54 protein-coding genes, 1 tRNA gene and 1 pseudogene (1 of these 56 cut by a window edge) are annotated in these 55,678 nt (G+C 69.4%); 30 read left to right on the top strand and 26 right to left on the bottom strand.

Going from position 1 to position 55,678, the window contains the following annotated elements; translation table 11 throughout:
* Both GPZ80_RS29020 and GPZ80_RS29015 read left to right on the top strand, forming a co-directional pair.
* A protein-coding gene (locus tag GPZ80_RS29020) for a DNA topoisomerase IB (RefSeq protein WP_187224289.1) crosses the window boundary here: on the top strand, positions 1-34 show its final stretch. The gene continues 980 nt to the left of window position 1, outside the view; the window shows 34 of its 1,014 coding nt (coding positions 981-1,014); the start codon falls outside the window, past its left edge; it ends in the stop codon at positions 32-34.
* Positions 35-102: 68 nt separating this feature from the next.
* Positions 103-666 (top strand): dihydrofolate reductase family protein, encoded by a 564-nt coding sequence (locus tag GPZ80_RS29015; protein ID WP_187224288.1) that lies wholly within the window; start codon positions 103-105, stop codon positions 664-666.
* Positions 667-818: 152 nt separating this feature from the next.
* Here GPZ80_RS29015 and GPZ80_RS29010 read toward each other — a convergent pair whose 3' ends face one another.
* Complete coding sequence (locus GPZ80_RS29010) at positions 819-1,826, bottom strand: RNA polymerase subunit sigma-70 (RefSeq protein WP_187224287.1); 1,008 nt, start codon at positions 1,824-1,826, stop codon at positions 819-821.
* A 31-nt stretch (positions 1,827-1,857) separates the two neighbouring features.
* Positions 1,858-3,081: an MFS transporter gene (locus tag GPZ80_RS29005; protein WP_187224286.1), complete on the bottom strand. Its 1,224-nt coding sequence runs from the start codon at positions 3,079-3,081 to the stop codon at positions 1,858-1,860.
* 380 nt (positions 3,082-3,461) lie between these two features.
* On the opposite strand from GPZ80_RS29005, the gene GPZ80_RS29000 reads away from it, so the two are divergent.
* Both GPZ80_RS29000 and GPZ80_RS28995 read left to right on the top strand, forming a co-directional pair.
* Positions 3,462-4,247, top strand: coding sequence for a DUF4344 domain-containing metallopeptidase (locus GPZ80_RS29000; protein WP_187224285.1), 786 nt, complete (start codon positions 3,462-3,464; stop codon positions 4,245-4,247).
* A gap of 143 nt (positions 4,248-4,390) precedes the next feature.
* Entirely contained in the window at positions 4,391-5,485 is a 1,095-nt protein-coding gene (locus GPZ80_RS28995; protein WP_246477587.1) for a hypothetical protein, read from the top strand.
* Here the strand turns inward: GPZ80_RS28995 and GPZ80_RS28990 are convergent.
* From GPZ80_RS28990 to ribA, 3 genes are all read right to left on the bottom strand, one after another.
* Positions 5,449-5,631 carry a PspC domain-containing protein gene (locus GPZ80_RS28990; protein ID WP_091375087.1) on the bottom strand — a complete coding sequence of 61 codons (183 nt, stop codon included), beginning with the start codon at positions 5,629-5,631 and terminating at the stop codon, positions 5,449-5,451. The genes GPZ80_RS28995 and GPZ80_RS28990 overlap by 37 nt on opposite strands.
* Before the next feature lie 159 nt (positions 5,632-5,790).
* Positions 5,791-6,183: an RNA-binding S4 domain-containing protein gene (locus GPZ80_RS28985; protein ID WP_187224283.1), complete on the bottom strand. Its 393-nt coding sequence runs from the start codon at positions 6,181-6,183 to the stop codon at positions 5,791-5,793.
* Positions 6,184-6,223: 40 nt separating this feature from the next.
* Positions 6,224-6,871 (bottom strand): GTP cyclohydrolase II, encoded by a 648-nt coding sequence (gene ribA, locus GPZ80_RS28980; RefSeq protein WP_312880637.1) that lies wholly within the window; start codon positions 6,869-6,871, stop codon positions 6,224-6,226.
* A gap of 86 nt (positions 6,872-6,957) precedes the next feature.
* On the opposite strand from ribA, the gene GPZ80_RS28975 reads away from it, so the two are divergent.
* From GPZ80_RS28975 to GPZ80_RS28960, 4 genes are all read left to right on the top strand, one after another.
* Positions 6,958-7,356, top strand: a complete 399-nt coding sequence (locus GPZ80_RS28975; RefSeq protein WP_187224305.1) for a 6-pyruvoyl trahydropterin synthase family protein — start codon at positions 6,958-6,960, stop codon at positions 7,354-7,356.
* On the top strand, positions 7,353-8,423 hold the full coding sequence (locus tag GPZ80_RS28970; RefSeq protein WP_187224281.1) for a glycosyltransferase family 4 protein: 1,071 nt from the start codon (positions 7,353-7,355) through the stop codon (positions 8,421-8,423). Before GPZ80_RS28975 ends, GPZ80_RS28970 begins: the two co-directional genes overlap by 4 nt.
* Positions 8,420-9,208: a class I SAM-dependent methyltransferase gene (locus GPZ80_RS28965; protein WP_187224280.1), complete on the top strand. Its 789-nt coding sequence runs from the start codon at positions 8,420-8,422 to the stop codon at positions 9,206-9,208. The genes GPZ80_RS28970 and GPZ80_RS28965 overlap by 4 nt, the downstream gene beginning before the upstream one ends.
* A 112-nt stretch (positions 9,209-9,320) precedes the next feature.
* On the top strand, positions 9,321-10,337 hold the full coding sequence (locus GPZ80_RS28960; protein WP_246477586.1) for a lysylphosphatidylglycerol synthase transmembrane domain-containing protein: 1,017 nt from the start codon (positions 9,321-9,323) through the stop codon (positions 10,335-10,337).
* On the opposite strand, the gene GPZ80_RS28955 is transcribed toward GPZ80_RS28960, so the two are convergent.
* Both GPZ80_RS28955 and GPZ80_RS28950 read right to left on the bottom strand, forming a co-directional pair.
* Positions 10,260-10,970, bottom strand: a complete 711-nt coding sequence (locus GPZ80_RS28955) for a creatininase family protein (RefSeq protein ID WP_187224279.1) — start codon at positions 10,968-10,970, stop codon at positions 10,260-10,262. The genes GPZ80_RS28960 and GPZ80_RS28955 overlap by 78 nt on opposite strands.
* Entirely contained in the window at positions 10,960-11,940 is a 981-nt protein-coding gene (locus GPZ80_RS28950; protein ID WP_187224278.1) for a zinc-dependent alcohol dehydrogenase, read from the bottom strand. Before GPZ80_RS28950 ends, GPZ80_RS28955 begins: the two co-directional genes overlap by 11 nt.
* Positions 11,941-11,985: 45 nt before the next feature.
* On the opposite strand from GPZ80_RS28950, the gene GPZ80_RS28945 reads away from it, so the two are divergent.
* Both GPZ80_RS28945 and GPZ80_RS28940 read left to right on the top strand, forming a co-directional pair.
* Positions 11,986-12,705, top strand: a complete 720-nt coding sequence (locus GPZ80_RS28945) for a CDP-alcohol phosphatidyltransferase family protein (protein ID WP_187224277.1) — start codon at positions 11,986-11,988, stop codon at positions 12,703-12,705.
* A complete protein-coding gene (locus GPZ80_RS28940) occupies positions 12,698-13,090 on the top strand; it encodes a DoxX family protein (RefSeq protein ID WP_187224276.1) in 393 nt (130 codons plus the stop codon). The genes GPZ80_RS28945 and GPZ80_RS28940 overlap by 8 nt, the downstream gene beginning before the upstream one ends.
* Here the strand turns inward: GPZ80_RS28940 and GPZ80_RS28935 are convergent, their stop codons facing one another.
* On the bottom strand, positions 13,091-13,756 hold the full coding sequence (locus GPZ80_RS28935) for a RibD family protein (RefSeq protein ID WP_187224275.1): 666 nt from the start codon (positions 13,754-13,756) through the stop codon (positions 13,091-13,093).
* A 92-nt stretch (positions 13,757-13,848) separates the two neighbouring features.
* On the opposite strand from GPZ80_RS28935, the gene GPZ80_RS28930 reads away from it, so the two are divergent.
* From GPZ80_RS28930 to GPZ80_RS28905, 6 genes and pseudogenes are all read left to right on the top strand, one after another.
* The gene (locus GPZ80_RS28930) at positions 13,849-15,498 is read left to right on the top strand and encodes an alkaline phosphatase family protein (RefSeq protein ID WP_187224274.1); all 1,650 of its coding nucleotides are present in this window, start codon (positions 13,849-13,851) and stop codon (positions 15,496-15,498) included.
* A 169-nt stretch (positions 15,499-15,667) separates the two neighbouring features.
* Positions 15,668-16,384, top strand: coding sequence for a phage tail protein (locus GPZ80_RS32250; protein WP_222720023.1), 717 nt, complete (start codon positions 15,668-15,670; stop codon positions 16,382-16,384).
* A gap of 80 nt (positions 16,385-16,464) precedes the next feature.
* Positions 16,465-16,824, top strand: coding sequence for a hypothetical protein (locus GPZ80_RS28915; RefSeq protein WP_187224273.1), 360 nt, complete (start codon positions 16,465-16,467; stop codon positions 16,822-16,824).
* Between the two features lie 46 nt (positions 16,825-16,870).
* Complete coding sequence (locus tag GPZ80_RS33075; protein WP_246477585.1) at positions 16,871-17,437, top strand: hypothetical protein; 567 nt, start codon at positions 16,871-16,873, stop codon at positions 17,435-17,437.
* Positions 17,344-19,149 (top strand): annotated as a pseudogene (secF, locus tag GPZ80_RS28910) (protein translocase subunit SecF); the annotation flags it as partial. The gene GPZ80_RS33075 and the pseudogene secF, both read left to right, overlap by 94 nt.
* Entirely contained in the window at positions 19,146-20,132 is a 987-nt protein-coding gene (locus GPZ80_RS28905; protein WP_187224272.1) for a phosphotransferase enzyme family protein, read from the top strand. The pseudogene secF and the gene GPZ80_RS28905, both read left to right, overlap by 4 nt.
* A gap of 419 nt (positions 20,133-20,551) precedes the next feature.
* Here GPZ80_RS28905 and GPZ80_RS28900 read toward each other — a convergent pair whose 3' ends face one another.
* The 5 genes from GPZ80_RS28900 to GPZ80_RS28880 all read right to left on the bottom strand — a co-directional run bounded on the left by GPZ80_RS28900 (position 20,552) and on the right by GPZ80_RS28880 (position 28,062).
* The gene (locus GPZ80_RS28900) at positions 20,552-22,687 is read right to left on the bottom strand and encodes a hypothetical protein (protein WP_222720022.1); all 2,136 of its coding nucleotides are present in this window, start codon (positions 22,685-22,687) and stop codon (positions 20,552-20,554) included.
* Positions 22,688-23,031: 344 nt separating this feature from the next.
* A complete protein-coding gene (locus tag GPZ80_RS28895) occupies positions 23,032-25,425 on the bottom strand; it encodes an ATP-binding cassette domain-containing protein (protein WP_376771777.1) in 2,394 nt (797 codons plus the stop codon).
* 49 nt (positions 25,426-25,474) lie between these two features.
* On the bottom strand, positions 25,475-25,885 hold the full coding sequence (locus tag GPZ80_RS28890; protein WP_187224270.1) for a VOC family protein: 411 nt from the start codon (positions 25,883-25,885) through the stop codon (positions 25,475-25,477).
* A gap of 10 nt (positions 25,886-25,895) precedes the next feature.
* On the bottom strand, positions 25,896-26,339 hold the full coding sequence (locus tag GPZ80_RS28885; protein ID WP_187224269.1) for a helix-turn-helix transcriptional regulator: 444 nt from the start codon (positions 26,337-26,339) through the stop codon (positions 25,896-25,898).
* A gap of 52 nt (positions 26,340-26,391) precedes the next feature.
* Entirely contained in the window at positions 26,392-28,062 is a 1,671-nt protein-coding gene (locus GPZ80_RS28880) for a DEAD/DEAH box helicase (RefSeq protein ID WP_187224301.1), read from the bottom strand.
* 126 nt (positions 28,063-28,188) lie between these two features.
* Between GPZ80_RS28880 and GPZ80_RS34135 the strand changes: the two genes are divergently transcribed.
* Positions 28,189-28,587 carry a rhodanese-like domain-containing protein gene (locus GPZ80_RS34135; protein WP_222720021.1) on the top strand — a complete coding sequence of 133 codons (399 nt, stop codon included), beginning with the start codon at positions 28,189-28,191 and terminating at the stop codon, positions 28,585-28,587.
* Between the two features lie 181 nt (positions 28,588-28,768).
* Here GPZ80_RS34135 and GPZ80_RS33070 read toward each other — a convergent pair whose 3' ends face one another.
* A complete protein-coding gene (locus GPZ80_RS33070; RefSeq protein ID WP_246477584.1) occupies positions 28,769-28,975 on the bottom strand; it encodes a hypothetical protein in 207 nt (68 codons plus the stop codon).
* Between the two features lie 110 nt (positions 28,976-29,085).
* On the opposite strand from GPZ80_RS33070, the gene GPZ80_RS28865 reads away from it, so the two are divergent.
* A complete protein-coding gene (locus GPZ80_RS28865; protein ID WP_187224268.1) occupies positions 29,086-29,586 on the top strand; it encodes an SRPBCC family protein in 501 nt (166 codons plus the stop codon).
* A 155-nt stretch (positions 29,587-29,741) separates the two neighbouring features.
* Here GPZ80_RS28865 and GPZ80_RS28860 read toward each other — a convergent pair whose 3' ends face one another.
* From GPZ80_RS28860 to GPZ80_RS28825, 8 genes are all read right to left on the bottom strand, one after another.
* The gene (locus GPZ80_RS28860; protein ID WP_187224267.1) at positions 29,742-30,572 is read right to left on the bottom strand and encodes a carbohydrate ABC transporter permease; all 831 of its coding nucleotides are present in this window, start codon (positions 30,570-30,572) and stop codon (positions 29,742-29,744) included.
* A complete protein-coding gene (locus GPZ80_RS28855; protein ID WP_187224266.1) occupies positions 30,565-31,521 on the bottom strand; it encodes a carbohydrate ABC transporter permease in 957 nt (318 codons plus the stop codon). Before GPZ80_RS28855 ends, GPZ80_RS28860 begins: the two co-directional genes overlap by 8 nt.
* Positions 31,518-32,813 carry an ABC transporter substrate-binding protein gene (locus tag GPZ80_RS28850; RefSeq protein WP_187224265.1) on the bottom strand — a complete coding sequence of 432 codons (1,296 nt, stop codon included), beginning with the start codon at positions 32,811-32,813 and terminating at the stop codon, positions 31,518-31,520. Before GPZ80_RS28850 ends, GPZ80_RS28855 begins: the two co-directional genes overlap by 4 nt.
* An 8-nt stretch (positions 32,814-32,821) precedes the next feature.
* Positions 32,822-34,009 carry a Gfo/Idh/MocA family protein gene (locus GPZ80_RS28845; protein WP_187224264.1) on the bottom strand — a complete coding sequence of 396 codons (1,188 nt, stop codon included), beginning with the start codon at positions 34,007-34,009 and terminating at the stop codon, positions 32,822-32,824.
* Positions 34,010-34,155: 146 nt separating this feature from the next.
* Positions 34,156-35,286, bottom strand: coding sequence for an ROK family transcriptional regulator (locus GPZ80_RS28840; protein ID WP_187224263.1), 1,131 nt, complete (start codon positions 35,284-35,286; stop codon positions 34,156-34,158).
* 122 nt (positions 35,287-35,408) lie between these two features.
* Positions 35,409-35,972, bottom strand: a complete 564-nt coding sequence (locus tag GPZ80_RS28835) for a CGNR zinc finger domain-containing protein (protein WP_187224262.1) — start codon at positions 35,970-35,972, stop codon at positions 35,409-35,411.
* The gene (locus GPZ80_RS28830) at positions 35,972-36,568 is read right to left on the bottom strand and encodes a pyridoxamine 5'-phosphate oxidase family protein (RefSeq protein WP_187224261.1); all 597 of its coding nucleotides are present in this window, start codon (positions 36,566-36,568) and stop codon (positions 35,972-35,974) included. Before GPZ80_RS28830 ends, GPZ80_RS28835 begins: the two co-directional genes overlap by 1 nt.
* Entirely contained in the window at positions 36,565-36,993 is a 429-nt protein-coding gene (locus tag GPZ80_RS28825; protein WP_187224260.1) for a nuclear transport factor 2 family protein, read from the bottom strand. Before GPZ80_RS28825 ends, GPZ80_RS28830 begins: the two co-directional genes overlap by 4 nt.
* Before the next feature lie 139 nt (positions 36,994-37,132).
* On the opposite strand from GPZ80_RS28825, the gene GPZ80_RS28820 reads away from it, so the two are divergent.
* The 3 genes from GPZ80_RS28820 (at position 37,133) to GPZ80_RS28810 (ending at position 41,126) form a co-directional block, all read left to right on the top strand.
* Positions 37,133-38,860 (top strand): CocE/NonD family hydrolase, encoded by a 1,728-nt coding sequence (locus GPZ80_RS28820; RefSeq protein ID WP_187224259.1) that lies wholly within the window; start codon positions 37,133-37,135, stop codon positions 38,858-38,860.
* A 19-nt stretch (positions 38,861-38,879) separates the two neighbouring features.
* On the top strand, positions 38,880-40,493 hold the full coding sequence (locus GPZ80_RS28815) for an LVIVD repeat-containing protein (protein WP_187224258.1): 1,614 nt from the start codon (positions 38,880-38,882) through the stop codon (positions 40,491-40,493).
* A 393-nt stretch (positions 40,494-40,886) separates the two neighbouring features.
* Positions 40,887-41,126 carry a hypothetical protein gene (locus GPZ80_RS28810; RefSeq protein ID WP_187224257.1) on the top strand — a complete coding sequence of 80 codons (240 nt, stop codon included), beginning with the start codon at positions 40,887-40,889 and terminating at the stop codon, positions 41,124-41,126.
* A 1,002-nt stretch (positions 41,127-42,128) separates the two neighbouring features.
* Here the strand turns inward: GPZ80_RS28810 and GPZ80_RS28805 are convergent.
* A tRNA-Leu gene (locus tag GPZ80_RS28805) sits at positions 42,129-42,202 on the bottom strand.
* Between the two features lie 155 nt (positions 42,203-42,357).
* On the opposite strand from GPZ80_RS28805, the gene GPZ80_RS28800 reads away from it, so the two are divergent.
* Positions 42,358-42,960 carry an ANTAR domain-containing response regulator gene (locus tag GPZ80_RS28800; RefSeq protein WP_091375380.1) on the top strand — a complete coding sequence of 201 codons (603 nt, stop codon included), beginning with the start codon at positions 42,358-42,360 and terminating at the stop codon, positions 42,958-42,960.
* Here the strand turns inward: GPZ80_RS28800 and GPZ80_RS28795 are convergent.
* On the bottom strand, positions 42,957-44,723 hold the full coding sequence (locus tag GPZ80_RS28795) for a fibronectin type III domain-containing protein (protein WP_187224256.1): 1,767 nt from the start codon (positions 44,721-44,723) through the stop codon (positions 42,957-42,959). The two genes, GPZ80_RS28800 and GPZ80_RS28795, sit on opposite strands and share 4 nt — an antisense overlap.
* A 364-nt stretch (positions 44,724-45,087) precedes the next feature.
* Here GPZ80_RS28795 and GPZ80_RS28790 point away from each other — a divergent pair, with 364 nt between their 5' ends.
* The 5 genes from GPZ80_RS28790 to GPZ80_RS28770 all read left to right on the top strand — a co-directional run bounded on the left by GPZ80_RS28790 (position 45,088) and on the right by GPZ80_RS28770 (position 50,745).
* The gene (locus GPZ80_RS28790; protein ID WP_187224255.1) at positions 45,088-46,317 is read left to right on the top strand and encodes a branched-chain amino acid ABC transporter substrate-binding protein; all 1,230 of its coding nucleotides are present in this window, start codon (positions 45,088-45,090) and stop codon (positions 46,315-46,317) included.
* Positions 46,318-46,398: 81 nt separating this feature from the next.
* Positions 46,399-47,328, top strand: coding sequence for a branched-chain amino acid ABC transporter permease (locus GPZ80_RS28785; protein WP_187224254.1), 930 nt, complete (start codon positions 46,399-46,401; stop codon positions 47,326-47,328).
* A complete protein-coding gene (locus tag GPZ80_RS33890; RefSeq protein ID WP_187224253.1) occupies positions 47,325-49,154 on the top strand; it encodes a branched-chain amino acid ABC transporter permease in 1,830 nt (609 codons plus the stop codon). Before GPZ80_RS28785 ends, GPZ80_RS33890 begins: the two co-directional genes overlap by 4 nt.
* On the top strand, positions 49,151-50,035 hold the full coding sequence (locus GPZ80_RS28775) for an ABC transporter ATP-binding protein (protein ID WP_187224252.1): 885 nt from the start codon (positions 49,151-49,153) through the stop codon (positions 50,033-50,035). The genes GPZ80_RS33890 and GPZ80_RS28775 overlap by 4 nt, the downstream gene beginning before the upstream one ends.
* A complete protein-coding gene (locus tag GPZ80_RS28770) occupies positions 50,032-50,745 on the top strand; it encodes an ABC transporter ATP-binding protein (RefSeq protein WP_187224251.1) in 714 nt (237 codons plus the stop codon). The genes GPZ80_RS28775 and GPZ80_RS28770 overlap by 4 nt, the downstream gene beginning before the upstream one ends.
* 61 nt (positions 50,746-50,806) lie before the next feature.
* Here GPZ80_RS28770 and GPZ80_RS28765 read toward each other — a convergent pair whose 3' ends face one another.
* The gene (locus GPZ80_RS28765) at positions 50,807-51,145 is read right to left on the bottom strand and encodes a peptidase inhibitor family I36 protein (RefSeq protein WP_187224250.1); all 339 of its coding nucleotides are present in this window, start codon (positions 51,143-51,145) and stop codon (positions 50,807-50,809) included.
* Between the two features lie 126 nt (positions 51,146-51,271).
* On the opposite strand from GPZ80_RS28765, the gene GPZ80_RS28760 reads away from it, so the two are divergent.
* Both GPZ80_RS28760 and GPZ80_RS33060 read left to right on the top strand, forming a co-directional pair.
* The gene (locus tag GPZ80_RS28760) at positions 51,272-52,114 is read left to right on the top strand and encodes a helix-turn-helix domain-containing protein (RefSeq protein ID WP_187224249.1); all 843 of its coding nucleotides are present in this window, start codon (positions 51,272-51,274) and stop codon (positions 52,112-52,114) included.
* A 6-nt stretch (positions 52,115-52,120) separates the two neighbouring features.
* Positions 52,121-52,342 carry a DUF397 domain-containing protein gene (locus GPZ80_RS33060; RefSeq protein ID WP_187224248.1) on the top strand — a complete coding sequence of 74 codons (222 nt, stop codon included), beginning with the start codon at positions 52,121-52,123 and terminating at the stop codon, positions 52,340-52,342.
* Here the strand turns inward: GPZ80_RS33060 and GPZ80_RS28750 are convergent.
* The gene (locus GPZ80_RS28750; RefSeq protein ID WP_187224247.1) at positions 52,339-52,773 is read right to left on the bottom strand and encodes a hotdog fold thioesterase; all 435 of its coding nucleotides are present in this window, start codon (positions 52,771-52,773) and stop codon (positions 52,339-52,341) included. The genes GPZ80_RS33060 and GPZ80_RS28750 overlap by 4 nt on opposite strands.
* Before the next feature lie 174 nt (positions 52,774-52,947).
* Here GPZ80_RS28750 and polA point away from each other — a divergent pair, with 174 nt between their 5' ends.
* Complete coding sequence (gene polA / locus GPZ80_RS28745) at positions 52,948-55,602, top strand: DNA polymerase I (RefSeq protein WP_246477588.1); 2,655 nt, start codon at positions 52,948-52,950, stop codon at positions 55,600-55,602.
* Positions 55,603-55,678: the final 76 nt, after the last annotated feature.

Here is a 55,678-nt window from a genome sequence, read left to right as displayed (position 1 = left end):
CGCGGTACTACGCCTGCTGCGATCATCGCGATGAGATCGCGATGAGGTTTCCGCGCCGCGCCCGTCTGTACGTGTGAGATCGACTCACGAGAGGCTGCGACGATGCGAAAACTGATCTTCGGCATGAACGTGACCCTGGACGGCTACGTCGCAGCGGCAGGCGGCGACATCGGCTGGGGCGGGCCGAGCGACGAGCTGTTCCAGTGGTGGCTCGGCCAGGAGCAAGCGAGCGAGCTGACGCTGTACGGGCGCAAGCTTTGGGAGACGATGAGCTCCTACTGGCCGACCGGTGACCAGCAGCCCGACGCCACCCAGGCGGAGATCGGGTTCGCGCGGAACTGGCGGGACACACCGAAGGTGGTGTTCTCCTCGACGATCGACAAGGTCGACTGGAACACCCGCCTGGTCACCGACGACGCGGTCGCCGAGATCACCCGGCTCAAGGCCGAGGACGGCGGTCCGATGGGCATCGGCGGCGCGACGCTCGCCGGGGCCGCCATGCGGTCCGGGCTGATCGACGAGTATGCCCTGGCCACTTGTCCGGTGCTGGTGGGCGGCGGCACGCCGTTCTTCACGGTGTTGGACAACTGGGTGAACCTGAACCTCGTGGAGACGCGGACGTTTCCCGGCGGCGTGGTGCTGACCCGATACGAGACGAGGCGATGAGCGCGGTCACATGCTCGGCCGGTGCGGCCAGGTCGAACTCCTTCCTGGCCCGCTCACCTGTGACCGGCGGCTCTTCCTCGCGTTCCGAGCGAGCTGTCGACCGACTCACTGGAGGTGAGGACGACGGCGTCGTTGATCGTGACGATGTGCGATCACAGTGTTGGGGGCAGGTCCAGCCATGGTTTGTCGGTGGCGTCGAATCCGGTGAGCTCGGCGATCTTCCCATCGACAACGTGCAGGACCGCGATGGCGAATAGCCGGTACTCCGGGTCGTCGGGGGTGCGGAGGTACAGCGCGGCGGCAGGCATGCGGTTGACCGTCGTGGCGGCACAGCGCCAGTCGTCGTGGCCGCGCTGGAAGAGCCCACCGGCGACCCAGCCGTCCACCGCCTCCTTGGCCGTCACGACCAAGGTGCCTGAGTCGGGCAGCATCGCGAAGCGCAGGTCGTCGCGCAGCAGGGACGCCAGCCCGTCGAGGTCGTTGCGCTCGTGGGCGTCGATGTACGCCTTCACCACGCCGCGCTCGTCATTCGACAGCTCGTGGGTGGCAGGTGTCCGCCAGTCGAGGCGGCGGTCGGGCAGCCGCTCGCGCATCGTCACGCGCGCCCGCTGCAGTGCGCTGGTCACCGATGCGACGGTCAGCTCGAGGGCGTCGGCGGCCTTCGACGCCGGCCAGCCGAGGACGTCGCGCAGGATGAACACCGCCCGCTGCCGCGGCGGCAGGTGCTGGACGGCGACGATGAACGCCAGCTCGATCGTCTCCCGCGCCACCACTGATTCCTGTGGGTCCTCGGAAAGCATCCGGTCGGGGTACGGCTGCAGGTACAGCAACTCGGAGCCGGAGTCCGACAGCTCGGACGGCACGGGTATGCGGTCGTCGCGCTTCTCCAGGAAGTCGAGGCAGGCGTTCGTCGCGATCCGGTACAGCCAGGTCCGCAGCGCGGCGTGGCCCTTGAACGACTCCCGCTTGTTCCACGCTCGCAGGAATGTCTCCTGCGTCATGTCCCGGGCGTCCTCGTAGTTCGCGAGCATCCGGTAGCAGTGCACCTGCAGCTCACGCCGGTGGCGCTCGGTCGTGAGAGCGAATCGCGCCGTATCGCCGGAGCGGGCCGCCGCGATGAACGCGGCCTCGTCGGCGCCCAGCGGTCTGGCGTCGGTCATGGTCGTCAATCCTTCCACCGGTGCGAGGGGGCTACCAGAACTGACGATGTGGCGGAGGATTTCTGATCGGTGAAGCCGCCCGGATCCAGTCCGTCCCCTTACCCAGGCTCCGCAACGAAGCAAACCCGCCCACGACCACCAAAGCCAGCAACGAGAACGCCCACCCCGGCCGTCCCAGCAACTGCTCCACTGCCACCGCGATAAATAACCCGCCGGCATTGCCAAGCAGATAGATGAACGCCGCCCCTGTGCTTCCACCCGCCGCCCCCACGACCCGCTCAGTCGTGTCGAGCACGATCGGCAGCGCGGCAAGCAACGGGAACCCCACCACGATCACGACAACGGTCGCCACCAACATCCCAGGCGCGATCGCCAACGCCGCACACCCCGACGCCGTGATCAGCAACGTCGCACCCAAGGCCGGCCGTTCCAGCCCCCGATGCACGACAGGGGCGGGAAGCACCGCGGAGCCGACGATTCCGGAGAGCACCAACACCGCCAGCAGAGTCCCGGCGTTGGTCACCCCAGCCGGTTTCAGCAACGGCTCCAGCCACGTGGTGAGCGCGATGAACACGCCGAACCCGACGAACACCAGGCCGCCCAGGGAGCGGGTCCTCCGGTCGGTGAACAGTGCCCGCAGCGCGCCCGCCGAGACCCGGGCCGGGGTGTCGATCTCCTGTGGCGCCTGGCCGCGCAGCCCGAACCAGAGTGCCGCGCCCGCCAGCAGTGCCGCGCCGAAGTCGATCAGGAGCAGGGAACGCAGGCCGTCGGCGCCCATCGCCGCGCCCAGGATCAGGGCGGCCAGCATGCCGACGAGGTTCGCCGCGGCCGCGGCGGCGATGCCGGCGGGCCGCTGTCGGTCCGGGAGACACCCGTCGGCGAGTTTGCTGATCGCGTTGAGCACCAGGGGCTGGGCGACCGCGACCACTAGGTGCCCGGCGAGGACGAACACGTAATCGTCGAAGAGTCGCAGCCCGGCGCCCACGGCCACGAGTGCCGCGCCCGCGCCCAGGGTCGGCCGGAACCAGCGGTCGAGCACGATGCCCGCAGGCAGCGCCAGCACCACATAGAGCAGCGGGAACACGTTCGCCAGCCAACCGATCGCGCCCTCGGACACGCCGTAGTGGCCCGCGGCCGCCGTGGTGATCGGCGCGTAGGTCAGCCACACCAGTTGCAGAACCGCGCTGACCAACCCATAGGCCGACATGACGAGCCAGCCGGAGACCTGACGACGACTATCGGACCGCAGTGACATCGCTACCTCCGGCGCCACGACGGAACGTGACTCGGATTCATATTCGGTCATCGATCCGGCGAAGGCAAGGTTTCGGTCCACAGTGGTCCGCGAGCCTGCCGCTACGGCTCGACGAGAATCCTCCGTAGCACCGCCTCGAACTCGTCGGCGGGCGGTCATGCGGCAAACCCTGCGGCAGCATGCCGTCCACGACACCGACGAGGATCTGGATCCGCACGTCGTCGTCGGTGCAGCGGCGCGCGAACTCCGCCACGGCGGCTCTGTGATCTCTGCCGAGAAGATCGCGCCTGTGCTCGATCGGGTGACGCGGGTGTCCCGCACGGGTGAGTGCCGGGTGTGGTGCCGAAGGCCGCGGGCGAGCCATGCTTAGCCTGCGCGCCATGACGAGGTTCCGGTGGTGTGCCACGGTCGCGGCGCTGGCTCTGGTGACGGGATGTTCGGGGGCCGACGACGCGGCGCCTCCCGCCCCGGCGTCCGGCCGGTTCGTGGCCACCTACGAGCCCGCGACGACCGACGCCACCCGGGCCGAGGAGAAGGTGCTGCGGGACAACCGCGTCCTGGAAGACTTCGCCGAGTCCATGACCGAGTACGTGCGCATCCCTCGCGATGTGCGGGTGGTGGCGAAGGAATGCGGTGAGGCCAACGCCTTCTACCTTCCCGACGAGCACGCGATCCACTACTGCTACGAGCTCTCCGCCGCCGAGCGCCTGCTGTTCGCCAAGGACGGCACCGCGGGCGAAGCCCTGGACGGCGAGGTCTACAACAGCGCGGTGGGCACGCTCTACCACGAGGCGGGCCACGTGCTGATCGGCGAACTGGACCTCAAGATCACCGGCCGGGAGGAGGACGTCGCCGACCAACTCGCCGCCTACGTCCTCACCAGCGCGGACGAGTTCAAGGACATCCTGCTCACGGTCGCGAAGTCCTACCAGCTCAGCGCCGCGGAGGTCACCGACCTCGACGAGTTGCCCTTCTATGACACGCACTCACTCGACCCGCAGCGGTCGGTCAACTTCCTCTGCTACCTCTACGGCTCCGACGAGAAGCGGTTCGAGCAGCTGGTCGCCGAGGGTTCGCTGCCCGCCGAGCGGGCCGAGTCCTGCGGCGAGGAGTACACCCAGCTCGTCGGCGGCTGGGAATCCCTGCTGGCGCCGCACGTCAAGTAGTCCGTCCACTGTGGATGTTCTGATCGGACGGAGGTTGTGTGGATCTTCAGCGGCATACGGCTGAGCAGTGGTTTCGGCGTCGGGGCCTGCCCGCGGTGGTGCGGGGCCGACCGACCCAGCTGCTCGTTCGGATCCTCCCTGCCTTGGCGTACCTCGGTTCGACCGAGCTGCTCACCGACGTGCTCTTCCTCGTCGACGGCGCCACTCAGGAGGAATGGGAAGCGCTCATGGAGAACCCCGCGTACGAGGTGGGGTACTGGGCGCTGTTGGTGGGCTTGCTCGTCTTGCCCCCGTTGAGTGCCTGGCTGGCGATGACGTGGGTACGCCGGAGCACCGCCGCGGGCACGTCGCGCGGCCGGATGACCGCGATCGTCGCCATCGTCCTCTACGTGCTGGGGATTCCCCTCCTCGGCTACCTGATCGACGCCGTGTACTTCCTGCCCGTCGTGTTCCAGGGTGCGCTCATCGTGCTGGCGGCGATCGTGCTGGTCGCTCTCGGCGCGGGCTCGGTGTTCGCCTGGGCGGCGCGGATGGCCGTGCGGCAGCTGCGCAAGCTCGGCACCCTGACCAGCCGAGCGCTTCCGCTGTTGTTGCTGTTCACCACGTTCGGCTTCCTCAGCGCCGAGATCTGGCAGAGCTTCACCGCGCTGCGCGGCAGCCAGATCTGGTGGGTCGTCGGCTTCTTCGCCGTGCTGGCGATGCTGTTCATGGTCGCCGTGCTGTCCGACGAACTCCACGATCTGATCAGGTCGCGGCCCCGCGGCGCGGATCCGGCGAAGCTGACCGGCACCCCGTTCGAGTTCTTCTTGGACGACCACCCCGCGGCTGTCCACCCTCTGCGGCGGGTGGAGCGGCTGAACATGGTGCTGGTGCTGCTGCTGGCCCAGCTGATCCAGGCGGTGGCGTTCGGGCTGCTGATGTTCGCGATCTTCGTGACCTTCGGCAGCCTCGCCGTGCGCCCCGAGGTGATGAAGGCGTGGAGCACGCACGACCTGACCAGCGGCACGATCTACGGCATCTATTTGCCGTTCCACAACGAGCTGCTCCAGGTGTCGATCTTCCTGGCCGCCTTCTCGGGTCTCTACTTCGCCACGTCCACGGCCACCGACGCCCGGATCCGGCAGAGCTTCTTCGACCCGCTGATCGAGCACATGGCGGTGAACCTGTCCGCCCGCCACCTCTACCTCGGCCGGTGGGTCGGTCAGCCCTCGGGCAGCACCACCCAGAGCACGATGTAGATCAGGAACTGCGGCCCGGGAAGGATGCAGGACAGCACGAACAGCCACCGGATGGTGCTCGGCTTGCGGCCGACTCGCTCCGCGATCCCGCCGCACACCCCGGCGATCATCCGATTCCTGCGGGACCTGACCAACTCGACCGCCATGACGCTCCTTTCGGCTGGACTCACAGTGTCGCCCAGTCCAGAGTGCGCCGCACGTCTCGCGCCCGGCACGGCAGGCGTCGGTCGCGGACCCCTAACCCCACCCGCGAGTCGCCCCGCCAGGCAAGTGAGTTCGACATTCGAGTGCGCCCGATGTCGAACTCATTTGCCGGAGGGGGCGACTCGTTTGTCTGGCGCGCTGCCGCGTAGGCGGTCGAGGACTCGGCGCTCTCGTTTGGTGGGGCGGCCGGCGCCTCGGTCACGGCGTGCGACGGGGATGGCCGCTTCCGGGGTCGGGGCTGGTGTTCGGTCGATCAGGCAGGTGGCGGCGTCGGCCGCGCCGACTCGCTTCTGGATGGTTCGCACCACCTCCACCACCCGCGTGACGCCGTCGACGCGCACCCGCACCTCGTCGCCCGCGACCACCATCGTCGCGGGCTTGGCTGGGCGGTCGTTGATCCGCACGTGCCCGCCCCGGCAGGCCGCGGCGGCGTCCGGCCGGGTCTTGGTCAGCCGGACCGCCCACAGCCACCGGTCCACGCGAGTGCTCTCCACAGCCATCAATCATGTCCTACCGCACTCGGCTCCGGCCGAGTCAGGTGCGGTTGTCGCCGGCGAACGAGTAGTCGCCGGAGAAGGTGTCCACTTGCGGCAGGTGGTGGCCGAGCCGGTCGCGTTTCGCCGTCAGGTATCCGACGTTGTGGTCGGTCGCGGGCACGAGCAGCGGCACCCGTTCCACGACCGCGATGCCGTTCGCCTCCAGGGCGCGGATCTTGTCGGGGTTGTTGGACATCAGCCGGACCGACCGGACCCGCAGGTGTTTGAGGATCCTCGCGGCCGGGGTGTAGTCCCTGGTGTCGATCGGAAACCCGAGTGTGGTGGCCGAATCCAGCGTGTCGAGCCCCTGCTCGTCCTGCAGGACGTGGGTGCGCACCTTCGCCAGCAACCCGATCCCGCGCCCCTCGTGCCCGCGCAGGTACACGAACACGCCGCTGCCCTCGCTGACGATCCGGTCGAGCGCGGCGTCGAGTTGGTCGCCGCATTCGCAGCGCATGGCGCCGAAGATGTCGCCGGTCATGCATTCGGAGTGGACCCGGACGAGCACGTTCTCCCGCGGCCGCGCCGTTCCGTAGACGAGGGCCATGTGCTCGTGGCCGTCGCGGAAGGCGACTGCCCGGAACTTGCCGCGCCGGGTCATGAGGTCGGACTCCGCGACGTCCTCGCGACTGATTGCCTCGTCCACAGCGTCCCCTTCAGCAGGCTCCGGCCGGACGGTCATTACGCTCGGTCGAAGGTCGTACGGTATCCGGTGCATTAGTGGAGGTCACCCTGTTCAGCATCACTGTTCGTGATCACGTGATGGTCGCCCACAGCTTCCGCGGCGAGGTTTTCGGCCCGGCGCAGCGCTTGCATGGAGCTACGTTCGTGGTGGACGCGAGGTTCAGCCGCGCCGAACTCGATTCGGACAACATCGTGGTCGACATCGGCCTGGCGACCGAGGAACTCGGCAAGGTGCTTGCCGACCTCAACTACCGCAACCTCGACGACGAACCCGCCTTCGCCGGGGTCAACACGTCGACGGAGTTCCTGGCCAAGGTCATCGCCGACCGGCTCGCCGATCGGGTGCACGCGGGCGCTCTCGGTGAAGGCGCGCGCGGGCTCGCCGGGATCGAGGTCACGCTCCACGAGTCGCACGTCGCGTGGGCGAGCTACGAACGGTCCCTGTGAACGCTGTCCAGGTCGTCCTGCCCGATGGCGTCGACGACGCGGCCAGACCCAGCGGGGGCAACGTCTACGACCGCCGCGTGTGCCGCGGTCTGGTCGAACTGGGGGTGGCGGTGCACGAGATCGCCGTCCCCGGAGCGTGGCCGCGCCCGGACACCGCTGCCCGCGCGGAACTGGCCGGCGCGCTGGCCGGTATCCCCGACGGGGTGGCCGTGCTCCTCGACGGTCTGGTGGCCTGTGGCGTCCCCGAAGTCGTCGTCCCGCACGCGGGCCGGTTGCGTCTCGTGGTCTTGGTGCATCTGCCGCTGGCCGACGAGACGGGGCTCGCACCCGAACTGGCGTCGGCGCTCGACGCCGCCGAGCGGCAGACCCTGCGCGCGGCGGAAGCGGTCGTCACCACCAGCCCGTGGGCGACGCGCAGGCTGGTCGAGCACCACGGGCTCGCCGCCGAACGGGTGCACACCGTCACGCCCGGGACCGACCCCGCGCCGCCCGCCCCCGGCACCGAAGCAGGCACCCGGCTGCTCTGCGTCGCCTCGGTGACGCCACGCAAGGGCCACGATGTGCTCGTCGAAGCCCTCGCCGCGGTGGCTGACCTGCCGTGGACCTGCGCGTGCGTCGGCCCACTGGGGGACCAGGGCTACGTCGAAGAGTTGCGCCTGCTGATCACGCGGCACCGTCTCGGCGACCGGGTGACGCTCGACGGTCCGCGCACCGGCGAGTCCCTGGACCAGGAGTACACCTCGGCCGACCTGCTGGTGCTCCCGTCACGAGCCGAGACCTACGGCATGGTCGTCGCCGAGGCCCTGGCCAGGGGAGTTCCGGTGCTGGCGACCGCGGTGAGCGGTGTCCCCGACACCCTCGGCCAGGCCCCGGACGGCGGCGTGCCCGGTCTGCTCGTGCCGCCCGGCGACGCAGGCGCGCTGGCGTCGGCGGTGCGGCGCTGGCTGGGCGATCCCGACCTGCGTGGCGACCTGCGGCGGTCGGCGCTGGCGCGCGGGAAGGCGCTGCGGACCTGGGACGACTGCGCCCGTGATCTGGCGGGCGTGCTGGCTAGGCTCGGCCGATGAGTTTCGCCCCGGAGTGGCTGGCCCTGCGGGAGAAGGCCGACGCCGACGCGCGGGCCGAGGGCTTGCTCGACCCGCTGCGGGAAAGTCCGCTGAACCGAAACCCCCTCCTCGTGCGTGATATCGGGTGTGGCACAGGATCGATGGGCCGATGGCTCTCCGGGCGGTTGGGCGGCAGGCAGCACTGGGTGCTGCACGACCGCGACCCCCGGCTGCTCGCCGTGGCCGGTGCGACGGTGACCGGCCCGGGCGTGACGGTAGAGACCCGCGAGGGCGACCTCACCGCACTGCGAGCCGAGGACCTCGAGGGCACTTCGCTGCTCACCGCCTCGGCCCTGCTGGACCTGCTCACCGCCGAGGAGGTCGACTCCCTGGCTGCCGCCTGCGTCGACGCGGACTGCCCGGCGCTGCTGACCCTGTCCGTCGCGGGCCGGGTCGAACTGGACCCGCCGGAGCGACTGGACGCCGAGTTCACCGAGGCCTTCAACGAACACCAGCGCCGCGAGGTCGACGGCCGCCGACTGCTCGGCCCCGACGCGGTCGCCGCGGCCGTCGACTCGTTCGAACGCCGCGGCGCGATGGTGTGGACCCGGCCGAGCCCGTGGCGGTTGGGACCGGACCAGGCCGCGCTGGCGGGGGAGTGGCTGCGGGGGTGGGTGGGCGCGGCCTGCGAACAGCGACCGGCCCTGGCCGCGGCGGCACCCGCCTACCTGAGGCGGCGGCTCACGGGTGGGATGCGGGTCGTGGTCGAGCACGTTGATCTGTTGGCGTTGCCGAGGTCGACATGACGCGCGGGTTCCCGCGTCGAAAGGTGGTGTGGGAGCGGCGATCCGCTTTCGCACGCGTCTCGCCGGATTGGGTGGGCGCGCACGCTGGTCTCTGCGCAGTGCGGAGGCCGACATGATCCGGGGCGACGCGACGCACGGGTTCTCGAGCGGCGATGTATTGCGGCAGCGGCGATCCGTCCTTGCCGGCGTCGCCATGGTCCGTCGGCTCTGGCCCTGGCTGCGGCTCCTCCTTGCCTGCGGCATCCTGCTCGCGCTGCTCGTGCGGCTGGGGGCGGGCGCGTTTGTGGACGGGTTGCGTGCCGTCGACCTCGGTTCGCTGGTCGCGGCCTTGGGGATCGGGCTGGTCACCACCCTGTGCGGCGCCGCCCGCTGGTGTGTGGTGGCGCGGGGGCTAGGGCTTCCACTGTCCCTGGGCACAGCGGTCCCCGACTACTATCGGGCCTTGCTGCTCAACGCCGTGCTTCCCGCCGGGGTCCTGGGCGACGTCCATCGCGCGGTGAGTCATGGGCAGCGGGCGGGCGACCTCGGGCGGGGTATCCGCGCGGTGGTCTTCGAGCGGTTCGCCGGGCAGGTGGTCCTGATTGCCATTGCCCTTGTCGTCATCCTCGCCCAGCCACCCTTGGACCTGACCCTCGACCCCGCCGCCGCGATCACCGTCCTCGCCATCGTGATCGGTCTCGCCGGGTTTGCCGGGTTGTGGCGCAAGCGTGCCGCCACGGTCTGGGCGGACGCGCGCGCCGGGCTGCTTTCCCGACGTGCCTTCCCGAGTGTGGCGCTCCTGTCGACGGTGGCCGTGGCCGGGCACCTCGCCCTGTTGTTCGTCGCCGCACGGGTCAGCGGGACCGACGCGCCCGCAGGCAGGCTCCTGCCGCTGTTCGTGGTGGCCCTGCTGGTGATGGCGATCCCGGTCAACGTCGGCGGCTGGGGCCCGCGGGAGGCCTTCCTCGCCGCCGCGTTCGGCGCCGCGGGCCTGGGTGCGGCCCACGGGCTCACCACGGCGGTGGTCTACGGCGTGCTCGCGCTGGTGGCGAGCCTGCCCGGCGCCCTGTTCCTATTCCGGAAGAACGGCGAGGTAGTCCGCGAACGCGGCCACCAGCCCGGCGAGCAGGTCCTCGCCCTTGCGCGCTGAGGCCAGCGACGGCCGACCGACCACACCGGACTTTGTGTACGCCGCCATCCCGAGGGTCAGCAGGTGCCGCCGGTCGTCGGCGAGCCAGTCGCTCGTGTCGTAGCCGGGTTTGACCATCGTGGGATGGGCGTGGAGCAGGATCGAGGTCTCCAGTTCACCGGCGTGCATGTCGCTGCCCGCCGACGTCTCGATCCCAGCGGCGGCGCGCGCGGCGGCCCAGTCCTGGGTACCGGGGAACAAAGCCATGCCGCCCAAGGCTTCCTGCACGATGTTCGCCAGCACATAGTTCCCGCCGTGGCCGTTGACGATCACCAGGTTCGGGACGCCGGAGCGGCGCAGCGAGTCGGCGATGTCGGTCACCACCGAGTGCAGCGTCCGCGCCGAGATGCTCACCGTGCCCGGCCAGGCGGCGTGCTCGTGCGAACAGGAGATCGTCACCGGCGGGAGCAACTGCACCGGGTACGCGGCGGCGAGTTCCCGGGCGATGGTGCACGCGATGACGGTGTCGGTCACCAGCGGCAGGTACGGCCCGTGCTGTTCCAGGCTCCCTACCGGAAGCACGGCCACCGTCGCGGCGCGGTGGCGCACGTCGGCGGTGGTGGTCAGCGGAAGCAGGTACGCGTCACCGGTCATGTGCGCGACCGTAGTCAATCCGGTGACACAGGGCCGAGAGCTCGCCGGACGCCAGCCTCGGCAGCACCTCGGGCAGGTCGTCGAAGTCGCTCTCGCCGGTGATGAGCGTGTCGAACACCGGGTCGGCGAGCAAGTCGAGCGCCAGCGCCATCCGCTCGGCATAGGTCCGATCTGCGCGGGCCACCGTCCCGACCTGGCTGGCGCGCACGGTGAGCCTGCGGGAGTGGAAGAACTCGCCCAGCGGCAGCGAGATCCGCTGGTCGCCGTACCAGCTCAGCTCGATGACCCTGCCCTCCGGCGCGAGCAGCTCCAAAGACCGGGCGAGACCGCTTTCGGTCGCGCTGGCGTGCACCACGAGGTCCAAGCCCCCGTCGGCTTCCGAAGGCGACGCGAACCCGATCCCCAGCGCCGCCGCTACCGACGCACGGGCCGGGTCGGTGTCGACCAGCTGGACCCCGGCCCCGGGGAACCGGGCGAGCACGGCGGCGACCGCGCAGCCGACCATCCCGCCGCCGACCACCGCGATCCGGTCGCCGATCAGCGGGGCCGCGTCCCACACCGCGTTCACCGCCGTCTCCACCGTCCCGGCCAGCACCGCACGCGCCGCCGGCACGGAGTCCGGGAGCGGGGTCACGGCGTCGGCCGGGACCACGTACCGGGTCTGGTGCGGATACAGGCAGAAAACCGTGCGGCCGAGCAGGTTCGCCGGTCCGTCCTCGACGACCCCGACGTTGAGGTACCCGTACTTGACCGGCCACGGGAAGTCACCTTCTTGGAAAGGGGCGCGCATCACCGCACGCTGGTTCTCGGGCACCAAGCCTGCGAGGACAAGTGACTCGGTTCCCCGGCTGACCCCCGAGAAGAGCGTGCGGACCAGGATCTCCCCGGCCCCGGGGGTGGGGAGGTCGACCGGTCGGATCTCACAGTTGCCGGACGAGGTGAACCAAAGGGCCCTTGCCGTGCGTGTCATCCAATATCCTCCGAGATCCGGGGCCTTTCTGCCGCAAGGGGCGCGATGGTCACACTCCAGCACACCACGGCCTGGCGCGAGCCCGCCGTGTGGGCGGGCGGTCAACTCCTCCTGCTGGCCCTGCTTTGGGCGACCATGGGACTCGGTCCGCTCGGCATCGTGGCCGGTCTCGTCCACGCCTGGGCCACCGGGGCGCTGCTGACCCGGGCGATGCGCCGGTCCGACACCGCGGCGCCCGGTCCCGCCGACCGCGTGACCCTGGCCCGGCAGCTGCTGATCGGCGGGGTCACCGCGCTGGTGGCCGACCGCGCCGACGGAACTGTCCCGGTCGTGGTGGCCCTCGCCGCCGTGGCGCTCGCCCTCGACTGCGTCGACGGTGTCGTCGCGCGGCGCACGGGCACGGAGTCTCCCTTGGGCGCCCGCTTCGACATGGAGGTCGACGCCTTCCTGATCCTGGTTCTCAGCGTCCACGTCGCGTGGTCGCTCGGCCCGTGGGTGCTCGCGATCGGCACCGTCCGGTATCTGTTCGTCGCCGCTTCCTGGCGGCTGGCCTGGCTGCGTGGAGACCTGCCGCCCAGCTTCGCCCGCAAGGCCGTCGCCGCGGCGCAGGGGATCGTCCTGGTCGTCGCCGCGAGCGGGGTCGTCCCGCACGCCGCTGTCCTGGTGGGGCTCGCGTTGGTCACGCTTGGGTGGTCGTTCGGCCGCGACATCGTTGGGCTCTGGCGTCGTAGGCCCGCGCCGGTGCAAGGATGCCGCCATGTCTGATCAAGCCAGTGCCACCCGGGTGGCGGGCAACATCGCGCTGTGGGTCCTGCAAGTGGCTCTCGCGGCGTACTTCATCTACAGCGCGACCACGCTGTTCGGTGACGGACTCGTGGCGAAGTTCGACGACATCGGCTTCGGCCAGTGGCTGCGCTACCTCACCGGCGCACTCGAGATCGCCGGTGCGATCGGCCTGCTGATCCCGCGCCTGTGCGGGCTCGCCGCGCTCGGCCTGGCCGGTGTCATGGTCGGCGCCGTCGGCACGGAGCTGTTCCTGGTGGACAAGCCTGGCCCGGTCCTGCCCGCGATCCTGCTGGTGCTGAGCCTGGTCGTGGCCTGGTTCCGCCGCGACACGATCCTCGCGTTGCTCGCCAGGCCGCGGAGCTGATCAGGCTTTGGGGAAGTAGCGCAGCACGGCGACGTCGCCGACCCTGGTGACGTCTTCGAGGTGCATGCGGCGCGCGGGTCCGCCCGGGAACTCGCCCGGATTGAGAAAGCGCGGCGCGCCCGCGTGGCCGATCAGCAGCGGGGCGACCGCGAGCTGGATCTCGTCGGCCAGCCCGGCCGCCAGGAACGCGGTGTGGATCCGGCCGCCGCCCTCCACCATCAGCCTGCGCACGCCGCGCCCGCCAAGGTCGTCGAGGAGCCGGGCGAAGTCGATCCCGCCACCCAGCGACACGACGTCGGCCAGCTCGCCCAGCCTCGCCGCGGCCGCGCCGGAATCCGTTGTGTAGACGACCTTTCGGCCACCGCAGTGCCAGAACCGCAGGTCCGGGTCGAGGTCGCCGGTGCCGGTCACGGTGACTTTCACGGGGTGTTCCGGGAGGCCGTCGGACACCCGCGCGGCCCGCCGCGCGGCGCTGTTGACGAGCAGGCGGGGGTTGTCCCGGCGCACGGTCTCGGCACCGATCAGGATGGCGTCGGACTCGGCCCGCACCTGGTCGACCCGGTCGAAGTCGATCTCGTTGGACAGCGGGAACCCTTGGCCGTTCCGGTCATCGATGTAGCCGTCGACGCTGACGGCGACGCTGAGCAGGACGTGGGGGCGGGTCACGGTGTATCCGTTCTGTTTCCGCGATTCTGAACCGGAAGTGGTCCGCCGACCGTAGTACCGATTGGCGGCACCACCTTACGAGAGGACAGTCGATGGAGTTGTTCGCGCCGCTTCGGAGGTTCGGGCGCGGGCGGGTTCGTCGGCTCGCGACCTGGGGCGCCACCGCGCTCGCCTGCGGGTTCGTGCTGTTCGCGCTGCTCGCCCCGAGCGACCTCGATCGCCTGAGCCCCTTGGCTTTCCTCCGCGTCCCGGTGGAGGGGCTGCTCGGCGTGGTCCTCTTCATCGTCCTGCCCACCCGGGCGCGGCGGGGGATGGCGGTGCTCGTGGGTGTCGCCCTGGGGCTGCTGACTGTCGTGAAGATCATGGACATGGGGTTCGACGCGGTGCTGCACCGCCCGTTCGACCTGGTCCTCGACTGGCCGTTGCTAGCTCCCGCCGTGGGCTACCTCGACGCGACAGCCGGTCCGGCCGGCGCGGTCGCCGCGGTCGTCGGGGCGGTCGTGCTCGCGCTCGCCTTGCTGGTCCTGACCACGTTGTCCGCCCTGCGCCTGACCCGGCTGGTGACCCAGCACCGACTCGGGGCGGCGCGCGCGGTCGCGGTCCTCGCCGTGGTGTGGATCACCGCGGCCATCCCGGGCGTGCGGATCGACCCCGACGCGCCCATCGCCTCGGGCAGCGCCGCCGCCTTCGCCCTGGACCACGCGCGCCAGGTGCGGGCGGGCCTGCTCGACCAGGACAAGTTCGCCGCCGAGGCCGTGGTCGACCGCTTCCGGGACACCCCGGGCGCGGACCTGCTCACCGCCCTGCGCGGCAAAGACGTCATCGTCGCCTTCGTCGAGAGCTACGGCCGCGACGCCGTCGAGGACCCGGAGCTGGCGCCCCAGGTCGGCGCGGCGCTCGATGCCGGAACCCGCAGGCTCGGCGCCGCCGGATACGGCTCCCGCAGCGCCTTTCTCACCTCGCCGACCACGGGAGGCGGCAGCTGGCTGGCGCAGGCCACGCTGCTCTCCGGGCTGTGGATCGACAACCAGCAGCGCTACCGCACCCTGGTCTCCGGCGACCGCCTCACCCTGGGCGGCGCCTTCCAGCGGGCGGACTGGCGCTCGGTCGGCGTGGTTCCCGGCATCACGTACGCGTGGCCGGAGGGGGCGTTCTTCGGCTACCGGAGCATCCAGACCGCGGGCGACCTCGGATACCACGGCCCACGGTTCAGCTACGCCACCATGCCCGATCAGTACACGCTCGCGGCGTTCGAGCGGTCCGAGCGCGCGAAGGCCGACGAGCCGCTGATGGCCGTGATCCCGCTGGTCTCCAGCCACGCCCCGTGGACGCCGACCCCCGCGCTGATCGACTGGGCCGACGTCGGCGACGGTTCGATCTTCAAGACGATGCACACCGGCGACCGCCCCGCGGAGGCCATCTTCACCGGCGACCCCACCCAGATCCGCGCCGACTACCGGCGTTCCATCGAGTACTCGCTGAACACCCTGGTCTCCTATGTCGAGACCTACGGCGACGACGACTTGGTGCTCGTCTTCCTCGGCGACCACCAACCCGCCAAGATCGTCACCGGTGAGCAGGCCACCTGGGACGTCCCGATCACCATCGTCACCCGCGACCAGGCCGTGCTGAACCGCGTCGCCCCGTGGAACTGGGACGCGGGCCTCAAACCCGGCTCCCGCGCCCCGGTCTGGCCGATGGACTCCTTCCGCGACAGGTTCCTGACGGCTTTCGGGCCGTAGCCCGCCGTGGTGCACAACGAGTGATGTGACCGGTGTGGACGGTCAATGGTGCTTCGAGGCCGTAACGGCGGGCCTCGAATCGGCCATGTAACCATCGTGGTGCGTCCCGGTCGTGGGTAGCGGACCTGAGCGACAGGACTCTCCGCCTTGACCAAGGATGGTGAGCACGATGGCAGGAATCGGGTGGCCGACGCCGACCCGCCGGGCGACCCTTATCGTCGCCGGAGTCGCGTTGCTGGGTTCGGTGACGGCGGCGAGCATGGCCGCGGCGGAGCCGGAGCCGCGGATCGACGGGTGCGTCAACAACGTCACCAAGGTCCTCCGGGTGATCGATGCGGCCGCGGGTCAGCAGTGCTCGACCCGGGAGACACCGATCTCGTGGAACATCGCCGGACCGGCCGGACCCCAGGGACCCGAGGGACCGGCAGGTCCTGCCGGGCCGACCGGAGCCACGGGTGCCACCGGGGCCACGGGGCCTGCTGGACCCGCGGGACCCGCGGGACCCGCCGGACCGGTCGGTCCCACCGGAGCCACGGGTGCCACCGGACCCGCGGGCCCGGAAGGGCCTCAGGGGCCGCAAGGCCCGCAGGGTCCGTCCGGGACCGCCGGGGTCTTCGGCACGAACACCAACACCGCCGCTTCCGGTCGCGGCCGCGAGTGCACGATTTCCGAGATCATCCTGCACGCGGGCACGGTCGCGAACGGTGTGCCCGCGAACGGCCAACTCCTGCCCATCAACCAGAACCAGGCCCTGTTCGCCCTGATCGGCACCACCTATGGCGGCGACGGCCGGGTGACCTTCGCGCTGCCCGACCTCCGGGCCGCCGCGCCCGACAACATGACCTACAGCATCTGCGTCAACGGGATCTTCCCCGCGCGCGATTGAGCCCTCGGACTTCCTTTGGTCGACCCAGGAGTTCGCGTAGGGTGGCGGGCGACCCTGGGGGCGTGATGGAGCGAGCGAGCGTGGCGAGCCGACTGCGGCACTGCCTGCTGTTGCTGCTCGCGCTGTTCGCGACCGTGCTCGTGTCCGTCGCCGCGCCCATCGCGGGAGCGGCGCCGGTCGCGCCGGAGCCCGCCGAGGCCGGGGCCACCGTCGGCGGGCCGCACGTCGACGTGATGGCGCCGTCCCGTTCGGCCTGGCGGGTGGCCAAAGAGGTCGCGTACGCCCAGCCCGCGGCCGTGCCACCCGCGCCTGCCGTGGCGCCCTGGCCGCGTCCGGTCGCTTCCGTCCCTCTCGACGACTTCCTTTCCTCCGCGCCACGGTGGGCGCACCGCGGCGCGATCGGCGATCGAGCGCCGCCTACCCGGCGAGTGGATCTGTAGGTCTCCGCGCGCGGGCGTTGTCCCGCGTGTCCCGCCGGGTTGTCCCATGAAGAAGGAAGTCGCCGTGCCGCGCTCAACCGCGTCGCGGGGCATGATCGGTCGGGCCGTGCTGTCCGCCATCGTCCTCGCCATTTCCGCTTACCTGCTGCTGACCACCGCGCCCCGCCTGGGTCTCGACCTGCGGGGCGGGACCCAGATAGTCCTCGAAACCCACGACTCGCCCACCGCCGAAGCCGACGCGCTCGCCACCGACCGGACCCTGGAGGTGTTGCGTCGCCGGGTGGACGCGCTCGGCGTGGCCGAGCCGATGCTGGCTCGCTCCGGCGACAACCGGATCATCATCGAACTGCCCGGGTTGCAGGACCCGAAGGAGGCGGTCGAGGTGATCGGCCGCACCGCTCAGCTCACCTTCCACCCGGTCCTCGCTGACCAGCCCGCCGACAGCAGCCAGGTGCTGCCCGACGAGTCGGGCAGGCCGCTGCGGCTGGGCCCGCCGCGTTCAGCGGCGATGGCGTCGAGAAGGCGCAGAGCGGCTCCGACCCGCAGGCGGGGCCGGGCTGGTTCGTCGGCATCGAGTTCCGCGGCACCGCCGCCCAGGCCTGGGTGCGGCTGACCGCGCAGGCGGCGTGCGCGTCGCCGGGAGACCCGGCGCGCCGCGTCGCCATCGTGCTCGACGACAAGATCATCTCCTCGCCGCAGGTCGACACCGGAGCCGCCTGCGGGGTCGGCATGATCGGTGACTCCACCCGGATCACCGGACAGTTCGCCCAGGCCGAGGCCGCCGACCTCGCCCTGTTGATCAGCGCGGGTGCGTTGCCCGTCCCGGTCGAGATCATCGAGCAGCGCACCGTCGGCCCGACCCTCGGTGTCGCGGCGATCGACGCCGGCGCCCGCGCCGCGCTGATCGGTCTGGTGCTGACCGCCCTGTTCCTCCTCACGGTGTACTGGCTGGCAGGTGCCGTGGCGGTCATCGCCCTGTGCTCCTACGCCGGGGTGTCCTATGCCGCGCTGCTGGCCGTCGGCGCCACCCTCACCCTGCCCGGGCTGGCAGGTTTCGTGCTGGCCATCGGCATGGCGGTCGACGCCACGGTGCTGGTCTTCGAACGCGCCAGGGAAGAACATGGGGGCGGCCTGCCGCAGTCCATCGACCGCGGGTTCCGCGGCGCCCTCTCGGCGATCGTCGACTCCAACGTCACCACCCTGCTCGCCGCGGGACTGCTGTTCTGGCTCGCCTCCGGGCCGGTGCGCGGGTTCGGGGTCACGCTCAGCATCGGTGTCCTGGCTTCGATGTTCACCTCCCTGGTGCTGACCAGGGTGCTGCTGCACCTGGCGGCGAAAGCGGGACTGGCCCGGCGCCCGCGCCTGAGCGGGCTGACCCACCAGGGCCGGGTCCGGCGCTGGGTGAACCTGCGTGACCCCGGGTTCCTGTCCCGGCCCGGGCGCTGGCTGACCGGGGCGGGCGTGGCCGTCGTCCTGGCGTTGGCCGGGCTCGTCGTGCTGGGCCCGAACCTGGGGGTGGAGTTCACCGGTGGCCGGGTGCTCGAATACTCGGTGCCCAGCGGCGTCGACGTCGACAAGGTGCGGGCCGCCGTCACCGACGCAGGCTACCCGCGCGCGATCGTGCAGACCTCCGGTGCGGACATGATGTCGGTTCGCACCGAACCGGTGGACCAAGCCGACACCGACCGCATCCGCGCCGCGGTGGCGGCCGTCGCGGGCGAGGCCACCCAGGTGCGCGACGAGAAGATCGGCCCCAGCCTGGGCGCCGAACTGCGCACCAACGCGCTGATCGCCCTCAGCCTCGCTGTGCTCGCTCAACTCGCGTACCTGGCGTTCCGCTTCGACTGGCGGCTCGGCGCGGCCACCGTGATGGCGCTGGCCCAGGACGTCCTGCTGGTGCTCGGGATCTTCGCGTGGCTCGGCAAGACCTACGACGGCGTGTTCCTGGCGGCGCTGCTCACCGTCATCGGCTACTCGGTCAACGACTCCGTGGTCGTCTTCGACCGCGTCCGCGAACTGCGACAACGAGACCAGCACGCGCCGTTCGCCCGCGTCATGGGCTCGGCGGTGCTGCAGACGTTGCCCCGCACGGTGAACACCGGCATCGGAGTCCTGTTCGTGCTCGGCGCACTGCTGATTCTTGGCGACGGCTCCCTGGCCGACTTCGCCCTCGCGTTGCTGCTGGGTCTGATCACGGGGACCATTTCCACGGTGGCCACGGCGGGCCCGGTGGCCATCCTGCTCGACCGTCGAAGCCCCGGCGCCGGACGCACTCGTCCACCGGCGCGAGACCGGACCCGGGAGAACGACGGAGCGGTCGTGTGAGGACACCGGAGCTGATCACCACGGTCCGCGACGCTTTCGGGTGGGATGCGGTGGAGATCTCGGCCGGGCCGCGGGGCGCTCTGGGCCAGATCTGGCGTCTCGACGTCGGCTCGACCCGGTACGCGCTCAAGGAGATCTTCGCCGAGCCGCCGTCAGCGGCCCTGATCGAGGCAGAACTGGAGTTCACCCGGCGGGCGGCGGAGGCGGGCGTGCGGTTTCCCGTGGGCCATCCCGACCGCTTCGGACGACACCTGTTCGGCCCTGACGGGAAGTGGCTGCGCCTTTACGACTGGATAGACCTGCAGCCGCTTGACCTGACCGCCCAAGCCGTCCCGCGAGACCTCGGATCGTTGCTCGCACGCTTGCACAAGTGCTCTTCCGCCGCGTCGACCGAACCTGGCGGGGGAGCGCCGGATCCCTGGTATGACACCGTTCCCGCCTTTCGCCGCTGGACCGCGGCAGCTGAATCGGGTGCGGCCTGGGCCACGCGACTCGCCGACCGACTCCCGACCCTGCCCGACGTTTGTGCGGCCGTCACACCTGCCGACCCCGACACCTTGATCATCTGTCACCGCGACCTACACCCGGAGAACGTCCTCGCGGACCCGGAGGGTGAACTGGTGGTCGTCGACTGGGACAACCTCGGCCCGGCGGAGCCGGGCAGGGAACTGGCCCGCGCCTTGTTCGATTGGTTCAGCGACCCGACACCCGACTTTGTGGCCATGGGTGCGATGTATGAGGCGTATGTGGGGGAGGGCGGCCCGGGCCGCATCACCGAGCAAGCGGACTTCTCGATGCTGATCGCCAGCAGACTGAACTTCCTGTTGACCCAAACGAGAATCGCAACAGACCAACAAGCTCGACCTCGCCACCGGGAGTGGGCAGAACGCGAGATCGATGAGGCACTCCGAATACTGCCCACCCCAGGACAACTCGCACACGTCCTGACACTGACTCGCGCCGGCAATGAGCATCCACAATAGACACTCCCGACACTGCGGGCCGTCGCGCCGGCCGATCGAACCGGTCCCCGCCGTCGACCCCAACAGTGGGGCGATGGGGAAACGCGGGGGCGAAGTGCGGCCCCTGAAGGCGACCATAATCGAAGCTAGGAGGCGGGACGAACCCCTGAAGGTGACCCGTCCGGAGCTTGGGGGCAGACGCGTCCCTGAAGGTGACCCGCCCGGAGTCAGGGGGAGAGCCGTCTCGTGCGGTTGCTGTCCGAGGTGTGCAGGCGGAGCGCTATCCACAAAGGACATTGTCTCCCCGGGGCGAGGCCGGGGTGGACGAAACGGCATCCACCCCGGCCTCATACCAAGTCAGCCGCAACCACCGGTGGCGACGCGGTGCAGGGGCCGCGGGGAGTTCGTCACCTTGGTCGGCGGTCTGACCCGCGCACACCTCAGGACGTGGCGATCCCGATGGTGTCGATCAGGAAGTCGGTCCGCAGCGAGTAGTCCTCGACGCTGACGAACTTCAGGGTTACCGTTTTCCCCTGCCACTGCGAGAGATTCGCCGTGCGGTACACATAGGAGGTGCCCGCGTTGACGTTCGACCATGTGCTCAGGGTCGTGGTGGTCGACCCGTCGACGACCTGGACCTTGACGGTGTCGTAGACAGTCGAACCGGTCTCCTCGGTGACGACTCGGAGGTGGTAGCCGAGCGTCGATGTCCCTGCGGGGATGGTGATCTGCTGGGACAGGGTGTCGGTGTTGTTGGTGCCGTTGCCGCCCATCCACGCGTACCAGGAGCCCTGGTGCGCGGGGTACGTGGTCCAGTTGCCCACCACTCCGCCGGTGATCGTCCAGTTCGCGGTGCCGCTCTCGAAGCCGCCATTGGTCACGCCGCCGGGGGGCGGCGGGGTGGTGGTGTCGCGGTAATCGATTGTGTGCGTGTACACCAGGTTCCGGGCGGTCGCGGACACGTCCAGCCCGGTCAGTGGCCGGTCGTCGTTGAACCATTCGCGGAAGGTGGTCGAGCCGTAGCGGCGCATGTTGTCGAAGGTGCCCGCCGGGCCGCCGTCCGTCTTGCGCCACAGGTCGATCAGGGCGCCCGCGACGCGGAGTTCCACCCAGTCGCCGTTCTCCGGGTTGGTGCGGCTCACCGGCTGGCTCGGGTCGAACGGGGTGGTGTTCATCAGGTCGACCGTCTCGCCCCCGGGGAAGACGAACAGGCCGTCGCCCTTGGCGTGGCCGGCGATCGCGTTGGCGAAGCCCTCGGTCCACCCGCAACTCGCGCCGCTGCGCTTGTGCAGGTAGTGCGGGTCCGGGCAGTCGAACACCGGCCACCAGCCTGCGTAAAGCAGGTCCATGAACGCGTGGCCGGCCTCGTGCAGCACGAGGTGCTCGGAGTTGGGGTCGCCGTCCATCAGCGCGACATACCGCTGCCCATAAGGCAGGTTGTTGTTGAAGTACGTGCCGTCCGTGCTGCCCGGCTGCCAGTGCAGCGTGAGCTTCGTGCAGTTGGAGGTCTCGCGCGCGGTCCAGCAGCCCGTGCCCGACGACCGGATCGCCCACAGCAGGTTCAGCGTGTCGTAGGCGTGCCAGCCCCGCATGTGGGTGCTCGGCGGCGAGGTGACGCCGAACGCCGGGTTGGTCCCCGACGCCACGTTGGTCTTCGCGCTGGTGGTGACCGTGTAGGCGATCGCGCCCCGGTTGTCGGTCACCTGCCAGACGCTGGACGCGGAGGTGAACCGCACCGACACCGAATACATCGTGGTGACCGGCGAGGTGAAGCACACCGAGTACCGGCCGTCGGTGGCGCTGGTCAGGCCGGTCGCGTAGGTCTGGGTGGTCGCCGAGGACGTGGTTCGGCCCAACACGGCCACCGAGATGTTGCGGCCGACGCGCCAGGTGCCGGTGTTATCCGCGTACGTGAACTGGCCGGTGGCGCAGATCTGCCCGGCGGCCGACACCGACGCGGTCTGCGCCGTCGGGACGGCCGCGGCGGTCCCGTTGGGCGTCGGCCGCACCGCGCCCGCGTCCACGGCCGGGCTGTCGTTGCCTCCGACACCGGCACGGGAACCGCCGGGGCGCTCGCCGACGGTGAACTCGGTCGAGCCGTGCGCGGACCGTGCGCGGCTGGGGTCGGCGGTGTCGACCACATCCGCCTGGATCTGCGCGGGGCCCGCGCCCAGGGCGGTGACCTCGAGTGTGACGGTGCGGCCCTCGGTGCTGAGAGCGAACGTCTCCTCGGCGACCTGATCCAGCCCGACCGGACGCGGCGCGGAGATCGAGGTGCCCGCGGTGTCGAGTCGCAGGTGGCTCGGCAGCCGCACCTGCAGCCGCGCGGCGTCGATCGCCAACTGGCTCCGCAGCGTGATCGTCAGGGTCGCCGACTCGCCTTTGGCGGGCAGCCGGTCGAGGCGCACGGTCGCGCTGACGCAGCCGGGCGCCCGCCTGCTGTCGGGATGGGCGTGGCCACCGGCCTCACACGAGACCGGCGATTGCGCCGAAGCGGGGGAGAACGGACTGACGACGGCGACGAAAGCCGTGGCCGCTAAGGCCGCCACGGTATAGCGCAGGGGTTTGGCAGACATGGGGATCCTTCCCGTGGCGTCGAGCCACCGGATGCAGGGGGAACCACCTATGGGGACGAACACCGAACCGGCCACGACGCAGGACGTGGTCGGACGGTCGTGCCGACGAATCGGCCACGCGGGCCGGGAACGCGCAGGCGAATACCGGCCGCCCACGGCCGAATTGATCAGCCTTTCAGTCGGGCGCGAACCTTTCTTTCAAGTGGGGGAGTGCCATTGGGCGGGTATTCAAACACCCGAAATGCCGGTGTGGTGACTGTTCACGGTCAGTGGCCAGGTAATGCCAAACGGCCTGCCCTCCGGGTGAGCGGAGGGCAGGCCGTCGGTGTCGCGATAGGACTCGGTCAGCCCGCGACGTACGCCGCGAGGTGCTCGCCGGTGATGGTGGACTTGGCGGCGACCAGGTCCGCGGGCGTGCCCTCGAAGACGATCTTGCCGCCGTCGTGGCCCGCGCCGGGACCCAGGTCGATGATCCAGTCCGCGTGCGCCATGACCGCCTGGTGGTGCTCGATCACAATGACCGACTTGCCGGAGTCGACGAGCCGGTCGAGCAGGCCGAGCAGGTTCTCGACGTCGGCGAGGTGCAGGCCGGTGGTCGGCTCGTCGAGGACGTAGACGCCGCCCTTCTCCGCCATCCGGCTGGCCAGCTTGATCCGCTGCCGCTCGCCGCCGGACAGCGTGGTGAGCGGCTGACCGAGCCTGAGGTAGCCGAGCCCGACATCGCCGAGCCGGTCGAGGATGGCGTGCGCGGCGGGCGTGCGCGCCTCACCTGAGCCGAAGAACTCCTCGGCCTCGGTCACCGACATCGCGAGCACCTCGGCGATGTCGCGCCCGCCGAGGTGGTACTCCAGCACGGAGGCCTGGAACCGCTTGCCCTCGCAGTCCTCGCAGGTGGTGGCGACGCCCGCCATCATCGCCAGGTCGGTGTAGATGACGCCCGCGCCGTTGCACGTGGGGCAGGCGCCCTCGGAGTTGGCGCTGAACAGCGCGGGCTTCACCCCGTTGGCCTTCGCGAACGCCTTGCGGATCGGTTCGAGCAGCCCGGTGTACGTCGCCGGGTTGCTCCGCCGCGAGCCGCGGATCGCCCCCTGGTCGACTGACACCACACCTTCCTGCCCGACCACCGATCCCTGGATCAGCGAACTCTTGCCCGACCCGGCCACGCCGGTCACCACGACCAGCACGCCCAGCGGGATGTCGACGTCGACGTCCTGGAGGTTGTTGGTGTCCGCGCCGCGGATCTCCAACGCGCCTGCGGCTTTCCGTACCGATGGCTTCAGGCTGGCCCGGTCGTCGAGGTGGCGCCCGGTGATGGTGTCGCTGGCCCGCAGGCCCTCCACCGTCCCCTCGAAACAGACGGCGCCGCCGCCCGTGCCCGCACCGGGGCCGAGGTCGACGACGTGGTCGGCGATCGCGATCGCCTCCGGCTTGTGCTCCACCATCAGCACCGTGTTGCCCTTGTCCCGCAGCTGAAGCAGCAGCGCGTTCATCCGCGCGATGTCGTGCGGGTGCAGCCCGATCGTCGGCTCGTCGAAGACGTAGGTGACGTCGGTGAGGGAGGACCCGAGGTGGCGGATCATCTTGGTCCGCTGCGCCTCGCCGCCGGACAGCGTGCCCGAGGGCCGGTTGAGCGACAGGTAGCCCAACCCGATCTCCGCGAACGAGTCCAGCGAGTGCTGCAGCGCCGCCAGCAGCGGTGCCACAGTCGGTTCCCTGAGGCCGCGGACCCAGTCGGCGAGGTCGCTGATCTGCATCGCACAGGCGTCGGCGATGTTGATCCCCGCGATCTTCGACGACCGGGCCTCCGCGCTGAGCCGGGTGCCCTCGCACTCGGGGCAGACGGTGAAGGTGACCGCCCGGTCCACGAAGGCGCGGATGTGCGACTGCAGCGCGTCGACGTCCTTGGACAGGAACGACTTCTGGATCTTCGGGATCAGCCCCTCGTACGTCAGGTTGATGCCCTCGACCTTGATCTTGGTCGGCTCCTTGTAGAGCAGGTCGTGCAGTTCGCGCTTGTTGTACTTGCGGATCGGCTTGTCCGGGTCGAAGAACCCGCAGCCGCGGAAGATGCGGCCGAACCAGCCGTCCATGCTGTAGCCCGGGATCGTCAGCGCGCCCTCGTTGAGCGACTTGCTGTCGTCGTAGAGCTGCGACAGGTCGAAGTCGGTCACGTTGCCCATGCCCTCGCAGCGCGGGCACATGCCGCCGAGACGGTTGAACGTCGCCTTCTCGGCCTTGGTCTTGCCGCCACGCTCGACGGTGATGGCGCCGCTCGCCCGCACCGACGGAACGTTGAACGCGAACGCGCCGGGCGGGCCGATGTAGGGCTTCCCGAGCCTGCTGAACAGGATCCGCAGCATCGCGTTGGCGTCGGTCACGGTGCCGACCGTGGAGCGGGCGTTGGCGCCCATCCGCTCCTGGTCGATGATGATCGCGGTGGTCAGTCCTTCGAGGACGTCGACCTCCGGCCGGTTCAGCGTCGGCATGAAGCCCTGCACGAATGCGCTGTAGGTCTCGTTGATCATCCGCTGCGACTCGGCCGCGATGGTGGCGAACACCAGCGAGCTCTTGCCGGAGCCGGACACGCCGGTGAACACCGTCAGCCTGCGCTTGGGGAGCTCGACGCTGACGTCCTTGAGGTTGTTCACCCGCGCGCCCTGCACGCGGATCAGGTCGTGGCTGTCGGCGGGGTGCGGCGCGGGCGACTTGGTGTCCGTCCTCGGTGCCATGGTTCTCATGTCTCCATCTGTGAAGCGGGGTCGCCCGCCGCCGGTTTCGACTAGGTTTTCAGCGCAGTTCTTGGATGCGGACCAGGTTGCCCGCGGGATCGCGGAAGGCGCAGTCGCGGACCCCGTAGGGCTGCTCGGTCGGCTCCTGGACGACCTCGGCGTCGCCGGACTGCAACTGCTCGAAGGTGCCGTCGAGGTCCTTGGTGGCCAGCAGGATCCAGCCGTAGGTGCCCTTGGCCATCATCTCGGCGATGGTGCGGCGTTCGTCCTCGGTGATGCCCGGGTCTGCGGCGGGCGGCGCCAGCAGGATGGACGTGTCGGGCCTGCCCGCGGGCCCGACCGTGATCCAGCGCATCTTGCCCTGCCCGACATCGGTGCGGACCTCGAAGCCGAGGGTGTCGCGGTAGAAGGCCACGGAGGCCTCCGGGTCGTCGTGGGGGAGAACGGTGGTGTGAATGGTGATGTCCATGGCGGCCACGCTAGGTGAGGCTCGATGCGGGCGCTTCTCGATTCCTGACCGGTCGGGTGACCTGTTTCGCCACGCACGACGGCAGCCCCGCCGTCGCCCGCGCCGCCTCGCGCTTGTAGACGCTGGGTGGCATTCCGACCAGTTCGGTGAAGCGGGTGCTGAAGGTGCCCAGCGACGAGCAGCCGACGGCGAAGCAGACCTCGGTGACGCTGAGTTCGCCGACCCGCAGCAACGCCATCGCCCGCTCGATCCGCCGCGTCATGAGATAGCCGTACGGCGACTCGCCGTAGGCCCGGCGGAACTCCCGGCTCAGGTGCCCGGCCGACATGTGCGCGCCCCGGGCGAGCGCCTCGACGTCCAGCGGCTGCGCGTACTCCCGGTCCATCCGGTCGCGGACGCGGCGCAGCCGCACGAGATCGCTCAGCCGCTGTTCCTCGTCGGGTCTGCTGGTCACTCTTCGGATCGTGCCACAGAGGACTGACACGCGGCGGCGGAATGCCGGTGGGTTACCGGGGCACGTGGCGCTCGCGGCGGACCGTGGTCCGCCTGCCCTTGATGGTGGCCCGCCGCAGCGCGACGATCACGTCTTCGGCGGCGGCCTCGGGGACCTCGACCAGGGAGAACCGGTCGGCTATTTCGATGGCGCCGATGTCGCGGCCGGACAGTGTGGACTCGCCGGTGATCGCGCCGACCAGGTCCTGTGGGCGCACGCCCGAGGAACGGCCGCTGCCCACGAACAGGCGGGTCATGCCACTGCCGGACCGACGAGTGCTCGGGCGTCCCGGGCTCTTGCGGCGGCGGCCCTGGTCGTCGGCCGGGGGCGGTTCGGCCTCCGGGAGTTCTTCCTCGTCAACGGTTCCGCTGGTCTCCTGGGCCAGTTTGACCGCGGCGAGCGCCACGTCGAACAGGTCGAACTCTTCGCAGAGCGGCTCGATGACGCCGCGGAACTTCTCGAGGTCGTCCTCCAGGAGGCTCTCCCGGAGAGCGGCGCGGGTCAGGTCAAGCCGCCTGGCGCGCAGATCGGCGACGGTGGGCAGCTTCTCCACCGTGATCCGCCGGCCGGTGGCGCGCTCGATGGACTTGAGCATCCGGTGCTCGCGCGGCTCGACCAGGGTGATGGCAGTGCCCTCGCGGCCCGCTCGACCGACGCGCCCGATGCGGTGGACGTAGGACTCGGCCGCGCTGGGCACGTCGTAGTTCACCACGTGGGTCAGCTGCTCGATGTCGAGCCCGCGGGCGGCCACGTCGGTGGCCACGACCAGGTCGATCGTGCCCGCGCGCAGCCGGTTCATCACCCGGTCACGCTGCTGCTGGTCCATGCCGCCGTGCAGCGCCTCGGCGCTCTGGCCGCGCCCGTTGAGGGTCTCGGTGAGCCGGTCGACCTCGTCGCGGGTGCGGCAGAACACGACCGCCGCCGCGGGCGCCTCCAAGTCGAGGACGCGGCCGAGCGCGGCGGGCTTGTGCCCGCGGGGGACGACGTAGGCGCTCTGCCGCACCAGCAGGCTTTCGCCGGTGGTCGACGCCTCGCGGTCGAGCTGGACCATCACCGGCTCGCGCAGGTGGCGGCGAACCATGCCCGCGATCCGCGGCGGCATCGTCGCGGAGAACAGGGCGGTCTGCCGGTCCGCCGGGGTGCTGCTGAGGATCGCCTCGATCTCCTCGGCGAACCCCATGTCCAGCATCTCGTCGGCCTCGTCGAGCACGACGGCCGTGATGCCGTCCAGGTCGAGCGTTCCCCGGTTGATGTGGTCCTGCGCGCGCCCGGGCGTGGCCACCACGACGTCGACGCCGCGGCTGAGCGCGCGCAGCTGTCGGCCGATGGGCTGACCACCGTAGATCGGCAGCACCCGGGCGCCGATGTCGTGCCCGTAGCGGTGCATCGCCTCCGAGACCTGCACGGCCAGCTCACGGGTCGGCACGAGCACCAGGGCGATGGGCCCGGCCCGCCCGGCGCCGTCGGCGATCAGCTGCAGCAGGGGAAGGGCGAACGCGGCGGTCTTACCCGTCCCGGTCGCGGCCTGCCCGACGAGATCGCGGCCCTGCAGCAGCGGTGGGATGGCGGCGCGCTGGATCGGAGTGGGTTCCTCGTAGCCGAGACCGACGAGCGCTTGGCGTAGTTCGGGTCGCAGTCCCAGGTCGGCGAAGCCGCTCCCGTCCCCGCCGGTGTTCTCGATCATCAATGACCCTTCGGTGCCCGCGTCGGCTGTCGGGCGTGGGTACCCATCAGTGGGTCTCATTATGCGGATGGTGTGTGGCCGCCCGCAGGCTGGGGAACCCAGGAGCAGGCGATCCGAGGAGGTCCGATGGTCCGGGAAGTGGTCCGGCGTGAGGTCCGGGCGCTGATCGACCGCGGTGCGCAGCCGGTCGAAGTGCTCGCGGCCAAGGAGTTCGACGACGCGCACCTGCCTGGCGCGGTCAACATCCCGCTCGACGAACTGCCCGGGCAGGCGCCGTCGAGGCGGAACCGGGACCGGGCCGCGGTCGTCTACTGCTACGACACGCTGTGTGACATGAGCGCGCGCGGCGGCGCGGCTGGGGTCGCTGGGTTTCACCGACGTCTACGACTATGTGGGCTCCGAGATGGACTGGATCGGCGCCGGGCTGCCGTTCGAGGGCGTCCGCGCGGATGGTCCGCACCTGGCCACGCCGGCCGACCGGTTCCGTGCCGACCTGCGGGCTGGACGAGACAGTGGGCCAAGTGAGGGGGCGACTGGGGGACTGGGAGCTTTGCCTGGTGGTCGATGACAGCGGCATCGTCCTCGGCTTGGTCCGCGCGCTCGCGCCATGGAGGAGTCACGTCCGATCAGGGCGGTGATGCGGGAAGCGCCACGCACCTACCGACCGCACACGACTCCCGCGGAGCTGAAGAAGCGGCTGGAGCGCTCACCGGTGCCGTGGCTGCTGGTCACGAACCTCGACGGCACGCTGGTCGGTGTGGCCCGTCCCGACGGGCAGCACCCCGGCGCGCGTCGCGATCGTCGCGACGAGGGAGTCGGCGGTGCGGGGCTGCGCGTGCGGGAACTCGGCCTGCTCCGGCACGCCGAACCGGGCGATGTTGCCCGCCGCTCGGCCCGCGGTCGCGGGACTCACCGGGGCGAGTCCGCAGAATAGTTTCGTGGTGATGTCGGAAAGCGCCGAGCCCGTTCGTAGTCAAGGTGAGAGACCGGCGAGGAACCGGTCGCCGAGCACCGGAGGCCACGATGTCCGTCACCACTCCCCAGAGCACCGCGGTGGACCAGGAGCGGGTAAGCGCCACCCTGACGGTCGCCGCGCCCGCCGCGAGGGTGTTCGCGGTCCTGGCCGATCCGACGACCCATTGCCGGATCGATGGCACCGGCTGGGTGCGGGAACCGGTCGACCGGGCGACGCTGACCGAGGTGGGGCAGCTCTTCCGGATGGAAATGCGTCACGCCAAACACCCGAACGGTGACTACCAGGTGGCCAACAAAGTCCATGTGCTCGACCACCCACGCACCATCGGCTGGCTGACAGGGCAGGAGAAGGACGACGGCCAACTGGAGTTCGGCGGCTGGATCTGGCGGTACGACCTCGAGCCACTCGGCCCGTCCGACACCGAGGTCACGCTCACCTATGACTGGTCGGCGGTGCCGCCGTTCATCCGCGAGTACATCCAGTTCCCGCCGTTCGGCCCGCAACACCTCATCAACTCGCTGCACCACCTGGCCGAACTCGCGGGATGACGCGGGTAGGTGCGACGCGCTGACGGAAGGGGACGCGCCCTCTTCATCGGCGGCAGCTGTGTCGTGGCGGCAAAGGTCTGGTGAGATTTCCGAGACTGTCCACTGCGGACAGTCCACAGTGGACAATTTGTGGTTCGCGGCAGTTGCTCGCGGGGCTACTTAATGCCGGTGTGCGCGATTCCCTCGATGACCCGGCGCTGGAGGGTGATGAACAGGATCAGGATGGGCGCCATCGCCATGAGGCTGGCCGCCATCACCAGGGGGATCTGGGTGCTGCGCTCGCCTTGCAGCGTCGCCAGGCCGACCGCGAGCGGCATCTTCGTGCCGTCGGTGGTGACGACGAGCGGCCACAGGAGGTCGTTCCACGACCACAGCACCGTGATGATCGCCAGCGCCACGAGCCCAGGACGGGTCAACGGCAGCATCACCCGCCAGAACACCTGGAACGGGTTGCACCCGTCGAGGCGGGCGGCCTCCTCGAGTTCGATGGGTAGCGACGCGAAGAACTGGCGCATCAGGAACGTGCCGAACGCGCTGAACAAGCCGGGAGCGACCACGCCCTGCACCGTGTTCAGCCACTGCATCGACTCGACGATCTCGTACTGCGGTATCAGGTAGACCTGGCTGGGCACCATGAGGACCGACAGCGTGACCGCGAGCAGCGCGTCGCGACCGCGGAACCGCATCCGGGCGAACGCGTAGCCCGCCATCGAGCACAGGACGAGTTGGGCGGCGGTGCGCAGCACGGTGATCAGCACGGACACCCAGAACTGGGACACGAACGGCAGCCGCTCGAAGACGAGCGCGTAGTTGTCCAGGGTGGGCGCGGCCGGGAATGTCGGGGTCGCGCTCGTCGCCTCGCTCTGCGTGGACAGGCTCAGGATGATCTGCCACGCGAACGGGAACAGCATGGTCGCCGCGCCGACCGACAGGACCACGTGGGTGGGCCAGGTTCGGCCGCGGTTGATGGCGGCGCGCTCAGACATCGTGCACCCACTTGCGTTGCAGGAGGAACTGGACGGCTGTGACGCAGGCGGTGATCACCAGGATGGCGATCGCGATCGCGGCGCCGTAGCCCTTCTCGTTGTCCGGGAAGGAGGCCTCCCAGAACAGGTAGACCAGCGACTTCGTGTCCCGCATCACCGGGTTCGCCGTGCCGACCAGCGTGTAGAGCAGGTCGAACAGCTGCAGGCCGGCGATCACCGTCACCACGGTCAGGAAGAACACCGACCGGCCGACCATCGGGATCGTGATGGACCGGAACTGCCGCATAGGTGACGCGCCGTCCAGGGCGGCCGCCTCGTACAGGTCGCGGGGCACGTTCCTCAGCGCGGCCGACAGGATGATGATGTTGAACCCGAGGGACAGCCACAACCCCAGCACCGCCGTGGCGATCAGCGACCAGCCCGGCGTCGACACCCAGTAGGTGCCCTCGATCCCGATCAGGCCGAGCGCCCAGTTGAGGACGCCGTAGTCACCGTTGTAGATGATCTTCCAGACCTGCGCGACGGCGACCGGCATGGCCACGTACGGCAGGAAGAACAGCGTTCGGTACAGCGTCGCGCCGCGCAGTCCGGGACGGTTCAGCAACGCGGCAAGGACCAGCCCGATGGGGACGCCGAGCACGACGACCCCGGTGTAGATGAGCGTGTTCAGCGCGGCGCGGCCCAGCTCCGGGTCGGCGAGCAGCCGCTGGTAGTTCTCGAGCCCGACCCAGGTCGACCCGCCGAACACACCCCACTCGGTGAAGCTGAAGTAGGCGGTGCGAACGATCGGCCACAGGTAGAAGACCGCGATGCCGAACGCCAGCGGCCCGACGAACAGCAACGGCCACGCGCCGTGGCCGGTGTGTGCCTTCTTCCTGCGCGGCCGGGCCGGGCGACCCGGGGCGGGGATGGCGATCCCCGCCCCGGGCGCCGTCGTGGACGCCGTCATTCCTTCTCCAGCGCCTTGTTCATCGCCTCCGCCATGGCCTTGGCCACCTCGCCGACCGGCTTGGCGCCGGAGAACGCGTCGGGCAGCAGGTCGACCTCGAACTTGCCCCAGGCCGCGGAGTTCTTGCTCACCGGGTAGGGCACCGCGTAGTTCTCGGCCCCGTCGAGGAACACCTTCAGGTCGGCCCCGGGCAGCACCTTGAGGAAGGACTCCTGGGTGCCCTCGTACGCCGAGATCACGCCGCTGAGCTTGGCCAACGTGACCGCGGCCTCCTGCGATGCCAGGTAGGTCAGGAACGCCTCCGACGCGGCCTTGTTCTTGGTGTCGGCGCTGATCACGTTCGCCAGCCCGTGGATGACGGTGGCCTGGCGCTTGTCGCGCGGCAGCGGCGCGACCGCCACGTCCGCGGCGATCGGGCTCTCGGCCAGGAGCTTGGTGTCCCAGGAGCCGGTCCAGAACATGGCGGCCCGGCCGCTGGTGAACCGGCTCAGCGCCGGGGTGTCGGCGTCCTGCGCCAGCGACGGCATGGCGTCGGCGGCGATCAGGTCCGCCCACACCTGCAGGCCGCGAACGGCTTGCGGGGTGTCGAAGCCGGACTTCTTGCCGTCGGCGGAGATGACCTCACCGCCCGCGGCGGCGATGGTGTCGTAGTAGGTCTGCTGCCCGCCGTCGACGAGCGCCGCGGTCACGCCGAAGACGTCCTTCGCCTTCAACTTCGCGCGGATGTCCTTGGCGGCCTGGACGAACTGCTCGACCGTCCAGTCGGACTTGGGCTCCGCGACCCCCGCCTCGGCAAACAGCTTCTTGTTGTAGAACACCGCGATGGTGTCGTAGTCCTTCGGCACGCCGTAGCGGACGCCCTCGTAGGTGTAGAGCGTGTCCAGCGCCTTCGGGTAGTTCGCCGGGTCGATCTTCTTGCCGTCCACCAAGCCGGTGATCGGGGCCAGCTTCTTGTTCGCGGCGTAGAGCTGGAAGTTCGGCCCGTTCATCCAGAACACGTCGGGCGTGGTCTTGGACCCGGCCTGGGTCTGCAGCTTGGTCCAGTACTCCTTGTACGGCGTCACCTGGACGTTGACCTTGACGTTCGGGTAGGTCTTATTGAAGTCGGCGACGATCTGCTGCGCGGCCCCGGCGATGTTCTCGCCCCAGACCCCGTAGGAGATCTCCGCCTTGAGGTCGGCGGGATTGGCGGGCTGCGCGGCGGCGCTGTCGCCGCCGGAGCCGCCGCCACACCCGGCTAAGGCGACGGTCGCGGCGACGACGGCGGACAGCACGGCGAGGTGCTTCTTCATCTGTGCTCCTAGTGGTGGGGCAGGGGACGGGCGGGTTGGTGCGCGGCGAAGTAGGCGGATATCTCAGGAGTGACAGGGGGAACGCGCTGCGGCGTCGAGCCTGTGCGCAGTGACCGGGTCGCGGCGACCCCGGCGGCGATGGCCTCGCGCGCGGACACCGGGTCGGTGTCGGTCGGCTCGCCCTCCCGGACGAACCGAAGGAACTCGGTCATCGTCAGCTCGTCGGCGTCGCCGTGGCCGACGTCGTCGCCGACGATCGGGTACGACCGGTCGCCGTCGGGCCGGTAGCCGGTGCGCTGGTTCCACACCCGCACCTGGCCGCCCGCGCTGTCGCCGAAGTTCTCGATGCGGCCCTCGGTGCCGATGACGGTGTAGTTGCGCCAGTAGTCCGGGGTGTAGTGGCACTGCTGGTAGCTCGCCATCACGCCGTTGTCGAGTCGCATGAGGACCATGGACAGGTCCTCGACGTCGATCGTGCGGTTCAGGTCGGTCTGGGCCAGCGGCGGCCAGTTGTCCAGGGAGAACCAGTCGCGCATGGTGCGGTCGCTGTTGTCCCGGCGCGAGCCGACGCGGCCATAGACGGTCAGGTCGCCCATCGCGACGACCTCGCGGGTGACGCCACCGGCCAGCCAGTGGATCACGTCGATGTCGTGCGCGCCCTTCTGCAGCAGCAGCGACGTCGTCTTCGCTCGTTCGGCGTGCCAGTCCTTGAAGTAGTAGTCGCCGCCGTGCCCGACGAAGTGCCTGCACCAGATGGAGGTCACCTCGCCGATCTCGCCGCGCGCGATGATCTCCCGCATCAGCCGCACGACGTGCATGTGCCGCATGTTGTGCCCGACGTAGAGCTTCGCGCCCGAGGCGTGTGCGGCGGCGAGCACGCGGTCGGCGTCCTCGATCGTGGTCGCCAGCGGCTTCTCCAGGTACACCGCGACCCCCGCGGCGAGCAACTCCTCGCACACGTCGGCGTGGGTGTGGTCGGGGCTGGTGACGATCGCGGCGTCCAGGTCGGGGAACGCCCGCAGCAGCCCGGTGACGTCGCGGTGCAGGGGCACCTCGCCGAACCATCGGGCCGCGCGCTCGGCCGCCCGGTCGTCGGGGTCGACCGCGCCGACCAGCGTGGCCCCCGCGGCCACGGCGTGCTCGGCGATCGGTGCTCGCGCGCCGACTCCGATGACGGCGATGGACAGGTCGTTCATCAAGCGATCTCCGTGGGCATCGGTCAGTAGTGAAAGTGGTTTTTCCTACTGATGGATGCGAGGGTTGCCGGAGATGCCTGTTAGGACAAGGAATTTCCGTGCCAGTTACCCAACTGTTATGTAAGTTGCGCTTCCGGGTTTCACAATCAGGCGGGCGCGTGCTCCCGCAGAGTGATCACCGGCGTGCTGACGTCCGGGCTGCGCAGCAGCCCCGCGCCGACGGTGTCGAAGGACCGCAGGACGCCGCCGAGTGAGACGTCGAGCTCGCCGAGCGCGTGCCCGACGATGGGGTACTCGAAGGGCAGGTTGAGCTGGGCGGCGACCTTGGGGCGCAGCATGGGGACGAGCAGGTCGGCGTACCGGCCGAGCCGTCCGCCGAGGACGACGAGATCAGGGTCGACGGCGGCGAGCAGGCCGCCGACAGCGAGCGCCATCCGGTCGGTCAGCTCCTCGGCGAGTCGGAGCCCCTCCGGGCCGCCTGCGGCGAGCCGCGCGTCGGTGGCCTCGATGTGCTCCCATGGCCCTTCGTCACCGCGCACCGGCCCGGCGAGGACCCGCAGCGCCAACAGCTCGCCCGCCTGGTGGTGGCGGCCGAGGTGCACCCGCCCGCCGAGGACGAGCCGGGCCGAGACGTGGAACCAGGTGAGCAGGTAGAGGCTGGTGTCGGCGAACCGGGAGGCGCCGAGGGTGGCTTCGGCGCCCGCGGCGAGCACGAGGTCGTTCTCCACCGTGACCCGGCAGCCGAACACCTCGGTCAGCCGACCCGCGATGTCGACGCCCTGCCACTCCCGCACCGCGGGGGAGCGCGAGAGCCTGCCGTCGCCGCCGACGATCCCGGGCACCGCCACGGTGACGCCCGCCAACGTGCCGTGGGGCAACCGCGCCGCGTCGAACGCCCGCAGGACGTGGGCCCGCAGCGGCGCGAGGTCCGCGGTCCCGGTGCGTGGGCTGGCAGGCCCGTCGATGTCGGTGTGCACGATGTCGCCCGCCAGGTTGGCGACCGCCACCCGCAGCCGCACGTCGGACAGATCCAACCCGACGACGTGGTGTCGCTCCGCACGGAACCGATACCGCCGCGCGGGCCTACCCCCACCCGAACTCGGCGGCGCGGGAGCGACGTCACCGTCCACCAGGCCCTCGGCCTCGATGTCGGCGATCAGCGCCTCCACCGTGGGCCGCGACAAACCGGTGCGCGCGGCCAGTTCCCGAATGGTCGCGACCCGCACCTCGCGCAGCCCTTCGAGGCAGCGCCCCCTTGGCGTCGTCGCCTTCAGCATGTGCCGCCCCCGCGTGATCCATAGGCTTCCGGTGTCGAGCTTATGACCAGCGGACATCTGAGGCCGTGCGGGTCAAGCCAGTGTCGCCGCGTCATCTCGCGCCATCGGCCGGTCAGTGTGACTCAGCGGTTTCGCACCGAGTCGTAGTGCCGCGCGGCCCGGGCTCGGTTCCCGCAGCCCGCGGAGCACCAGCCGCGGCGGTGGTGGCCTTTGACGAAGAACAGCACGCACCCGGGACCCTGACAGGCGCGCAACTCGGCCACCGCGGGTCCGGCGAACAAGTCCACGGCCTCCTGCGCGATCGCGCTGAGGATCGCGGCGACCGATGGGCCGGTGCCGCAAGGTTCGGTCGCGGGCTCGCGGTCCCAGCGCAGTTCCCGCCACCGCCGTCCGACCCGCACGTGCCGGTTGAGCGTGTCGACGTCGGCGGTGGCAGGCCTTGCCGAGGTCACCGCCGCAGACGCCAGCGCCCGGACGCAGTCGCGCAGTTCGCGTGCCGCGCGCAAGTCCGCGGTGTCCACCGTGGTGAGGTCGACATCGCCGCGCAAGCGCGGGCGCACCTGGTCCAGCCACCACACCAGCGCGTCGACGTCGGCAAGGCCGTCCTGGGGATGGCCGCGGACGGCGTAGGTGGTGTTGGCCAGTTCGATCGGCAGTGGCTCGCCCAGTACCGGGGCAGTGCTCATCAGGCGGCTCCGCGCAGCTTGGCGTTCTCCCGTTCCAAGGTAGCGACCCGATCGCGCAGGGCCTCGGTGGCGCGCTCGACGTCGTCGACATGCCACAGCTGGGGGATGTGCTGGTGGCAGTTCCAGTCGAAGGCCTCGACCTCGATCAGCATCGTGCGCTCGACCTTGGCCGGGTACCCCTCGACGGCCAGGTCGCGGTTGCCTTCCACGACCCGGGCACGGCCGAGGATCTTCATCCGGACCTGGTGGGCGTAGTCCATCAGGAACAGCGCGACCCGGTCGTCGTGGTCGAGGTTGCCGACGCTGATGTACTGCCGGTTGCCGCGGAAGTCGGCGAACCCGATGGTGTGGTCGTCGAGCACCCGCAGGAACCCTCGCGGGCCGCCCCGGTGCTGGATGTAGGGCCACCCGGTCTCGCCGACCGAGGCGAGGTAGAAGCTGTCGCGGTCCTGGATGAACCGCCGCTCGTCCGCGCCGAGCCGGTCGGCGGACGCGGGCGCGTCGAGCATCCGTCGGTAGGCGCGGTCGCTGCCGTGCTCGCGCTGGTGGGCCTGCACGCCCGGGGTGAAGGCGAGCTGGGCGAAGCGGCTGGTCACGACTGGCTCCTCGGTCCGAAGATCGTGCGCTCGGCCTCGGTGATGCGCTGGTCGTTGATGCTCGCCTCGCGTCGGGCCATCAGTCCGTCGGCGGCGAACTCCCAGAGCTCGTTGCCGTGGCTGCGCCACCAGCCGCCGTCGGCGTCGCGCCACTCGTACTGGAAGCGCACCGCGATGCGGTCGTCGGTGAAGGCCCATAGCTGTTTGCGCAGCGCGTAGGCGAGTTCCCGGGCCCACTTGCGGGTGAGGAACGCCCGGATCTCGTCGCGGCCGGACAAGAACTCATCGCGGTTTCGCCACGTCGAGTCGGGGGTGTAGGCGAGCGCGACCCGGTCGGGGTCACGGGTGTTCCAAGCGTCCTCGGCGGCCTGAACCTTGGTCGCGGCGGTCTCGGCGGTGAAGGGCGGAATCGGTGGGCGAGTCATACCGCCACTCTACCGGTTATGGACATGTATAACCATTAGAAGTTGGGATCGCTGATCTTGTCCGCCAAGGCAGGCAATGGGGTGCGGTCTCAAGACGCGGTCGCGACCTCCGGCCTGTTCGCTCGTTGGTCTGACCGTGATGCGTCGAACAATCCTCGCCGGGCTCGCGATGGCGACCGCCCTCGGCCTCGCGGCGCCCGCGTCCGCGGCCCCCACCGACGAGGTGTACGAGGTGCACTACGTCGACACGGTCGACGGGGCGAAGGTCCGGGTGGAGGTGTGGCGCGACACCTCGTTCGACGCGGGCAGACAGCCGGTGATCCTCACCTACTCGCCGTACAACTCCCTCTCCGAGCCGGAATCCGCGCGCGACTCGCTGGGCGACACCTACGTTCCCAAGGGGTACGCGCGGGCTGTGGCGGACGTGCTCGGGACGCGAGGGTCGACCGGGTGCTGGGACTACGGCGGCCGCAAGGAGCAGCAGTCGGGCGTCGACGTCGTCGAGTACCTGGCCGGGCTCGGCTGGTCCAACGGCAAGGTCGCGATGATCGGCGGCTCGTACAACGGCACGACCGCGACCATGGTGGCCGCCCGCGGGGAGAGCGCCCGGGGGCTCGCCGCGATCGTGCCGATCTCCGCGATCAGTCGCTGGTACGGCTACGCCTACGGCAACGGTGTCCGGTACTTCCTCAACTCCAAGGTGCCCAGCGACGAGGGGTTCGACACCCCGCTCGCGTTCGACGTCGGCTTCGGCAAGACCGTGGCGGCCGATCCGATGGGCGGGCACTTCGCCGACACCATGCGGGACCGGGCCGCGGAATGCGGAGCGGTCGAGCACACCGAGGAGGGCTACAGCCGCAACCCGGACTACGACGGGTTCTGGCTCGACCGCGACTACCGCAAGGACGCCGCGCGGTTCCGGGTGCCGGTGCTGCTGGCGCACGGCTGGCAGGACTACAACGTCAAGCAGGAGGAAGCCGCCGAGCTCTATCGCGCGCTTCCGGTCGACGACCCGGCCACCGCGACGGCCGAAGGCGTCCCGTTCAAGCTGATGTACCTGACCCAGGGCGCGCACGCGGGCGGCACGTCGGGCGCGCAGTGGGCGGCCCTGCTGGAGCGGTTCCTGGCGCACACGCTCAAGGGTGTCGACAACGGGATCGAGCGGGCGGGGCCAGTGATCACCGAGGGGGTCCGCGGCGGCGTGAGCACCGCCTTCCGTACGGAGGCCGACTATCCCGTGCCCGGCACGCGGCCCACGACGCTGTGGCTGCGGCCGTCCTTCGACGGCGACGAACTCCCGGGCCTGATCCTCCCGCCCCAACTGCCCGGCCAGGGCGAGACCGGCGCGCTGTCGGCCAAGCCCAACAAGGGCGACGCCGACCCCACGTCGGCCTACCTCGAAGCAGGTGTGTCCACCGAGGAACTGGCCGCCCGGACCGGGCTGTACCACCTGTCACTTCCGTTGGCCTCCGACACCCGCCTGGTCGGCTCCGCCGTGCTCGACGCCTGGGTCAAGCCGTCATCGGCGACGATGCACCTGACGCCGGTGCTGGTCGACGTGGCGCCGGACGGAAGCCGCCGGACCATCCAGCGCGGCTTCCTGCACGTGGACTACCGCAACGGGCTGGACCGGGCCGAACCCGTGCCGGGCGAATGGCAACAGGCCAGAGTGACGCTCCTGCCGCAGGACGTCACGGTTCCCGCCGGCCACCGGATCGGACTTTTCGTCCAGAGCTCCAACACCGTCTGGGCTGTGCCGGGCAACCCCGGCACGGTCGAGGTGGCGAACGGCAAGATCCTGCGGCTGACCGCGGGATCTCGACTTGTCCTGCCGACCATCGGCGGGGCGACCTTCACCAAGGGCTGATCCCACAAGGAGACCCACCATGTCCACCACTCGATCCGGTCCGTTGCCGAAGGCGGTCGTCGCCTGCTTCGGCGCGGTTCTGCTCACGTTCCTGTCGGCGACCCCGGCAGGCGCGCACGACAGTGACGGCGACACTCCGTCGGCGACGCGTGGCCTTCAGGTCGCCGAGGTGGGCGCGGGCCGGGCGATGTCGTGGGTGGCGAACATCCAGTACGTGCCGCCCGCGCCGGACAGCACCGAGCCGGTTGCCCAGACCGGTTCGGACATCGAGTTCCTCAAGGCCGGGGGCCGGGAGTACGCGCTGGCGGGCACGACCGACTTCGGCCTGCACATCATCGACATCACCAAGCCGACCGCGCCGGTCCGGGCGGCGACCTACGACTGCCCGATCTACCAGGGCGACGTCCAGGTGTGGAAGAAGAACAAGCGCGTCTACGCCAGCTATACGGCGGACACGGCGTTCGGTGCCGCGGGCGCGGCGTCGCGGTGCGGCAGGGACCTGGCGCCCACGTTCGCGAAGCTCGGGATCGCGGCGGACAAGGCGATCGGCACCGTCATCGTCGACGTCACCGATCCGCGTGTCCCGAAGACCGTGTCGTTCCTGCACATTCCGCGCGGCTCGCACAACATGACGATCCACCCCAGCGGGAACTACCTGTACAACTCGAACTCCGACCTGGCCACCAGCACCGATCCGACGATCGAGGTGTGGAACGTGGCCGACCCGGCCGCTCCGGCCAAGGTCCACACCCTGCACCTGCCGTACACACCCACGTCGCTGGGCTCGGAGTCGCACGACATCACCTTCAACACCGACGGCACCAGGGCGTACTCGGCGGCGATCTCTCAGACGCTGGTGCTGGACACCGCCAACCCGGCGCAGCCGAAGATCCTCTCGAAGATCGTCGACCCCACGGTGAACGTGTCCCATCAGGCCGACCCCGTCACGGTGACCAGGGCCGACGGCACCAAGCGCGAGGTCCTCATCGTCACCGACGAGCGAGCGGGCGCGCTGGGCACCTTCGAATGCCCCGGCGGCGGCCTGCACCTCTACGACGTCACCGGCTCCAACGAACTCGCCCCCGTCAAGATGGGCGCCTGGTTCATCGACAAGATCAACGCGCCGGAGAGCCGCTGCACCTCGCACGTTCTGCGGATCTACCCGGCGCAGAAGCTGCTGACCATCGCCTGGTACGGCCAGGGTGTGCGAGTCCTGGACATCTCGGGCATCGCCGACCATGCGGGCCTGGGCACCGACGTTGCCTTCGGCGAGGGCGTGGGCATGAAGGAGATCGGCAACTTCGTCATGCCGGACGCCGACACCTGGTCGTTCAAGACCAACAAGATCAACAAAGATGGCTCGTTCTACGGCTACGGCAACGACCTGACCCGCGGCTTCGACGTCTACCGCTACGACGGCTCGACGATCGGTGACGTGCCGCCGCTGGCGCCCCGGTCCCTGCTCGACACCGAGCTACCCGACGCCGGGCTTCCCGGCACCGGCGTCCAGGATGCGCGCACAGGGCTGTCCTCGCTGCACCTCGGGGTAGCCGTCCTCCCGCTCGCCTTGGTGGGCCTGTGTCGGCGCGGTCGGCTCGTGGCGTCGTTTCGGGCGTGCCGCGGTGGTCGGTGACTCCTGCGACTGGCCGGGCTGCCAGCGGCGCACGGTGTTCCCTTCTGTCGCTGAAATAAATGGACAGTCATCCGCCCAGGGCGACGCCATGCCCACCAATGACCTCGTGCGCAGCGGATTCCTACCCGAACAACCGTCCACTTGACACGGTCAGCACCGTGTCGAACACGTCGCCGTCCGATTCGCAGGTGGCGCGGCGGCCGGTGCCGTTGGGGGTGGGTGGGCGCACGCACCGGGGCACGCTCGATGAGCAGCGGCCCGCCACCTATTCCCACGATGCGGTGCGGGAGCGGCCGATGGTTGCGGTACCTTCATTCGTGTAACCAATATTTTACCGTCGGTTACCGTAGCGTCCGCAGCCGCGATCGCCACCACCGAGCCAGAGGGACTGCCATGAGCTTGTTCGACATGTTGAAGGAGAAGGCGACCGAATTGCTGGGCGGTGCCACCGACAAGGTCACTGAGATGACCGGATTCGAATCGCCCGCCGAAGGCATCGAGCAGGCTGTCGGCGGGGCCGCCGAAGCAGGCCAGGACGTGGTCGACGCCGCGACCGGTGCGATCGGCGACGCTTCCGGCGCCGTCACCGACGCGACGGGCTCGATCACCGACTCCTTTACTGACAACAAGTAGGACCGGACCGGCGTACGCCTCCGGCCCGCGGGTCCAGTTCTGGTCGTCGTTGTCACCGACGGTCGTCCATGGCAGGTATGCCGAACCCTCCGTCTTAATGGACGGCAGGTCGCAGACCCGCCTCGGCTCGGCAGCGACACCGATCGCGCCTCCGTGCGGCGCTCCGACCACGGGCAGGAGGCGAACGCGGCATGACCAGCCCAACGCCCACTTCGGACTCCCGACCGCCGTTACGGTGCCTGAGCCTCGGCGCAGGTGTCCAAAGCGCGACCGTGTTGCTGCTTGCGTGCGAGGGCGTGATCCCAAGGTGCGATGTCGACTTGTTCGCCGTCGCCGAGCCGACAACCGCGGCCTCCCGGACAAGCACCCCGATCACGCGCGCACCCTTTACATCCTGGAAGAAGCGGTCATCGCCGCTGCCGAGGGCGCGTACAGCGAGTTTCTGTTCCACCCGTCGAGGCAATCCGTGCTGGCGCGATCGGTGGATCACGCCGGTGTCGCCGCCAGGTAGGACAGTGTCGATCAACTGGCGGGTCTGCACCGCCGGGCCGCCGAGCTAGGGCGACGCCAGGAGAACCTGCTCACTCAAGCCGAGCAGGCGGATCCGACTGATCCGTTCGCCCAGGGCCTCCGTGAACGATTCAACGCCCCACAGTCCGAGCGTCAGAAGATCCTTGACCAAATCGCCGGCCACGACACTCGGCAGGACGATGCGCCGCGACCGCTTGAACGTACGGAGTTGGACCTGATGGACGCAATGCCCCACCTCGCGCTCAACCTGACCCGGGCGCCTGGCGAACTGCTGGGGCGGCTGTTCGAACTCACACAACTCCGAGTCGAGTTCACTCCACGGCGCGCGAAGCGACCGTGGTCCTCACACTGCCGCGGCACGACCTGGAATCCGTCGGCTGCCGCCGCGCCGTTGCAGCGCGACCACATCGGCCCGACGGTGGATTCGCCGGGCACAAAACTGCAGTTCAACGCCAGTGTTAATGCGGTACGTGCCCCCGGTCAGAGTCGAACTGACACTGGACGGATTTTGAGTCCGCTGCCTCTGCCGGTTGGGCTACGGGGGCGTCCGGGGCAGAACTCTACGCGATCACCTCAAACCCGTGCGCGAGGGTTGGCGCTACCGGGTGATGTCAGCGCCGTCACGTCCAGCCTGGGGTCCACTCCGGTTACGCGACGGTACGCTTCAGGCTTCCCGTTTCCGGTAGCAAGGAGGACCCCGGTGACCGATGTGGCTACCGAGGCCCAAGGTCCCGCTCCCCGTCGGGTGCTGGTGGCCGAGGATGAGGCGTTGATCCGGCTCGACCTGGTCGAGATGCTCCGGGAAGAGGGGTACGAGGTCGCCGGTGAGGCTGGGGACGGCGAGGAGGCCGTGCGGCTGGCCGGTGAGCTCAAGCCCGACCTGGTGATCCTCGACGTCAAGATGCCCAAGATGGACGGCATCGAGGCCGCCACCATGATCGCCGGTGAGCGGATCGCCCCGGTTGTCATGTTGACCGCGTTCAGCCAGCGAGACCTGGTCGAGCGGGCCCGGGACGCCGGCGCGATGGCGTATCTCGTCAAGCCGTTCGCCAAGCACGACCTGGTGCCCGCGATCGAGTTGGCCGTCAGCCGGTTCTCCGAGTTGCAGGCACTGGAGACCGAGGTCGCCGGCCTGACCGAGCGGTTGGAGACGCGCAAGGTCATCGAGCGGGCCAAGGGGCTGCTGATGAGCAAGCAGGGCCTTTCCGAGCCGGAGGCTTTCCGCTGGATCCAGCGCACCGCGATGGACCGCCGGACCACGATGAAGGCCGTCGCCGAAGCCGTGGTGGAGAACATCAACTAGACGACGGTGAACGCCTCCACCCCCGACGTCCGATCCCCGTTCACCCCGATCACGCGCACCTCCAGCACGTGCCTCCCCGGCGTGAAACCGTTGAGCGACAACGGGATCGTGTAGGTCCCGCCCGGTGACGGGCCGCCGTCCGACGTCGGCAGTCCGGCGAGCATCCGCCCGTCGGCCCACAGCTGGAAACCCTGCACGCCCGCCACCGCCCCGGTGTCCCATTGGGACCGTTCCCCCGCGAGCCGCACGGTGACCACGAGCCTGCCCTGGGGCGACACGGTCGGCGCGGGCATCGGGACGCCGCCCGAGTCGCCCAGTTCGATCGACACGATGGGCAGGGCGTCGCGGGTGGCGCGGCTGGCTCCGCGAGTGGCGTCCGCCGGTGGGGGAGCTGCCAGGGACAGCTCCAAGTAGCTCTCCTGGACCACCGCGTCCGGTTCCGCCCCTGGCGCGCGCACCACGAACGGGCTCAGCGCCTCCCCGTCGACGCCGAGCAGCGCCTGCGGGACCTCGGCGATCACCGTTACCGATGACCCGGCCGACCGGGGCGGACCCGGCACGGCGGGTGGCGCGGGCAGCACGTCGCCGCCCAGTTGGATCGTCGCCGCGCTCGCGTCCATCAAGCCGGACACGGTCATCGTGACCACGATCCGCGCCGACAGCGCGTCCGCCAGCAGCCGTCGCGAGACCCCCAGGGCCGGGGCGGGCGCGTCCGGCGCGAGCACCTGCCTGGTGGCCAGGTTGACCGACCGCTCCACCACCGACGGCACCGCCGCGGGCGGTCCACTGAACCCCGCGGCGGCGACATGCACGCGCGCACGCAACCCCTGCGGCCCGCGCATCCCGATCAGCGCCGACGCCTCCGACCAGCGCGGAACCGCGCCCGACACCCCGACCGTGCGCCCGTCCTGCAGCACGAACACGCCGGACGTCGTCACCCGCACCTCGAACAGGTGCAGCACGCCGCCCCCACGGGCGGGCACGGTGGGCGACACCTGCGCGGTCACGGTCCGCTGGTCCAGCCCGGCGCCGGTGTTGACCCGCACGCCCGCGTCGTCCACCAGCACCCGGATGGCCCCCGCGGGCAGCGTCGGGTCCTCGCCCGCGTGCGGCGTGCTGCGGACCGCGCCGACCCGGTCGGCCGGTCCCGGCACCAGGTCGAGCGTGAGCCGCCCACCCGGGCCCGCCGCGTCGGTGAGCACCACGAACCGTCCGAGCATCCCGTCGCCGGACTCGGCCAGCCGCATCGGCTGCCGGGCGCGCAGGACCGCCTCGTCGGCGCCGCACCCCAGGTCTATCGGCAGTCCGACCTCGCCGGGCGACCGCGCGCCCAGGTCCACGCAACCCCGGTAACCGGACAGGTGCCACAGCGACCCGGGCACGTCGGCCCGCACGGACGCGTCGTCGCGGAACTCGTCGAGCAGCCCGGTCAGACCGTCACGCCACCCGACGTCGCCGCGGCCGGGCCTGCCCTCGGCGAAGGCGGGCTCGGACCGCCTGCCGAAGCCGTCGACGGCCCGCACCTCTATCCGGTAGTCGGCGCCGTCGACCAGCCCGTCGAGCTGGGTGTCCGGCGCCGCGACGAGCTTCGACCGGGCGGGTGCGCCGCCGCCTTCCCAGCGCACCTCGTACCCCGGCGCGCCGCCGTCGGCCCAGGACACCCGCAGCCTGCCGGGCGCGGGCGCCGAGGACACGTCGTGAGGCGCGGCGGGCGGCTTTCCGGGCTCCGGGAGCAGCACCCGGTCGTCAGCGAACCGACTCACCCGTTCAGGGGGTGGGTTGACGGTCGAAGGTGGCGCCGGCGGGGGTGAGTCGTCACTCGGCGTACGCAGCGTCAGAACGGCCCCTACGAGCACGGCGACCGCTCCCACCCAGACGAGCACTCGTTTTCCGCTGACCACGACCGCAGCGTATTGGCACGTCTCGCTAATGCGAACCCCATCAGGGGTCGGTGTCCGGGTGTCGAACACCAGCGCTCACTTTCGTTGCAGTCTGGTCACGAGCAGCCTAGGGGCGTGACTACTCCTCGTCAGGTCACTACTTTCCGCCCCAACCCTCAAATAGGTATGAGGGCGAGGTTCGGCATGCTGTACGGCATTGTCGGACGAAGCGGAGAAGGGACGTCACGTGCGTAACCAGACGGTGAAGGCCGCGGTGCTGGTCGCTGGCGCGTTGTTGCTCGCAGCCTGTGGCACCAATAAGGAAGAGACCGGTGCGGGCGGAGGCAACCAGGCCTGCGACCAGAGCAAGGGCACCCTGGTCATCGGCGTCATCGCGCCGCAGTCCGGTGGTCTGTCCGCGCTTGGCCTCGGCATCAAGAACTCCGCGCAGCTCGCGGCCGACCAGGCCAACGAGAAGTGCGCTGTCAAGGGCTACAAGCTCCAGGTGCAGACCGAAGACGACCAGGCGACCGCGCAGGTCGGCGCGCAGGCAGCCACCAGGCTTTCCTCTAACGCGAATGTTGTCGGCGTGATCGGCACACTGAACTCCTCGGTCGCGCAGAGCGTGCAGCCGATCCTCAAGGGCAAGAACATTCTCATGGTCTCGCCCGCCAACACGGCGCCGTCGCTGACCCGCGGCGGCGAGTACGCGACCGCGCCCAAGCGCGATTTCGAGAACTACTTCCGCGTCTGCGCCACCGACGACCTGCAGGGCCCGTTCGCGGCCAAGTACCTGGTCGGCAAGGCGGGCAAGAAGAACATCGCCATCATCACCGACGGCAAGACCTACGGTGAGGGCCTCGCGGCGGAGTTCAAGAAGCAGGCCGAGAAGGACGGCGCCAAGATCGCCGCCACGGCGAAGGTCGGCGAGCGTGACACCGACTTCTCCACCGTCATCACCAGCATCAAGGGCGCGAACCCGGACGCGGTCTACTACGGCGGCGAGTACCCGCAGGCGGGCCCGCTCTCGAAGCAGATGAAGGACGCCGGTCTGAACGTCCCGGTCATGGGCGGCGACGGCATCTTCGACCAGAAGTTCATCGACCTCGGCGGCAAGGAAGGCGACCTCGCCACCTCGGTCGGCGCTCCGACGGAGACCCTGCCCAGCGCGAAGGCGTTCATCGACGCCTACAAGGCCAAGGGCTTCAAGGACGACTACAGCGCCTACGGTGCGTTCTCGTACGACGCGGCGAACGTGATCATCGCTTCGCTCGGCAAGACCCTCGGCGACGCGGGCACGTGGGGCGAGGACAAGCGCGCCGACCTGATCAAGAACACCCAGGACTACTCCGCCCAGGGTGCGACCGGTGAGGTCAAGTTCGACAAGTACGGCGACAGCACCAACAAGCTGCTGACCGTCTACAAGGTGACCGCGGGCAAGTGGGCGGCCGACGAGACCGGCACGTTCGGCGGCTGACCCTGAAGCACTGAAGTCCCAACAGACGGACGTGGCGGGGGCGGGCAATGAAGCCTGCCCCCGCCATTCTTGGAGGTAGACGTGGCCACGCTGCTACAGCAGCTAATTAACGGCCTCGTGCTGGGCGGCTTGATCGCGCTCATCGCGCTGGGCTACACGATGGTGTACGGCATCATCCAGTTGATCAACTTCGCCCACGGCGAGGTCTTCATGGTGGGCGGGTTCGCCTCGCTCGCCACCTATTCGTACTTCATCCCCGAGAGCTGGCGGAGCGACTGGTGGGTCGCCCTTCCCTTGATGGCTCTCGGTGGTGCGCTTGTCGCCGTGATCCTCGCGGTGATCATGGAACGGTTCGCCTACCGGCCGCTGCGCAACGCGCCGCGCCTGGCGCCGTTGATCACCGCTCTCGGCGTCTCGGTGGTTCTCAAGGAAGCGGTCCGCCTGTTCTACCCTGGCGCGACCGCCCCGGTCCCCTTCCCCCGAGTCTTCGTCGACGAGCAGTACACGTTCGAGATCTTCGACGGCACGATCACCATCGGATCCACCGCGATCCTGATGATCGCCGTCTCGGTCATCGGCGCGGTCGTGCTGCAGACCTACATCACCAAGTCCCGCATGGGCCGCGCGATGCGCGCCACGGCGCAGGACCCGGACACCGCCCGGCTCATGGGTGTCAACCCGAACCGGACGATCGTCCTGACCTTCGTCATCGGCGCCGCGCTCGCGGGCATCGCGGGCGTGCTCTACGGCATCCAGATCACCAACGTGGACACCGAGGTCGGCTTCCTCTACGGCATCTTCGCCTTCACCGCCGCTGTGCTCGGCGGAGTCGGCAGCATCAAGGGCGCGGTGATCGGCGGTTTCGCCATCGGTCTGATCAAGTCGCTGGCGGGTCAGTACTTCCCCGGTGGCACGCAGTACGACCTGGTGTGGATCTTCGTCCTGCTGATCGTGGTGCTGGTGTTCCGGCCGCAGGGCCTGTTCGGTGAGCCGGAAAGGGTGCGCGCGTGAACATTCCCATCGGCTGGAAATACCTTGCCATCTTCATTCCCTCGGTGTTGGGCCTCATCGGCCTGCTGGTCCTCATCCGGTTCGCCTGGAAGAAGGGCACCGAGTACGTAACGCCTCGTCCCACTCTGTCCCGCCCGCTGTCCATAGGCGGGGCGGCGCTGGGCATCGTCGCCGCCCTGATGCCGTGGGCGACGTTCGTGCTGAACGAGGGCGCGTACCCGGACAAGTCGACCCTGCAGTTCTTCGATTCCCCATGGGCGGTCAGCGGCTTCCGGCTGCACACGCTGCTCCTGAGCCTCGTGGCGCTCGCGGTGGTCTTCGCTCCGATCCGCAAGCACCGGATTCACAAGGCGCTCGGCTGGTCGTTGATCGGCATCGCGCTGATCAACGCGGCATTCATCGCGGGCAACGGCGGCGGCTTCGGCGCGATCACCTCCGACGGCAGCTCCTTCGCGTTCGGCGCCGTCATCGGCCTGGTCGCGGGTATCGCGTTGGTGTTCTCGGGCAAGGCGGGCCCTGTCGAGCCCATCCCGCACCTGAGCACCGACGTCTCCCGGGTTGTCGCCTACGCGGTGCTGGTCGTCTCGTTCACCGCTCTGTTGCTGGGTGTCGCCATGATGCTCAACGCGGGCGGACAGGGCGGCGTGGGCAACCCGTACGCGGGTCCGATCTTCCTGTCGCTGCTGGCGTTTTTCGCCGGTGTGCTGGGCGCCTTGCACGCGGTCGGCGTCACCGGCTGGATCTCACGGTTGTCGGACAAGCACAAGTGGTTCAGCATCGTAGTGCTCCTCGCGGTGGCCCTCGGGCTGCCGTTCACCGAGGCGGGCACCGACTACTGGATGACCACGGCGACCAACATCGGTGTCTACGCCGCGACCGCGATCGGTCTGAACATCGTGGTCGGCTTGGCCGGTCTGCTCGACCTCGGATATGTCGCGTTCCTCGGCATCGGCGCGTTCGTGGCGGCGAACTTCTCCGGGGCGGCGGCGGCCAAGATGGGCTTCGAGCTTCCGTTCCTGGTGGCGGTGATCATCGCGGCCATCGTCGCGGGCGTCTTCGGCGCCGTCGTCGGCTCGCCCACGCTGCGCGTGCGCGGTGACTATCTGGCGATCGTGACGCTGGCCTTCGGTGAGATCTTCAAGAAGTCCGCCCAGAACGACATCGGTGGCCTCACCGGTGGTGCGAACGCGATCCCGGGTGTTCCCCCGATCAACTGGTTCGGCCTGTCGTTCGACAAGCCACTGGAAATCGCTGGCGTCAAGCTGCCCTCAGGTGTCATGTACTACGTCCTGATCATCGTGCTCGTCGCTCTGGTCATGGTCGTGTTCGCGAACCTCAAGAACTCGCGCATCGGCCGGTCCTGGATCGCGATCCGAGAGGACGAGGACGCCGCGCGCGCCATGGGCATCAAGACCGGCAAGGCGAAGATCCTCGCCTTCCTCATCGGCGCCACGCTGGCCGGTGTGGCCGGTGCGGTGTTCGCGCACAAGACCTCGACCGTGGCTTACGACAGCTTCCAGTTCATCGAGTCGGTGACGCTGCTCGCGGCGGTCATCCTCGGCGGCATGGGCTCCATCCCGGGCGCCGTGCTCGGTGCGGCACTGCTGCTGGTGCTGCCGGAGAAGCTGCGAGAGTTCGCCGACTACCGGCTGATCTTGTTCGGCTTCGCGCTGATCCTGATCATGCGGTTCCGCCCGCAAGGCTTGGTTCCCGATAAGCATCGACGTGCCGAGTTGGCCAATGAGGGCGCCGAAGGCGTGCCGATCGAGGAGCTCAACTTGCCTGACGACACCCCTGGCGGCGCGAAGGCGCAGGTGGCCCGATGACCGCGACCAGTAATGCGCCAGTGTTGGCGGCGTCCAATGTCACCATGGTCTTCGGCGGTCTGACCGCGCTCAAGGACGTCAACATCGAGCTGCACGAGGGCCAGATCCTCGGGCTGATCGGTCCGAACGGCGCGGGCAAGACCACGTTCTTCAACTGCCTCACGGGTCTCTACACCCCGACCCGCGGCTCGGTCCGGCTCAAGGGGCGCACGCTGCCCAGCGACCCGGCCCAGGTCACCGTCGCCGGTGTGGCGCGCACGTTCCAGAACATCCGGCTGTTCCCCAGCATGACCGCGCTGGAGAACGTCCTGGTGGGACGGCACTCGCGGATGAAGCAGGGCCCGATCGCGTCACTGTTCCACGGCCCGTCCTTCAAGAAGGGCGAGGCGGACGCGCGCACCCGGTGCCTGGAGTTGCTCGACTTCGTCGGACTGTCCGGTTTGGACGACGAACTCGCGCGGAACCTGCCCTACGGCGACCAGCGCCGCCTGGAGATCGCCCGAGCACTGGCCACCGATCCGGCGGTGCTGCTGCTCGACGAGCCCACGGCGGGTATGAACCCGCAGGAGACCGAGGCCGCCCGGCAGCTCATCCTGTCGATCCGAGAACTGGGCATCGCCGTCGTGGTCATCGAGCACGACACGAAGTTCATCTTCTCGCTGTGCGACCACGTCTCGGTGCTCGTGCAGGGTGAACTGCTGGTGGAAGGCTCGCCCGAGGTCGTCCGAGGTGACCCGCGGGTCATCGAGGCCTACCTGGGCAAGCCCCCGGAGGAGGTCCAGGCGGAGGTGGACGCGTACGCGGCGGAATCGTCGGCGGAGCGCACGTCCATCATCGAGCCCATCCGCGACCGACGTCCCAACGAGGGAGGACAGCAGTGACCGCACTGCTCGAGGTAGAAAACCTCAGCGTCGCCTACGGCGCGATCGAAGCCGTCCGGGACGTCTCGTTCTCCGTCGAAGAGGGCCAGATCGTCAGCCTCATCGGCAGCAACGGCGCGGGCAAGACCACTACGCTGCGCACCGTTTCGGGGTTGCTCCGGCCGAAGGCGGGCGACATCCGGTTCGACGGGAAGTCGATCGCCAACGCCGACGCGCACGAGATCCTGGAGCGGGGCGTCGCGCACTGTCCCGAGGGCCGCAGGCTCTTCGGCCGGATGACGGTCGAGGAGAACCTGCACCTGGGCGCCTACGTCCGCAAGGACGCGGGTGTCGCGAAGGACATGGCGCGGGTCTACGAGCTGTTCCCCGTGCTCGGTCAGCGCCGCCAGCAGAAGGCGGGCTTGTTCTCCGGTGGCGAGCAGCAGATGCTCGCCATCGGCCGGGCCATGATGGCGAAGCCGCGCCTGCTCATGCTCGACGAGCCCTCGATGGGCCTGTCGCCGATCATGACGCAGCGCATCTTCGACACCATCAAGGAACTGCAGTCGCAGGGCACCACAATCCTGCTGGTCGAGCAGAACGCTCTGGCCGCCCTCGCCCAGTCCGACCGCGGTTACGTGGTCGACCTGGGACGCACGACGCTGGAAGGCCCAGGTCACGACCTGCTGGCCGACCCCCGCGTCCGCGCGGCCTACCTCGGCGAGGACTAGGTTTCACCGTTTAAGAGCGAGGGCCGCATCCCGCACGGGATGCGGCCCTCGCTGCTTCAGCTCAGACGCACTTCTTCGTCGAGTAGTACGGGTGCTGGTTGAAGTTGCCAGTCGTGCCGGAGGGGAAGATGCCACCCCGGTTCACGTAGTTGCGCTCGTAGTACATGCAGAAGGCGCCGGCGTTGTTGTTGCGCCAACTGTGCGGGTTGACCATGCCCTGCTGTGAGAGGTCCGGCGACCTATAGAGGAAGTACGCCATCGCGCCCTGCCCGTTGTCGTACTTGAAGAGGCAGAAGTATCCCGCCGGACATCGGTCGTACCCGGTCGCCGCGGAAGCGGGTCCCGCTGAGAAGGCCATGGTCGACAGCGCGATGGCTGCCACGGCCAGCGTTCTTTTCATGATCGATATTCGCTACCCCCAGGTAGAGTTTGATCAAGAACCTCGATGCTAGCTGTTTCGGGGACCGGAATCACTAAGCCGAACGGTCGCGTTGCGGAGCGTGAGAAGTCCCGGTCTGATTGCCGCATGATCACCAATCGGCAGCCCGCCCGCATGCGGGCGTTGGGGATGGAACTGGCGGCGGCCCGGGCCCGGATGGGCTTGAACACCCGGGACGCGGCAAAGGGAATCGGAAGTTCGCCTGCGACGGTCAACCGAAGCGAAAAGGCCCGGCGGATTTCGCCGATCACAGATGTGGCCGGGCTGTTGGCGCTATACGGAGTCACTGGGGCCGATCGCCAGCGGATCCTCGAGTTGGCGCAGAACTTGGATGCGCAGGAATGGCTGGAAACCGGCGAACGGCTTCCCCGTCTGCTGCCGTTTCTGGCGGCCTTCGAATCCCAGGCGCGATCGCTGGTGGATTTCGAGCACACCGTCGTGCCTGGCCTGCTGCAAACACCCGCATACGTGCGTGCCCTCCACTCGGCCGCAGGTGTGACCGGCCCTGAGCAAGATGCGAAGGTCGCAGCGAGGCTCGACCGCCAGAGGGTACTGGCCAAACTGGCATGCCCGCGCTACACCGCGATTATCGATGAGGCCGCACTGCGGCGACCGTGTGGCGGATCAGAGGTGATGGTTCAGCAGATCAATTGGTTGATCGGCCGAGCGCAATTGCCCCACATCAATATCCATGTCATCCCGTTTCGCCACGGCATTTATCCGAATCCGGGGCCATTCATGATGATGGGATTCGCCGATGCGGAGCCGATCATCTACGTGGAGCACCTGGGGGTGGCGGGGTTCATTGATGACCCAGTTGGCACAAGCAGGTTTCAAGATCGGACTGTTACGCTGATGAGGTTCGCGCTGGGGTCCGCCGATACGGTGAACTTCCTGACCAGGATGGCGGCCGATTACGAACGGAGCTGAGACAGGGTGCACGCGAAGTGGCGGAAGTCGAGCTTCAGCCAGCCAAACGAAGCCAACTGCGTTGAAGTGGCCTGGCGGAAGTCGACCTTCAGCGCAGCCAACGAAGCCGCCTGTGTCGAGATCGCTTATTCCACCGATCTCCGCGTCCGAGACTCCAAGAACCCTGATGGCGGCACGCTGAGGTTCCCCGATTCCTCCTGGTCACCTCAGCGCCTCGCCGACCTCTAGCCCTTGTCGCCGGGTGCGCGGTCCAGGGCCACGCACGTCAGCCGGGCCGTGCAGGTGCGCTTACCGCTGTCCTCGGTCATGACGATCTCGAAAGTCGACGTCGACCGCCCCACGTGCAGCGGCGTGCACACCGCCGTCACCAAACCCTCCCGGGCCGCGCGGTGGTGCGTGCACGACAGCTCCAGCCCGACGACCACCTTCCCCTCGGGCGCGTTCAACGCCGCCGCGATCGAGCCCAGGGTCTCCGCGAGCACCGCGCTCGCGCCACCGTGCAGCAACCCGTACGGCTGCAGGTTCCCCTTGACCGGCATGGTCGCCACCAGCCGGTTCTTGTCCCACTCCGTCACCTCGATGCCGAGCTTGTCGGCGAGCAGCTGATCGGCCACTTCCGAGCGCAGACCGGGGATCTTCGACGGGTCAATCGTGCTCAAGAGGACCTCCGTGGGTGACTCCGTCGGGTGACGCTGGGTCGACCGACCCCGACTCTCGGCAAAGCTGTCAGTGCCCCAGCCTAGACTCGCGGCGTGCCAGCGCAGACCGAAACCCGACCGCTCCCCGCCACCACCACCGAAGGCCGCCGATTGCTCCTGATCGACGGGCACTCGATGGCCTACCGGGCGTTCTTCGCGCTGCCCAAGGAGAACTTCTCCACGGGCACGGGCCAGCACACCAACGCCGTCTACGGCTTCACCTCCATGCTGATCAACCTCCTGCGCGACGAAGCCCCCACGCACCTCGCCGTGTGCTTCGACGTCTCCCGCAAGACGTTCCGCAGCGAGTCGTTCCCCGACTACAAGGCCAACCGCAGTGCCAGCCCGGACGAGTTCAAGGGCCAGGTCAGCCTCATCGAGGAAGTCCTCACTGCCCTCTGCATCCCGAAGCTGGCCAAGGAGAACTACGAGGCCGACGACCTCATCGCCACGCTGACCACGCAGGCCGTGGCCGACGGGTTCGACGTCTCCATCTGTACCGGCGACCGAGACGCGTTGCAGTTGGTCAACGAGCACGTCACCGTGCTCTACCCGGTCAAGGGCGTCTCCGAACTGGCCCGCTACACGCCCGACGCGGTGCTCGCGAAGTACGGCGTCACCCCCGCTCAATACCCGGATTTCGCGGCCCTGCGTGGCGACCCGAGTGACAACCTGCCGAAGGTCCCCGGGGTCGGCGAGAAGACGATCACCAAGTGGATCCAGCAGTTCGGCTCGCTCAACGACCTGATCGACCGGGTCGACGAGGTCAAGGGCAAGGTCGGAGACTCGCTGCGCGCGAACCTGTCGGCGGTCATGATGAACCGCCAGCTCACCGAGTTGGTCCGCGACGTCCCGCTGGAGCTCACGCCGGGCGAACTCGCGGTGCGCTCATGGGACCGCGACGCCGTGCACCGGCTGTTCGACGAGCTGGAGTTCCGCGTCCTGCGTGACCGGCTCTTCGCCACCCTCACCAGCGCCGAGCCCGAGGCCGACGAAGGCTTCGAGGTCAGTGGCGGCGCCCTGGAGGCCGGTGAGCTTCCCGGCTGGTTGGCCAAGCACGCGCCGAAGGGCACCCGCATCGGGCTGTCGTTCAGGGAGGACCAGGTCGGCGTGTCCGGCCAAGCCGTCGAGCTGCGGGCGGTCGCGCTGTCCACCGCGGGCGGCGAGGGCGTCTACGTCGACGTCAGCTCGCTGACCGAGGACGACGAGCGCGCCTTCCGAGACTGGCTGGCCGACCCGGACGTCCCCAAGCTCGCCCACGACGTGAAGCGCTCGCTGCACGCCCTGCGCAACCGCGGCTGGTCCCTCGAAGGCCTGGCCACCGACACCGCCCTGGCCGCGTACCTGGTCCGTCCGGGTCAGCGCACCTTCACCCTCGACGACCTGGTTCTGCGCTACCTCAAGCGCGAGCTGCGCGTCGAGGACACGGCGGGGGAGCAGCAGCTGTCCCTCCTGGATGAAGAGGGCGACGACGACCGCAAGCTCGCCGCCGGTGAGATTTTGCGCGCCCGCGCGATCGCCGAGTTGGCCGACGCGCTCGACACGGCCCTGCGCGACGCGGGCCAGTACACGCTCCTCGGCGACATGGAGCTGCCGCTGCTGCGAGTCCTGGCCGAGTTGGAGGCGGCGGGCATCGCCGTCGACACCGAGAAGCTCAGCGAACTGGAGTCCCACTTCGCCGCCCGCGTGCGCGACGCCGAGAAGGCCGCGTTCGCCGTCATCGGCAAGGAGATCAACCTCGGCTCGCCCAAGCAGCTGCAGGTCGTCCTGTTCGACGAGTTGGAGATGCCCAAGACCAAGAAGACCAAGACCGGCTACACCACCGACGCCGAGGCGCTCACCACCCTCTACACGCAGACGCAGCACCCGTTCCTGGAGCACCTGCTCGAACACCGCGACGCGATGCGGCTCAAGATCACCGTCGAGGGCCTGCTGAAGTCGGTCGCCGACGACGGTCGCATCCACACCACGTTCAACCAGACCATCGCGGCCACCGGTCGGCTGTCCTCCACCGAGCCGAACCTGCAGAACATCCCGATCCGCACCGAAGCGGGCCGCACGATCCGCGACGCGTTCATCGTCGGCGACGGCTACGCCGAGCTGCTCACCGCCGACTACAGCCAGATCGAGATGCGGATCATGGCCCACCTGTCGGGCGACGAGGCGCTGATCGAGGCGTTCAACTCGGGCTTCGACTTCCACGCCGCCACCGCCGCCAAAGTCTTCTCCGTCTCGCCGACGGAGGTCACCGGCGAGCAGCGGGCCAAGATCAAGGCGATGAACTACGGTCTGGCGTACGGGCTCTCCGCCTACGGCCTCTCACAACAGCTGCGCATCTCCACAGAGGAGGCGCGCGGGCTGATGGACGACTACTTCGCCGGTTTCGGCGGAGTGCGTGACTACCTGCAGGAACTCGTCGGCCTGGCCCGCAAGGACGGCTACACCGAGACCATCTTCGGTCGCCGCCGCTACCTGCCCGACCTCACCAGCGACAACCGCCAGCGCCGTGAGATGGCCGAGCGGATGGCGCTCAACGCCCCGATCCAGGGCAGCGCCGCCGACATCATCAAGGTCGCGATGCTGCACGTCCAGCGAGAACTGGTCGCCACGGGCCTACGCAGCCGGATGCTGCTGCAGGTCCACGACGAACTGGTCCTCGACGTCGCTCCCGGCGAGCACGAAGCCGTGGAAGCTCTGGTGCGCAAGGAAATGGGCAGCGCCTACGAACTCCGCGTCCCCCTCGACGTCTCCGTCGGCTTCGGCCGCTCCTGGAACGAGGCCGCGCACTAGCGTCGCATGTCACAGCGTGGACAGGCCCGGGCATCCACCTAACTAGGCCGTGTTTCGAAGTCATAGCCACTCGTTG

It is taken from the genome of Actinokineospora xionganensis (assembly GCF_014323725.1).
GTDB lineage: Bacteria > Actinomycetota > Actinomycetes > Mycobacteriales > Pseudonocardiaceae > Actinokineospora > Actinokineospora xionganensis.
This window is presented reverse-complemented; position numbering and strand designations above follow the sequence as displayed.

Bases quoted from the DNA above. Each gene is read 5' to 3' on its own strand.
- GPZ80_RS28765 (WP_187224250.1), bottom strand. From the start codon at position 51,145: ATGAAAAGAACGCTGGCCGTGGCAGCCATCGCGCTGTCGACCATGGCC.
- GPZ80_RS28815 (WP_187224258.1), top strand. From the start codon at position 38,880: ATGTCCACCACTCGATCCGGTCCGTTGCCGAAGGCGGTCGTCGCCTGC.
- GPZ80_RS28965 (WP_187224280.1), top strand. From the start codon at position 8,420: ATGAGTTTCGCCCCGGAGTGGCTGGCCCTGCGGGAGAAGGCCGACGCC.
- GPZ80_RS28865 (WP_187224268.1), top strand. From the start codon at position 29,086: ATGTCCGTCACCACTCCCCAGAGCACCGCGGTGGACCAGGAGCGGGTA.
- GPZ80_RS28930 (WP_187224274.1), top strand. From the start codon at position 13,849: ATGGAGTTGTTCGCGCCGCTTCGGAGGTTCGGGCGCGGGCGGGTTCGT.
- GPZ80_RS28900 (WP_222720022.1), bottom strand. From the start codon at position 22,687: ATGTCTGCCAAACCCCTGCGCTATACCGTGGCGGCCTTAGCGGCCACG.
- GPZ80_RS28880 (WP_187224301.1), bottom strand. From the start codon at position 28,062: ATGATCGAGAACACCGGCGGGGACGGGAGCGGCTTCGCCGACCTGGGA.
- GPZ80_RS28950 (WP_187224278.1), bottom strand. From the start codon at position 11,940: ATGACACGCACGGCAAGGGCCCTTTGGTTCACCTCGTCCGGCAACTGT.
- GPZ80_RS28860 (WP_187224267.1), bottom strand. From the start codon at position 30,572: ATGTCTGAGCGCGCCGCCATCAACCGCGGCCGAACCTGGCCCACCCAC.
- GPZ80_RS28825 (WP_187224260.1), bottom strand. From the start codon at position 36,993: ATGACTCGCCCACCGATTCCGCCCTTCACCGCCGAGACCGCCGCGACC.
- GPZ80_RS28890 (WP_187224270.1), bottom strand. From the start codon at position 25,885: ATGGACATCACCATTCACACCACCGTTCTCCCCCACGACGACCCGGAG.
- GPZ80_RS28840 (WP_187224263.1), bottom strand. From the start codon at position 35,286: ATGCTGAAGGCGACGACGCCAAGGGGGCGCTGCCTCGAAGGGCTGCGC.
- GPZ80_RS28895 (WP_376771777.1), bottom strand. From the start codon at position 25,425: ATGAGAACCATGGCACCGAGGACGGACACCAAGTCGCCCGCGCCGCAC.
- GPZ80_RS29010 (WP_187224287.1), bottom strand. From the start codon at position 1,826: ATGACCGACGCCAGACCGCTGGGCGCCGACGAGGCCGCGTTCATCGCG.
- GPZ80_RS28850 (WP_187224265.1), bottom strand. From the start codon at position 32,813: ATGAAGAAGCACCTCGCCGTGCTGTCCGCCGTCGTCGCCGCGACCGTC.
- GPZ80_RS29000 (WP_187224285.1), top strand. From the start codon at position 3,462: ATGACGAGGTTCCGGTGGTGTGCCACGGTCGCGGCGCTGGCTCTGGTG.
- GPZ80_RS28940 (WP_187224276.1), top strand. From the start codon at position 12,698: ATGTCTGATCAAGCCAGTGCCACCCGGGTGGCGGGCAACATCGCGCTG.
- GPZ80_RS28955 (WP_187224279.1), bottom strand. From the start codon at position 10,970: ATGACCGGTGACGCGTACCTGCTTCCGCTGACCACCACCGCCGACGTG.
- GPZ80_RS34135 (WP_222720021.1), top strand. From the start codon at position 28,189: ATGGTCCGGGAAGTGGTCCGGCGTGAGGTCCGGGCGCTGATCGACCGC.
- GPZ80_RS28945 (WP_187224277.1), top strand. From the start codon at position 11,986: ATGGTCACACTCCAGCACACCACGGCCTGGCGCGAGCCCGCCGTGTGG.
- GPZ80_RS28845 (WP_187224264.1), bottom strand. From the start codon at position 34,009: ATGAACGACCTGTCCATCGCCGTCATCGGAGTCGGCGCGCGAGCACCG.
- GPZ80_RS28855 (WP_187224266.1), bottom strand. From the start codon at position 31,521: ATGACGGCGTCCACGACGGCGCCCGGGGCGGGGATCGCCATCCCCGCC.
- GPZ80_RS32250 (WP_222720023.1), top strand. From the start codon at position 15,668: ATGGCAGGAATCGGGTGGCCGACGCCGACCCGCCGGGCGACCCTTATC.
- GPZ80_RS29005 (WP_187224286.1), bottom strand. From the start codon at position 3,081: ATGTCACTGCGGTCCGATAGTCGTCGTCAGGTCTCCGGCTGGCTCGTC.
- GPZ80_RS28960 (WP_246477586.1), top strand. From the start codon at position 9,321: ATGATCCGGGGCGACGCGACGCACGGGTTCTCGAGCGGCGATGTATTG.
- GPZ80_RS28760 (WP_187224249.1), top strand. From the start codon at position 51,272: ATGATCACCAATCGGCAGCCCGCCCGCATGCGGGCGTTGGGGATGGAA.
- GPZ80_RS28775 (WP_187224252.1), top strand. From the start codon at position 49,151: ATGACCGCGACCAGTAATGCGCCAGTGTTGGCGGCGTCCAATGTCACC.
- GPZ80_RS29015 (WP_187224288.1), top strand. From the start codon at position 103: ATGCGAAAACTGATCTTCGGCATGAACGTGACCCTGGACGGCTACGTC.
- GPZ80_RS33075 (WP_246477585.1), top strand. From the start codon at position 16,871: ATGAAGAAGGAAGTCGCCGTGCCGCGCTCAACCGCGTCGCGGGGCATG.
- polA (WP_246477588.1), top strand. From the start codon at position 52,948: ATGGCCTACCGGGCGTTCTTCGCGCTGCCCAAGGAGAACTTCTCCACG.
- GPZ80_RS28810 (WP_187224257.1), top strand. From the start codon at position 40,887: ATGAGCTTGTTCGACATGTTGAAGGAGAAGGCGACCGAATTGCTGGGC.
- GPZ80_RS28820 (WP_187224259.1), top strand. From the start codon at position 37,133: ATGCGTCGAACAATCCTCGCCGGGCTCGCGATGGCGACCGCCCTCGGC.
- GPZ80_RS28990 (WP_091375087.1), bottom strand. From the start codon at position 5,631: ATGGCGGTCGAGTTGGTCAGGTCCCGCAGGAATCGGATGATCGCCGGG.
- GPZ80_RS28835 (WP_187224262.1), bottom strand. From the start codon at position 35,972: ATGAGCACTGCCCCGGTACTGGGCGAGCCACTGCCGATCGAACTGGCC.